The organism is Verrucosispora sp. ts21 (assembly GCF_002879555.1).
GTDB lineage: Bacteria > Actinomycetota > Actinomycetes > Mycobacteriales > Micromonosporaceae > Micromonospora > Micromonospora gifhornensis.
In genome coordinates, this window is record NZ_PNOZ01000015.1 from 57,672 (window position 1) to 107,721 (window position 50,050).

Below are 50,050 nucleotides of genomic sequence, written 5' to 3' on the forward strand. Positions count from 1 at the left end.
GCCCCGAGATCGCCGAGATCGAGCAGTTGTTCTCCGAACACCTGGACGGTCGACACGTCCTCGCGGTCAACTCCGGCACCAGCGCGTTGCTCGCCGCGTACTACGTCCTCGGGCTCGGCCCCGGTGACGAGGTGCTGGTGCCGTCCCTGACCTTCCTCGCCACCGCATCGCCGCTGTTCGTGCTCGGCGCCACCCCGGTGCTCTGCGACAGCGCAGCGGCCAACGGCAACGTCACCGCCGCCAGCCTGGCCGAGCGGATCACCAGCCGGACCCGGGCCATCGCGGTCACCCACCTGTTCGGTCACCCCTGCCCGATGGCGGAGATCGCACAGCTCGCCCGCGAACGGTCACTGGCGCTGATCGAGGACTGCTCGCACGCCCACGGATCGACGATCGACGGAGTCCCGGTGGGCACCTTCGGCGACCTCGCCGTCTTCAGCATCGGCGGACTCAAACTCGTCAGCGGTGGGATGGGCGGTGTCCTCGCCTGCCGCGACACCCGCCACTACGACCTGGCGTGCCTGCTGAGCAGCTTCCGGCAACGCAGCAACCTCACCGTCCGGGATCCGGCGTTGCGTCGCCTCGCCGACGTCGGGCTGGGCGGCAACCTGCGGATCAGCCCCGTCGCGGCCGTCCTGGCCAGCAGCCACATGCGACGGCTCGACGCGCTGGTACGCGCCAAACACGACAACGCCACCGCACTCGTCGCCGCGCTCAGCACCCACCCGGGCATCGAAGGGCTGGGCGTCACGGCCGGACACACCATGGGCGGCTGGTACGACATCGTGCTGCGCGTCGACCCGCTGCGCGCCGGCTTCGACCGCGACGAACTGATCGCCGCGCTGAAGCGGCACGGCGTACGGGCCGGTGTGCCGCAGACCGCCCCGCTGCACCGTACGTCGGTCTTCACCGGCGCCCGGCCACCGACCTGGCACGCCTACTCACCGGCCACGTTGCGCCGACGCTTCACGTACGCCCCGGAGGACCTTCCGGTGAGCGCTCGGCTGCACGACGAGTGGATCAGCCTGCCGGCGACCTACTTCAACGAGCCGCAGGAGGAACTGCTCGGCGCGTACCGGCGGGCTGCCGAGCGGGCGCTGTCCGACCTGGCGGCGACCCGATGAGCCAGACCTCGGTCTACCTCGTCGGCGTGCAGAGCCTCGCCAGCTGGTTCACCCACTTCGTCCAGTGGCGACCGGGCGATCGGCACCTGCATCTGGGGGAGGGGCCGGTCGACGCCGAGGCGCTCCAGCGCAGCTTCCAGGGCCTCGACGCCGCCACCGCCGTCTTCCTCACCAGCCACGACACGCTGTTACGCGACCGGGAACTCGCCGCCGGGCTGCGCGTCGCCGGCCACCGGGTCATCGTCCAGTCGGCGAGCGCGGCGAGCCTCGGCCTCGACAAGGTGGCGATGAAGCGCTTCTTCGACCGGCACGGCATCCCCACCGCGCCGTGGCGGTACCAGGACGAGGGCACCCTCGACGGAGCCGGCGACGACCTGCTGGTGGTGAAGGGCCGCAACAGCACCCAGAGCATCGGTATCCGGATGGCCACCGAGGTGACGTCGTCCCCGCAGTACTTCACCGAACGGTACGCCGACGGTGTGGAGTACTCGGTCGTGGCGCACCGGACCGGCGGGCGCACCATCACCCTCCCGCCGGTCTGGAAGGGACCCACCTCGCCGATGCTGGTCCCACCGTGGCGCCGGCTGCGGCTGTGCCCCGCCCCCGGTCTGACCCCGGCCCTCGACACCTGGCTGCGCGACACCACCGAAACGATCGCGCAGGCCGCCGACGTCGACGGCTACCTGGAAGTGGAGTTCCTGGTCCAGGCCGACGGCACCGGTCTGGTCCTGGAGATCAACCCGCGGATCTGCGGCACGCTGCGCATCGCCGCGCTGGCCGCCGAGGTTCCCGTCTTCTCGCTACACCACCTGACGTCGTCGGCGGCGCTGCCGGCCCTCCGGTACGCCGCCGAGGTCCCGTACACCGGCGCGTCGTTCAACGACCCGGCACAGCAGGTGTACGCCACCTCGCGGCTCACCGTCGCCGCGCCGGACCCGACGACCGTCATCACCGCGCTTCGCCGGCACGCCGGTGACCGCGCACTGCTCTACGACCCCTGGACCACCGGCAACGCGCCGACCCTGCTCGGAGCCCGAGAGGAAACCCCGTTATGAGCACCGAAACCGTCCGCGATGGAGCACCGTCGGATGACGGAGCTCCACCACCCTCGCTGAACCGGCACCGCGACTTCAACAAGCTCTGGCTCGGGCAGGGGATCTCCGCCTTCGGCACCGAGATCACCACCCTGGCGTTGCCGCTCACCGCGATCCTCATTCTCGATGCGAGCGCCACCCAGATCGGCGTCATGTCGGCGTTGCGGGAGCTGGCCTTCCTGGGCCCTCTCCTGTTCTTCGGCGTCCTCGTCGACCGGATGCGCCGACGTCCGTTGATGATCGGTACCGACCTGGCCCGTGCCTTCGTGATCGGTCTCGTGCCGGTGCTGGCCTTCCTCGACTCGCTGACCATGATGGTGATGTACCTCGTCGCCTTCACCGTCGGTTGCCTCTCGGTCATCTTCGACCTGGCCTACCGCTCCTACCTGCCCAGCATCGTCTCCCGCGAGCAGTTGATGGCCGGCAACAGCCGGCTGCAGGCCACCGACTCGCTGTCCCAGATCGCCGGTCCCGGCCTGGCCGGTCTGCTCGTGCAGGCGCTGCGAGCGCCGTTCGCGCTGGTCATCGACGCGATCTCATTCGTCGCCTCGGCGATCGCCATCGCGCTGGTGAAGACCCCGGAGCCGCCGGTCGAGCGCTCCGCCGAGGACATCGGTCGCGGCTGGCGGGGAGTCTTCAGCGACATCGGCAACGGCATGCGGATCACCGTCCGGCACCCGGTGGTCCGGGCCCTGGCCGGCAACAGCGCCACCTTCAACTTCTTCTCGATGCTGATGCTCACCCTCTTCGTGCTGTACGCGACCCGCGAGTTCGGCATCACCCCGGCCGCGCTCGGCTTCATCTTCGCCGCCTTCGGCGTCGGCGGTCTGCTCGGCGCGGTGACCATGGGACGGCTGCTGAAGGTGTTGGGCTACGGACGGCTGCTGATCGTCGCCTACCTGCTGGCGGTCGTGCCGATCGTGGCCATACCGTTCGTCGACGGTTCGCCGACCACCGCCGCGATCCTCTTCGGGATCATCCACTTCGTGGTCGGTTACGGCATCGTCTCGTCGAACATCGCCGAGATGACCATGCGTCAGATGGTGATCCCCCAGCACATCCTGGGTCGGGTCAACGCCAGCTTCCGGTTCCTCATCGGTGGCCTGGTGCCGATCTCCGCGCTGGTGGCGGGCCTGCTCGGTGACTCCATCGGGTTGCGGGCAACGCTGTTCATCACCGCCGTGGGCATCCCGCTGTCGCTGCTGTGGCTGATCTTCTCGCCGATTCCGAAGTTGCGCACCGTTCAGGACGTGGAGGCGACGGCATGAGTGGTCCGACGCTCGACGGTGGCTGCGACCGCGGTTACGCGATGAGCCCCTGCCTGTGGGGACGTGAGCCGGAACCGGTCGTCGAGAGCCTGGCCCAGCGCACCTCGCTGGAGGGCCTCCGGGTGCTGGACGCCGGCTGCGGCGAAGGGCGCAATGCCGCGTTCCTGGCCCGACACGGTGCGCTCGTCGACGCGACCGACGTGTCCGAGTTGGCGTTGCGCAACGCTCGGGGGGCGTGGCCGGACGAGGTGGGGATCACCTGGTCGGTGCGGGACGTCCTCACCCAACCGTTGCCGCCCGCCAGCTACGACGTGGTGGTCTTCGACAGTGTGGCGCACTGGCTCGCCGACGAGGCGTCCGTCGCCGCCGCGGTCACCGCCCTGCAACGGGCCACCCGGGTCGGCGGCTGGCACGTCCTGTGCGCCTTCAACGACCGTGCCCAGGAACTGGACAACCACGTCAACCCGCCCCGCTGCATCCTGCCGCACGGCACTCTCGTCGGCTACTACCTCAAGCCGGACTGGGAACTTGTCGAGGTGCACGACGACGACGTCCTCTCCTCCCACGCCGACCAGCCCATCCCGCACCGGCACTCGGCCACCCGGCTCCTGGCGCGGCGGTGGGGGACAGGGTGACCGGCATCGAGATCCCGCGTGGCCGGCTGGCGCCGTTGTCGTTCCCGCAGGAGCAACTGTGGCTGATGGAGAGCCTCGCTCCCGGCACCTACAACGAGGTCTGGGTGCTGCGGATCGAGGGCGAGCTGCGGGTGCCGCTGCTGCAACGGAGCCTCGACCTGATCCTGAGCCGGCACGAGGTGCTGCGCTCCACCTTCGACACCGTCGACGGTACGCCGGTCTGCCGCATCCTGCCCGAACTCACCATCGACCTGGGGCAGCCGACGGATCTGGCGTACGTGCCGGTGGCGCTACGCGATCAGATGGTCGCCGATCTCGCCGCCCTGGTCGCGGACCCTCCGTACGACCTGCGTGACGGTCCACTGGTCCGCGCCGCGCTGCTGCGATTCGACGACGCCGAGCACATCCTGGTCCTCGCCACCCACCACATCGTGGCCGACGGCTGGTCGCTGCGCGTGGTGCTGCACGAGATGCTTGCCGCCTACGAGGCGTTCGCTGCCGGGCGGGCACCTGAGCTGCCACCTCTGCCGTGCCAGTACCGGCACTTCGCCGAGGAACAGCGTCGGCTGCTCGACGGTCGGGAACTCGCCGAGGAACAGCGGTACTGGCGTGCCCAACTCGACGGGGCCGTGCCCGTGCTCCCGCTGCGTACCGGCGGTCTGCGTCCACCGGTCAAGTCACCGCACGGGCGACGGATCCAGGTGACCTTTCCGGCGAGCCTGGCCCGGTCGCTCTACCGGCACGCCACCGGCTGCCGCAGCACCCCCGCGGCCGTGCTGCTCGCCGCCTTCACCGCGGTCGTGCACCGCTACACCGGTCGGCAGGACCTGCTCATCGGCACCGCCAGTGCGGCCCGTCCGGACGAGCAGTGGGAGCCACTCGTGGGCTTCTTCGCCACGACGGTGCCGCTGCGCCTGCGGCCCCGCCCCGATCAGCCGTTCCACGAGCTCGTACGGCATGTGATGGAGGTCAGCCTCGACGCGCTGGATCACGACCGGCTGCCCTTCTCCCAACTTGTCGATCTGGTCCGACCCGACCGGGATCCGAGCTACCATCCGCTGATCCAGGTGGTCTTCTCGCATGCCGACGTCCGCGACGCGGAGCTGACCGGCGAGACCCTGCGCCTGCGGTACGAGCACGTTCCCCGGTCCCGGTCCCGCTTCGATCTGATCGTGGAGGCCCAGACCAGCCCGAGCAGCATCGGTTTCTGGCTGGAGTTCGACGAGGGGCTGCTTCCCGAGCCGTTCGTGCGGGCCCTCTTCGACCACCTGCGGTCCCTGCTGGCCGCGGCGATCGAGGCGCCCGGGATGGCGCTGACCGACCTGCCGATGCTCTCCGCCGCGGAGCGGGCCGTGGCCATCGCCGAGGTGCCACCTGTCGGTGTCCCGGTCCCCGCTGCGGAGCAGGTGGTGCAGGGCCTGGACACGCTCGCACCGCAGGGCGTGGTCGGCCGGATCGTCGCGGTCGACCCACAGCACGTCCGACTTGTCGGCGACCGCCTCCTGGCGGTGCACGGGCAGACCCTCACCGACACCGGCGACCTCGGATACGTCGACGGGCGGGGCGAGATCGTGCGGCTCGGCCCCCGCAACCAGCATCCGGTGATCAACGGATTGACCGTGCCGTTGGACGAGGTTGCCGCCACGATCTCGGTGCATCCCGGCGTCCGTGCCGCCGAGGTCGGCTACGACGGCACTCCGCCGGTGCTGCGTGCCCGGGTGACGTGCGCCGGCGACCCGGTCCCGACTGCTCGGCAGTTGGCCGAGTTTCTCGCCACCCGGCTGCCCCGGTACGCGATTCCCGCGGTGATCGACGTGGACCGCCCGGCGGCCGAGAGCACCGGCGACAGCGCGATCCTCGGCCAGGTACGCCGGAGCTGGCGGCAGGTGATGGGCCGGGACGACCTCGACGACGACGATGACTTCTTCGCCCTCGGCGGACACTCGATCCTGGCGGCGGAACTGGTGTCGCGGCTGCGTACCGAGCTCGGTCGGTCGGTGCCGATCCGGTGGATCTTCGAGGCCCCGACGGTGCGCTCCCTGGCCCGTCGGATCGAGCGGGAGGACACCGCCGGCCCGGCGCGGGCGCGCGTCGCCGCCCCGACCGGCGCCCCGGCCCTCGGTTCGGGTAGTGGGGCAGCGCCCGGGCCGGGGGCCGCGCCGGCCGGTACCGCGCCACTGACGGCGGCGCAGACCCAGATCTGGGTGCTGGACCGGCTCGCTCCCGGTCGGGCCACCTATCACAGCCCGCTGCGGGTCGACATCGGCGGCACACTCGACGTGGCCGCGCTACGGCAGGCGTTCGCGCAGGTGGTCGAGCGGCACGAGATGCTGCGCAGCGTGATCCGGTTCGTCGTCGACCGGCCGGTGCAGGTGCCGCAGCCGCAGGCTCCGCAGCTGTCGGTCACCGACCTGAGCGCGCTGCCACCGCAGGCGCAGGCGGCCGAGATCGACCGGCTCGCGCAGGCGCAGGCGCTGCGACCGTTCGACCTCGCCCGGGAGCCGGGCATCCGGGCAACCCTGGTCGTGGGTGCCGACGCACGGCACGTGCTGCTGCTCACCGTGCATCACATCGCCATGGACGGGGTGGGCTTCCAGGTGTTCTGTCGGGACCTGAGCGCCTGCTACAACGCCCTCGTCGGCGGAGCGAACCCGCCACCGACGGCGGCAGCCGGGCTGACCTGGCAGCAGTACGCCCGCTGGGAGGACGAGTGGCTGGGCGGCCCCGAGCCGGCCAGGCTGTGGGCGTACTGGGAGCAGGCCCTGGCGGGGTTGCCCGTGCTGGCGTTGCCGACGCCGCTGCCCCGGCCGCCGCTGCCCACCTTCGACGGTGACCAGCTCACGATCCTGCTCGACCCGGAGCGGACCGCAGCGGTGCTGCGGTTGGCCACCACCCAGCGGGTCAGCCCGTTCATCCTGGTCACCGCCGCGCAGGCGGCCTTGCTGCACCACCTTTCCGGCAGCCACGACGTGCCGATCGGCACGGTGGGGGAGAACCGCCGCCTGCCGGGGGCCCAGGAACTGCTCGGCTGCACCATCGCGACGCTGGTGCTGCGGGTGGACTGCGCCGGTGATCCGTCCTTCGCGCAGCTGCTGACCCGGGTACGGGACACGGTGCTGGGCGCGTACGACCATCAGGGCCTGCCGTTTCCTCAGCTGGTGCGGGCCGCCGCGATGCCGCGGCAACTGGACCGGCTGCCCCTGTTCCAGGTGGCGGTGGAGTGGCAGGAGCCCGACCGTAGCGGATGGAACCTGGCCGGCTGCACGGTCGACTGGCAATTCACCCGGCTCGACACGGCCCGCAACGACCTGTACTTCACCGCCGCCCTCCGGGCCGACCGGTTGGAACTCAGTGTCGAGTTCAACACCAACCTGTGGGACGCGCCGTCCGCGCGCGGACTGCTGACCCGCTGGCGTGACCTTCTGCTGGCGGCGACGCACCGACCCGACCAGCGGTTGTCCGAGCTGGCCGGGTCGTGAGCAGGCAGTCGGGATGTCGGTGCCCTCGATACGGCGGGGCATCGACATCCCGACCTGTCTAGCGGTGTCGCGCGATCTCCGCGTGCCACCACCGGATCCCGGCGCGCAGCGCCGTCGGCGCGGGACCGTGCCGCAGCACCCCGGTCGTCACCGTGAGCATCGCCCGGTCGGTCGCGTCCCGGACCGGGGCGAGGACCTCCTCGGTACGGCGGTCGGCCCGGCCCAGCCCGGGGATCTCCAGGACACTGTGCGGCAGGCGGCGGACCAGTTGCGCCGACTCGGGCAGCCGAGCACCCACCACCGCCGCCGCCGGTCCGGGCCCGGCGGTGCCGCAATGCTCGGTGTGCCATCCGGTCAGCGCGTCCGCGATCGCCTCGGCCGTGCTGGTGCCGCCGTCGGTACGGCTGCCCTGGACCTCTCCGGCACCGTGGTTCGACGTACGGACCAACGTGAAGACCGCGGTGCCGCTGTCCTGTGCGATCCGCAGCAAGGGGTGCAGTGTCGCGGTGCCCATGAATGCGCAGGTGGTGACCGCGTCCCCGCCGAGTTGGCTGTCCGGCCCGAGGTACAGATCCGCGTAGGCGGCCATCGTGTCGTCGGCGTCGCCGACCTTGGCGTCGAGGAGCACCAGCGCGTCCCGCTCGTGGGCGCCGTCGACGAAACGACGCAACGCCTCAAGCCCGGCGGTGCCATGGCGCAGATAGAACGGAACCTGCACCTTGTAACCGGCCACACCGTCGCCGGCCGCCTCCAGGATGATGTCGCCGTAGCGGTCCAGCGACTCGCTGGTGTCGTCCAGGTCCCACCGGCGCAGCCAGGCCGCCGACGGAGCGACCCCGAGGCAGAGGCTGCCCCGCTGGGCGCTCAGCCTCGACCACGTCCCGGCAAAGCTGGTCCCTTCTCGGGTCAGCGGCATCAGGATCCCTTCCGCACCGTCCGGGCAGCCAACAGCCGGACGAGCTGATCGAGTGTGGTGATGGTGGGTACGTCGGCCTGCCCGTCACCGGTACGGTCCAGCCATACCCCGGTCAGCCCGGCCGCGGTGGCGGCGCGGGCGTCGGAGTCGAGTCGGTCCCCCACGTAGACCGTCTCGGCGGGTGCGAGGCCGAGCCGGTCGCACACGGCGTGGAAGATCCGCGGGTCCGGCTTGGCCACCCCGTCGACGTCGTCACAGCAGACCAGCGCCTCCAGCCGGTCCCGGATGCCCAGTGCGGTCAGCTTGCGGTGCTGGTACGCCCGGTCGCTGTTGCTCATCGCCGCGAGGCGCACCTGCGCGTGCCGCAGGGTGTCGAGCGCGGGTAGCACGTCGGGGAAGAGCGCGAACGCCTCGTCGCAGTGTTCCAGGTACCGGGCCACCCAGGCGTCGATCTCGCTCTCCTCGGGACCCAGCGGGAATCCGGCCGTCGCACAGAACTCCCGTGCCCGGCGTCGACGTTGTTCGGTGAAGGTGCACTCACCGCGTAGGTACGCGGTGAAGTGGATCTGCTCCAGGTGTCGCCAGAGGGCGAGGTACCGTTCGGCGTCGGTGGGGCTCACCGTCCTCGTCGTGGCCAGGTGGGCCAGCAGACCGCGGCCGGTCGCCCCGGAGAAGTCGACAAGGGTGTCGTCGATGTCGAAGACGACGGCGCGGATCACCGCGTCGACGGCCGGGCCGCGAACTCGCGCAGGCTGCGCGGTCGCATGTCGGTCCAGACTTCTTCGATGTACGCGAGGCACTCCTCGCGGCTGCCCCGCTTGCCCGCCTCGCGCCAGCCGTTGGGCAGGCTACGTCCGGTCAACCAGAGAGAGAACTGCTCCTCGTCGTTGGAGACCACCACGTATTCGGCGTCGTCGTCCGCCACGCTCATAAGTCCTCCTCGGTCATGCGCTTCCGGAAGCATAACTGGAGACAACTGCAGTCTCAAATCTACCGACAAGGCGCTGACTCTAGTTATGCTTGGCGATCCGAGGGTTGTCGTGACGTGCGCGAGGAGGCAGCTGTGACGGCATCTGCGCCGCAGTCCAGACCGACGATATCCGCAACCGACCGGATATCGACAGAGCTCAGCGTGCCGACGGCGACGCGAGACGTCGTCGCGCCGCACTGGTCGACCTACGCCGCCGCCCTGCTCGTGCTGCTGCGCCACTGCGGTCCGCACGCACCACGCCGGGTCGCCCTGCGTGTCGAAGGGGCATCGGCGACGGTGCCCGTACCGTCCGGTCGCACGACGATGGCGCAACTCGTCGACACCATCGCCGCCACCCCCCTGAGCAGCGGCGAGGTCTCGGCGCCGGCGGCGTTCCACTGGCACCATCCGCACCCCGACACCGACGCCCAACTCGTCCTCACCTGCGACGAGACGGGGATCTCCTGGCAACTCGCCCAGGGCTGGTCCGCCCCGATGCTCGCCACCGAACTGGACCGCAACCTCGCCTCCCTGCTGGCCCAGGTGGCCGACGACCCGCACCGGCCGATCGGGACGCTCGCCGTACCGGACCGCAGCGCCCAGGACTGGTTGGCGCGCCACGGGCGGCCCGCCGACACCGCGCTCGTCGGCGGACTCGTACCCGACCTGGTGGCCCACCAGGCGCAGCAGCACCCGAGGCGTCTCGCCTTCGGATCCGGTCCCGCGAGCCTCACCTACGGCGAGCTGGACTCCCGGGCCAACCAGTTGGCACGGGTGCTGCGGGAACTCGGCGCCCAGCGGGACGGCTGCGTGGGGCTGATGATGGATCGTGGCAGCGAGATGCTCGTCTCCTTCCTCGCCATCCTCAGAAGCGGTGCGGCGGCGATCCTGCTGGACCCGGCCCATCCGGCCCAGCGGATCGCCGAGGTGCTCGACGTGGCCCGCCCACGCGCGGTGCTCACCCTGGCGCGGCTCGGCGCCGTCCTGCCGCCCGTCGCGGGCACCGTGGTGGCCGTCGACACCGAGTGGCCGCGCATCCACCGGCTCCCCACCGACGACCCGGGCATCGCCGTACATCCCGAGGACATCGCCTACGTGGTGCACACGTCCGGATCGACAGGTACGCCCAAACGGGTCGCGGTCCTGCACCGGTCGGTGGCCCACTCGGTCGCCACCCATCAGGAGGGTCACCGCATCACTGCGCAGGACCGGGCCGCCTGGCTGGCACCACCCGGTTCCTCGGTGTCGGTCGGCGAGCTGTGGCCGTACCTGTGTGCCGGGGCCAGTGTGCACACCGCACCACCGGAGATCGTCGGCGCCGCGCCCCTGCTGCGCGACTGGCTGGTGGCCGAGAAGATCACCAAGGCGTACGTCAGCATGCCTCTCGCCGAGCAGCTGTACCAACTGCCCTGGCCCGCGCAGACGGCCCTGCGACTGTTGACCGTCGGCAGCGACAAGGTGCGGCGGTGGGCGGCACCGGACCTGCCCTTCGAGGTCGCCGTCGCCTGTGGCTCGTCCGAGGCCAACGGCATCAGCAGTTGTCTCGTGCCGTGGCAGGACCGCCTCACCAGTGCGACCGCCACCACCACCGACCGGACCGCGCCGCCGCCGATCGGCAGGCCGTGGCCGGGCGTACGGGTCGAACTCCTCGACACCGCGATGCGCCGCCTGCTGCCCGGCGCGGTCGGCGAGATGTACCTCGGCGGGCCCGAACTCGCCCGGGGATACCTCGGCGACCCGGCGCAGACCGCCGACCGGTTCCGACCGGATCCCTACGGGCCACCCGGTGCCCGCCTCTACCGCACCGGCGACCTCGCCTGCTTCGACGAACGGGGACGGCTGCACCACCGGGGTCGCGTCGACCGGGAAGTCAAGATCCGGGGCTTCCGGGTCGACCCCGCGGAGGTGGAGCGGGCGCTGCTCGCCCAGCCCGGTGTGCAGGACGCGGTCGTGGTGGCCCTCGCCGACGAGGCCGGCGAAAGCCAGCTCTGCGCCTATCTGGTGGCCCCGCAGGCCGAACCGCACCGGGTCCGGGCCGCGCTTGTCGACCTGCTGCCCGGGCACGCCGTGCCGGCCTCGTTCACCCTGTTGGACCGGCTGCCGGTGACCGCCAACGGCAAGGTGGACCGCAACGCGCTGCCGGCCCCCGACTGGACCACCCTCCGCAAGCCCTACCGGGCACCCCGCGACGAGGTGGAGCGTGACCTGGCGCAGCTCTGGGCGGACCTGCTGCCGGTGGCGCAGATCGGCCTGGACGACCACTTCTTCCACCTGGGCGGCGACTCGATGTCGGCCAACCGGCTCGCCGCACGCCTGAGTCGCCGGCTGCGGGTACGGATCACCGTGCGCGCGGTGCTGGAGCACCCCACCCTGGTCGAACTCGCGGAGTTCGTCCGGTCCCAGGTACGTATCGCCACCCGGAGCTGACCCGTGCTGGTCGAGCTCGCTCCGCACAGCAGCGACGCCGAGCTGGCCTCGTTGGCCACCCGGATCGCACGACACGAGGACGTCACCGCCTGGCCGCTGCGCCTGGCCGGCAGGTGCTTCCTCGTCGTCGCCGGAGACGAACGGTTGGTGCACCGGGTGCCCTCGGCCGCGATCCGCGCCTGGCACAGCACCGCCGAGCAGGGCTACTGGCTGGTGGACCGGGCGAACGCGGTGCTGCCACGGCGGGTGCCGCTCGGGACCGGTCACGTCGGCGGCGGTGACCTGTGGTGCGGGGCCGGACCGTGCGCGCTGGAGTCGGTGTCGGACACGGTGCAGACCGCTGCGATGGTGCGTCGCGCCGGGGCCGACGCGCTGCGGGCCAGCCTGTTCAAGGTCAGGAGTGGTCCCTACCATTTCCCCGGCAAGGGACGCGGCGGCCTGTCGGCGCTGGCCGAGGTCCGCGCCCAAGGCGGGCTGCCGGTCATCACCGAGGTGGTCGACCCACGTGACGTCGGACCGGTCGCGCAGGTCGCCGACTGCCTACAGGTCGATCCGCGCAACATGACCAACCGGGCCCTGCTGGCCGAACTCGGCGGCAGCGGTCGGCCGGTGCTGCTGATGCGGGGCGTACGCGCCACCGTCGTGGAGTGGCTCAAGGCCGCGGAGTACGTCGTCAGCCACGGCAACCCGCACGTCATCATGTGCGCCCGGGGCGTCGTGTCGTTCGACCGGTCGCTGGCGTACCAACTGGACTACGGTGCTGTCGCGGCGGTACGGCGACACACCGACCTGCCCGTCATCTTCGACCCGAGCCACAGCACCGGCAGCGCCGCGGCGGTCGCGCCGGCCGCGTTGGCGGCCGCCGTCTTCGGCGTGGACGGGCTGCTCGTCGAGACGCATCCCGCGCCGGAACGGATGTACCGGCCCGGCGACGCGGCACAGATGTATCCGGTGGATCGGCTCGCCGCGCTGCTGACCGCCTGCCGGCAGGTCCGGAACCTCGCCGCGGGCCTCGACGCCTTCGCGTGAGGCCCGCGGCGGGCGTGCTGTCCGCAGCCGGCGGTGCCGATCAGGGCTGCCCGTCGAGCAACTGCTCCCGCTCGTCCGGCGACAACTGTGCCGCCCGCTCCAGCAGCAGGCGCTCGACGTACTCGGCCTGGGCGGCCACCGTCTGATACTCGAACAGCTCGGCGACCCCGACGTGGGCGCGGAACGTGTCACTCAACCGGAACGAGAGCTGCGCGACGGTGAGCGAGTGCCCGCCCAGGTCGAACAGGGCGTCGTGGGCGCCGGGGGAGACGCCGAGCAGCGACTGCCAGGCGGCGGCGATGGTCTCCTGGAGATAGCCCTGCGGCTCGACCCGGTCCGCGGTGCCGGCCCACGCCAGGACCTCGACGGTGCCCTGGTCGTCCTGGCTCGGGTCCGGTGGCACGTCGCCGAGTCCCGGGATGTCGCGTACCCGGCGGCCGGGGTCGCTGGTCACCGCGTCGACGAGCGCCCAGAACTGCCGCGCCCACTCGGTGATCCGGGTCGCGTCGATGATCGCGTCGTCGAAGTCCCACCGGGCGGTCAGCTCCACGTCGCGGACCACCTTCACCATCAGGTCGTACTGTGCCCGGCCGCCGGTCAGCACGATCTCCTCGCAGCTCGCCCCGAGGTAACTGCCGCTCATTCCGGGCTGTCCCTCGACGGAGAAGACGCTCTGCACCAGCGGGGTGGAGCCCATCTCCCGTGGCGGGCGCAGCTGCGTGACCAACTGCTCGAACGGCAGATCCTGGTGCGCGTACGCGGACATCGCCGAGGCGTGTTCGGCGGCGATGACCTCGCGCAGCGATGCGTCGGGGTCGGCCGTACCGCGCAGCACCACCATGTTCAGGAAGTAGCCGACCATGTTCTCGGTCTCCGCCAGTGGCCGGGCGCTGACCGGGGTGCCGACCAGCGTGTCGCGCTGCGCGGTGAGGCGCCACAGGAGCAGCCGGAATGCGGTCAGCAGTACGACGAAGGGGGTCGTGGCGTGCTGGCGGGCCGCGGTAGCCACCCGGTCGGCCAGCCCGGCGGGGGCGGTGAAGTCCAGGTAGGCGCCGCCGCGTCGGGCCGAGCGGGGACTGTCCAGCGGCAGGAGCAGCCGACCGGACGTGTGGGCCAGCCGATCCGTCCAGTACCGGGTCAGCGTGGTCAGCCGCTCACCGGCCAGGAAGCCGCGCTGCCACTGGGCGAAGTCGGCGTACTGGACCCGCAGCGGTGCGAGCGCGGCGGGCCGGCCTTCGCGTCGGGCCTGGTAGAGCACCTCCAGATCGACCAGGAGTACGCCCTGGGACACCCCGTCGGTCACCATGTGGTGTGAGGCGAGCACCAGGACGTGGTCGTCGGGTGCGAGGCGGTACAGCCTCAGCCGTGCCAACGGACCCTGTTCCAGATCGAACGGCACCGCGAGGTCGCTTGTGGCGGCCGCGGTCGCTGCGGCGATTCCCTGACCGGTCAGGTCGGTGACGCTCACGTCCACCGGGGCGGATCCGGACACGAGCATCGGGATCTCGCCCTGACGGATCAGTCGGCTGCGGAGCGGCTCGTGCCGCGCGACGAGATCGCCGAACGCGGCGTGTAGCGCGGCGAGATCGAGGGGACCGTGGAGCCGGAACGCGACATGGTCGACGAGACTTCCCGGTTCCCCGGTCATCAGGTCGGTCAGCCAGACCTGTTCCTGTCCGCTGGACAGGCGTACCGGTGTGCTCGGATCGACGCGCGGCCGCAACGTGCCGGCCTCGGTGTCGCGCCCCAGCAGCCGAAGCGCCGCCTCCCGCCGGTTCGCCGGCAGGCTCGCCAGCCGTTCTAGCAGATCCGTCGTCTCGTCGGCCATCGCGTCTCCTATGGTTGGTCGTCGGCCAGCATCGTGTCGCGTTCCCGGGTCAGTTCGTCGATCTGTCGCCACACCTGGGCGGCGAGTTGGTACGAGCCGCCCTTCTCGCACAGTTCGACCGCGGAGCGCAGCATCGCTATCGCCTTGTCGAGTTCGCGGGTCTGGTGCAGCGCGTTGGCGTGGCTGAGGTAGCTGTAGATCAGATCCAGCCCGGCGAGCGGGGTGTCCGGGCCGGTCAGCGGCTCGTACAGGCGCAGCGCTTCCTGGGGGTTGCCGGTGCTGAGCTCGTAGCGGGCCCGCAGTGCGGAGACGATGGCCTGCTCCTGGGCGAGGCCGAGCATCCGTGACGTGGTCTCCGCGTCACGGATCCACTGCCGCGCGCTGTCCAGGTCGTCGCCGATGTCGAGCAGCACCGAGGCCGCCGACCGGCAGAACCGCAGCCAGTCGATGAGCGACATGCTGGGGAAGGCCAGCGCGTCCCGGGCCAGCCCGAAGTGCTCACGCGCCTCCTCCGGGCGGCCCAACTGCGCGTACGCCATGCTTGCCACCCAGTGGGCCCGCCCGACGAAGCCCGGCCAGTCGAGCTTGCCCGCGACCTCCAACATCTCGGTGATCAGCGGTTCCACCTGGTCGAGCTCACCGGCCTCGCAGAGCACCGAGATCAGTACGCCCAGCAGCCGTACGTGCACGCTCGTGCCGCCGATTCCGGGCTGCCGCAGGTGGGTCAGTGCGCCGTACGCCGTACGCCGGGCCTCGCGCAGTTGCCCGAGGTCGCGGAGTACCGACGCGAGGTGGGTCTTGACGACCAACAGCAGTTCCGGGGCGGACTGGACGAGGGGAATCTCGGCCAGTTCCTCCAGCAGTCGGAGTCGGGCCTGGTGCTCGCTGAGCATTCGCAGGGTGTCCTGGAGTTCCAGGCTGACGTCGACCACGCGCTCGGGCAGTCCGTCGGATCTCGCGCTGGCCAGCGCGTTCTCCAGGAACCGGCGGGCCTGGGCGTGGTCACCGACCTCGCTCGCGCTGCGCGCCAGGACCTGTTCGAAGACGATGGGGCGACGGCTGGCTTCGCTCGGCAGCAGGGGTGCCACGTCGACGTCGAGCAGTTCCTCCAGGCTGCAGTCGAGCATGCGGCCCAGGTACACCACCACGTCCAGGGTCGGGACCCGACTGCCCGCTTCCAGCAGGGAGATGTAGCTCGGGGTGACGAAGTCACCGGCGAGTTCGCGCTGCGACATGCGCAGTGCCGTGCGCCGCGCCTTCAGTCGCTGACCGAACTCCGGCTGGGTCACGGCGATCTCGCCCTGCGGAAGCCAACCCAGTTGCCCTTTCGCCATCGTTCCACGACTCCTGTTATTGTCTCTGATATGACTCTAGTTGAATAGCGCCGCAGAGCCTACCCCATCAACAGGGTCGTGTTTAAGCACCGGGGGTACGAAAAGTCCGTGTCTCTGGTCGAGAGCGCACGTTGGAAGTCGGATCAGGTCACTGCCGGAATGGCCAGCGCATGCCCCGCTGCCTGCTCGTTCACGTCAGGCAGCGGCACTGACTGAAGTTACGCACCCGGCTTTGCAGGAGCTAGGCGTGACCGCCGACGGTGACAGGACCAATTCGCATCGAGACTTTCGCCCCGAAGAACGCGGCCAACCGATCCGCCTCCTCGTCGAGGGCGCGGCGCTGCGCGGCGGACAACTCGTCAAGCGGTTCCACCGTCACGTCGATCCGGCGTCCGGATTTGCGTTGATGCCACACGCCGGCGACCCGCCCGTCGACGAGGAGCACGGGGAACGTGCCCGCCTGACCGTTGGCGAGGGCGCGCTGGGCCGCTCGGCCGGCGAACAGCCGGTCCCGGGGATGACAGCCGATGACGTACGCGTCGAAGTAGGGCAGCAGACGAAGCCCGGACGGCGGCTCCTGGTCGAACGCGCGGTCCTCCGCGATCACCCAGGCCCGCTCACCTTCCAGATCGACCGGCTCCAATCGGTCCGCCGCCAGCTCGAACATTTCGGTCGCGAATGGACGCGGAATCGACAACCACTGCGCCACGTGTGCGGGTGTTGCGGGTCCGTACGCCCAGAGATAGTGCGCAAGCAGGTCGGTCAGCGCGACGTCACTCGCGGCCGGCGTGAAACCTGGCAGCAGCCGCGCCGGACTCGTATAGGTCACCTTCCGGCCGCGTAACGGACCGAAACACATCACACCTCGGTTGGTCACCTGGTGTTCGATCTGCCGCCACCGCGGCCAACGATCACCGAACGCCTCCATCACCCGGTCGGCCGACCAGTCGCCGACCCGCGCGGCGATGGCCTCGGTCAGCTCGTCGACGGTCAGATCGGCGTCCCGCAGCGCGTCATCGATCGCCTCGATCACCGCTTCGACCTGGGGTTTCGTCATTCGTACCGCAGCGGGCTGGTGGTCCTGGCCGGTGGGGAGCGCGCCCAGCGCACCCGCCCACATCGGCAGGTCGTCGGCGGCGAGCAGGTGCACCGTGCCACGTGGTCCACGGGTCTTCACCAGGCGGTGATCCCGCCAGAGCGCATCCTGCACAGACTGCCGGGACACCCCGTCGAGCCGCGCTCCGAGCGACCACTCGGCGGCCGACATCACCTGCGCGTGTACGCCGCACTGCGCCCTCGCGACCTCAGCGAGGGCCGCCTCGCCGCTGCTGCGGGGGCCGGTCAGACCCGCGCGCACCAGACGTCGCGCATTGGCCTGATCCCATGTGCACCGAGCCGCGACCGTCATGCAGGAGAGTGTGCCGCAGCCGGCCACGATGTGCAGCCGCCCGCGTCCTGGACCGGACCGTCAGTCATCCCGTTACCGACGGGCCGGTCCAGGACGCGGGAGTCACCCGCCGACGTGTGGCACCGGGTCGCCGGGCAGGTGCACCGCCGGCGATGGCACCGGGGCGGGCGGGGACGGCAGGTGCCGCAGCAACCCGGAGGCGGCCGGGCTCGCCTGCTCGTACCGGCCGTCGGCGGCGCCGTTCGGGCCGCAGTCGGGGCAGTCGCGGCGTCGGGGGAGAGGTCGGACGGTGGCGGTCGGCACCCCGTCGGGACAGCGGATCTCCAGGCAGGTGTCCGCAATGGTGGGGTCCACGCCCCGACTCAGGGTGTCGACGACCTTTCCGGCCGTCAGCGCCGCGATCACGTCGACGACCGTCGCGGTCGGGCCGGCCGTGGCCGAGCGGGGCAGTGGTAGCTGGCACCCGCAGGAGCCGGGCCGCAGCAGCGGTCCCACCCACCCGCCGCTCGCGTCGACCCGCGCGCCGAGCCACCACTGACCCGCCCGCAGGGTCGCGGCCAGGGCGGAGGGTGGGCCGTCGGCGAGCACCTCCACCACCACGACCGAGTTCCGTCCGTCGGCGGTGACCGGCGGCAGTCCGACCAGCAGATCAGGGTCGTACGGCCACATGGCGACGCCGCTGCGGTCCAGCTCGGCGGTGATCGTCGCGGCCAGCCATCCGCGCCCCGCCACCAGCGCCCGGCCATGGCGCAGGTTGGCCAGCATCCGGGCGGCGTCGGTCGGGTGATCGAGTTGGCCGCCGGTACGGGACAGGAAGTCGGCCGCCGGTGTCGGCGGATCGGTTCCCGACCAGACAGCGTCGTCCGCGGTGACGGCGTGCGCGAGCCCGTGTCGCACGAGCAGGGCTATCCGGTCGGTGACCTCCGACATCGGTACGCCCAGCAACCGCGCGATCTGCGATACACAGTGATTGCCGTCGAGCAGTTCGCAGAGCTGCGGCAGGACATCCGTCGCGCCGGGTCCGGTCACGACGGCACGTGCCGGCCCGCCCTCCAGGACGTACGAGTCGCCGAAGGCGAAGCGAACCAGCCCGGTGCTGAGGCGGTACACCGGCCCGGTCACGCCACAACCCCCGTTCTCCCGGGCTGGCCCGCTCGGTCTCCGGATCCGCCGGGTAACTGCTGCGCCGCCGCCGCGCGCTCGCCCCGGGGACAGCCGTCGACCGGCACGAATGCGTCGGTGCGTACGGTGCCGTCGAGCAGGTCGTAGCTGAGAATGCGCTGGCTGCATTGATCCTGCTGCCTGATCAGCATCGTGGCGAGGGCCGCCGCGACACTGACGTGATGCTCCAGGTAGCCGAGCGGACCAGACCACCGGTCCTGGTCGTACAGGTCCCACAGCGCCCTGGTGACGTGCGGCTGCTCGTCAGTGGCGAGCACCTGCCCCAGCAGACAGTCGTAGCAGCCGGGCAGTTGCCCGCCGAGGACGGGGCCCACACGAATCTGCGGATGTGTCAGGATGACTGGCAGCCACCACGGCACCGCATCGTCGGCGTCGATGCTCCGGGCGATGGTGCGGGCCTCCCGCCAGGACGCCAGGACGATCGGTCGCAGGGGAGGGGTTGCCGCCGGGAAGCTCTCCGTCACCTGCGTTCCGGCGATTCTGGACACCAGGCGACCGGCCACCGCGCGACCGAAGTCGCCGACAGCAACGACGGTGATCGGGGGCTGCTGCATGGCGGACCTCCAGGACAGCCACAGCTGAAAGATGATCGCTTCGGTGGCCGATGGTACGGTGGCCGGCGTACAACCCGCGCACAATCGAGGTACATCTGGTCAGCCTCAGGCTGAGGTGAACGATGCCGATCCACTTCGACCTGCTCGGCCCGTTGTCGGTGGTCCGGGACGGCCGGCCGGTCGATCTCGGCTCGGTGAAGCAACGGCTGCTGCTGGCCTGTCTGCTGTTCCGGCCTGGTGAGGCGGTCTCCACGAAGAGACTGGTCACCGCCCTCTGGAACGAACAGCCACCGGCGTCCGCGAACGCCAACATCCGCACCTACGTCCGCGGGCTGCGGCAGGCCCTCCACGATGCCGCCGACGACGAGCCGCGGATCGTAACCACCCACGGTGGATACCTGCTGCGGGTCGAGCCGGACGAACGCGACCTCGATCGCTTCGACGCCGCGACCGCGCGGGGACGGGAAGCCCTGACCAGCGGTGACGCCGAGCGGGCCGAGGCCGAGCTGGCCGCAGCACTGGGCCTGTGGCGCGGCCGGGCGCTGGCCGAGCTGCCACTTCCCCCGCAGCTGTCCCGCTGGGTCGAGCAGTTGATGGAACGGCGGCTGCTGGCCGAGGAGGACCACGCCGAGGCGAAGCTCGCCCTCGGTGCGCCGGCAGAGGTGATCCCCCGGTTGCGCGCCCTGCTCGACCGGCATCCGTTACGGCAGCGTGCCTGGGTGCACCTCATGTCGGCGCTCTACGCCAGCGGTGACGTGGCCGGCGCGCTGGCGGCCTTCCGGCAGGTCCGACGGGTGTTGGCCGACGAGACCGGAATGGATCCCGGGCCCGAGCTGACCCGCCTGCACGACGACATCCTGCACCACCGGCGGCAACCGGACGGACCGTCGGCGACAGCCGAACGTGTCGCCACGGCCTCGGTCCGGGTGCGCCCGGAGCAGCTACCGCTCGTCCCACCCGGGTTCGTCGGTCGGGAGCTGCCCCTGAGCCGCCTCGACGCGGCGGTCGGCGACCGGGCCGGCGGGCCGACCACGGTGGTCATCTCCGCGGTCTGCGGCATGGCCGGCATCGGCAAGACCGCGCTGGCGCTGCACTGGGCGCACCGGGTGGCCGACCGCTTTCCCGACGGACAACTCCACGTCAACCTCCGCGGGTACGACGACGGGGAGCGGGTCGCGCCCGCCGACGCGCTGCTCGGCTTCCTCGAGGCGCTCGGCGTACCCCTGGCCCACATACCGAGCAGTCTGGACGCTCGGATCGGGCTGTACCGCAGCCTGCTGGCCTCCCGCGAGATGCTCATCGTGCTCGACAACGCCCGCGACGCCGAGCAGGTACGGCCTCTGCTGCCCGGTGCCGGCCGGTGCGTCGTCGTGGTGACCAGTCGGGACCAGCTGCACAGCCTGGTCGCCGCGGAGGGCGCTCGACTGCTGGCCCTCGACCTGCTGACCGCCACCGAGTCGAGGAACCTGTTGCGCAGCCGAATCGGTGGCGACCGGCTCGACGACGAACCGGACGCGGTAGCCGACATGATCGAGGCATCCGGGCGCCTGCCGCTCGCCCTGTCGATCGTGGCGGCGCGGGTGGCGACCCGGCCCACCTTCCCACTGGAGGCGATCGCTGCGGAGCTGCGCCCACCCGAGGCACGGTTGGAGGTCCTGGCGGACGGCGACGTACGTCGGGTGTTCTCCTGGTCGTACCGGGCCCTGAGCCCTGTCGCGGCCCGCCTGTTCCGCCTGATCGGGCTGCATCCGGGACCGGAACTGACAAGTGCCGCCGCCGCCGCGCTGCTGGGCTGTTCCGCCGCCGCGGTCGGCCCGGTGCTCAAGGAACTGACCCGGCTGCACCTGTTGACCGAGCACCGGCCGGACCGGTACGCCTGCCACGACCTGCTGCGCTCGTACGCCGCCGAGTTGACGCAGGGCGCTGAGCAGAGCGCCGAGCGGCACGACGCCCGGCACCGGCTGTACGACCACTACCTGCACAGCGCCTATCCGGCGGCCCGGCTGGTCCAGCCGCAGTGGACACCCATCACCCCCGTGCCGGCACTGGGCGACGTCATCCACGTGCCGATGGCCGACCAGGACGCCGCCCTGGCCTGGTTCTCGACGGAACGCCGGGTGCTCCTGCGGGTGATCCGGCAGGCCGCCACGACCGGGTTCGAGGCGTACGCCTGGCAGCTCGCCTGGGCGTTGACCACCTTTCTGGCGCCCCGTGGGCTCTGGCACGACCAGCTCGCCGCCCAGCAGGTCGCGCTCCAGGCGGCGGAGTGCCTTGGCGACCTGAATGCGCAGGCCACGGCCAGCCGACTGCTGGGCCGGGCCGCCGCGCGACTCGGCCAGCACGACACCGCCGGTGACCGCCTGGAATGGGCGATCAAGCTGTACGAGCAGCTCGACGACGAGGATGGTCTGGCGCAGACCCTGCACAACTACACCGAGCACTGTTTCGTGCTCGGCCGCGTGGACGAGGCGCTGACCCACGGCCACGAGGCCCTGCGCCTGTACCGGCGGACCGGCAACCGGGCCGGCGAAGGGCGGGCCCTCAACGCGGTCGGGTACATGCACGCCGTTCGCGGCGACTACCGGCAGGCGATCGTCGACTGTACGGCGGCGCTGACCCAGCAGCGCCTGATCGACGACCACAACGGCCAAGCGGCGACGCTGGACAGCCTCGGGTTCGCCTACCACGCACTCGGTCATCATGCCCGCGCGGTGTCCTGCTACGAGCAGTCCGTCGAACTCTTCCGCGCCTCCGCCGACCGGTATCACCAGGCGGAGACGCTCGTTCGTCTCGGCGAGACCCACGCCGCGATGGGCAACGCCGAGGCAGCCGCGCAAGCCTGGCGGCTGGCCTCTGCCATCTACGACGACCTGGGTGATCCCACCGTCGATGACGCGCGCCGCCGACTCGCGGGGCTCGGCCAGGCCGTTGGCGGCCCACCGTGCTGACCTAGCGTCGACCCGGTGGGTGCCGGTCCTTGGTGATCTTCGTGGGTCGGGCCGGGGGCGTCGTGGGGGAGGTGTCGATCGCCTGCAGCAGTGCGGTGGCCGACCCGGTGAGCCGCCGACCGCGTGGCCACACCGCGCGCAGGTCCCGCCGGAGCGGCAGGTCGTCCACCGGCACGGTGACCAGGTGACCGGTGGCGAGTTCCGTCTCGACGGCGTGCCTGCTGAGCACCGCGGGCGCGGTGCCGGTCATCGCCGCGCCCTTGACGGCGGCGTTCGAGCCGAGGGACAGGTGCGGCGGCGCGGGGTCGAGGTCGCGCAGGGCCAGTTCCAGGGTCTCCCGGGTGCCTGATCCCTGCTCTCGCACCACGAGCCGGGTGGCCGCCAGTTCCGCCGGACGCAGCGGGCGACGACGACGGGCCCAGTCATGCTGTGGCGCCACGACGACGACCAGGTGATCGTGCCCGACGATCATGTGGTCGAGTCCGTCGGGCACGTTCGGCCCTTCGATGAACCCGATGTCGACGCTGTCGTCGGTCACCAGCATCCGCGCGACTTCGGTGGAGTTGACGACGGTCAGGCCGACCTGCACATCGGGTTCGCGCTGCGCGAGGCGGTGCAACCACCGGGGGAGCAGGGCCTCGGCGACGGTCATGCTCGCCGCCACGCGCAGGCGTGCCGCCCGTGCGTGGCGCATGGCGGTGAGGCTGTTGTCGAACTCGTCGGCGACGGTCAGCAGACGCAGCGCCCACGTCACCACGACCTGCCCGTCGTCGGTGAGCATCGAACCGCGTGGGGTCCGGGTCAGCAGCGGGAGTCGTACCTGCCGTTCCAGCGCGGCGAGGCGCTTGCTGGCCGACGGCTGGGACATCCCCATCGCGCGCGCGGCCCGGCCGACACTGCCCAGCTCCGCCACCCCGACCAGCAGCCGCAACGACATCAGGTCGGGAAGCACACTCATAACCCCAGGCTATGACCTGCATCCCGGTGGACGGCTACTGGAGGGGGCCAGATCACGTGAAGCTGTCCCTATGACGATCAAGGAGGCGACCAGCGTCGTTCCCGCCACCGGTCGGGGAGGCTCCCGCCTGCTGCCGGGACTGCTCGTCGCCGCCGGTGCCGCTGCCGTCGGACATCTGGTGAATCTCCGGTTCGGTGCCGCCAGCCCGCTGGTGGTGGCGATCGTGCTGGGTATCGTGCTGACCGCCTGCGGCGGCAACCGCCCGTGGTTACGGCCTGGCCTGCGGTTCGCCGCCACCACCCTGCTGCGGATCGGCATCGTGCTGCTCGGCCTGCAACTGGTGCTGGCCGATGTCGTCGGGTTGGGTGTCGGGCCGATACTCGTCGTGACGCTGGGGGTGGCCGCCAGCTTCCTCGCCACCCGCCGGGTGGGCCGACGCCTCGGTCTCACCGCCGACCGGTCGTTGCTCGTCGCGACCGGAGTGGCCATCTGCGGCGCGTCGGCCGTGGCCGCGATGAACCAGGTCGGTGACGGCGAGGAGGAGGACGTCGTCACCGCGGTCGCGGTCGTCACCGTGCTCGGTACGGTGTCCATGATCGTCCTGCCCGCCCTCGGTGTGCTGTTCGGCCTGGACGAGGCGCTGCTCGGCCTGTGGGTGGGGGCGAGCGTGCACGAGGTGGGCCAGGTCGTCGCGGTCGGCGGCGCGGTCGGTGCCACGGCCCTGTCGGCGGCCGTCGTCGTCAAGCTGTTCCGGGTGCTGCTGCTGGCCCCGCTCGTCGCCCTGGTGGCCCTGCAACGCCGGACCTCTGGTCACGTACGCAAGCCTCCGATGCTGCCGTGGTTCGTCGTCGGCTTCGTCGCGGCGGCGATGCTACGCACGACCGGCTGGCTACCGACAGGTGTCCTCGACCTCGGGTCGGTGGCAGGCACGCTTCTGCTGGCGGCTGCCATGTTCGCCCTCGGTGCCGCGGTCGACCTGCGGTCGGTCGCCCACGGCAGCCGCACCGCGTTGACTGCCGGGACGGTCGGCACCGTCGTGCTGTCCACCGTCACGCTGGCCGGCCTGGCCCTGACCACCTGAGACCGGATGGGCGATTTCTACGCATGGTTCGTCTTCAACCCGGCTGCGCGGTTGCGTCTTCGGGCGTTCACCGAAACGGAGGGTGACGATCGATGAAGGTCAGCCGTCTTCCGGCGCCAACGCTGCCGAGTGGGGCCAACTGATCTGTGTTCTCGATGGCGAGTAGTTCCCTGTCACGCGGTGGGCGGGCGGGCAGCGGTGCCGCGTTGCCGTCGTCGGCCGGAGGCGGTGCGCAGCCCGGCGACCACGAGCAGGGGTGCGAGCGCCTCCGCGCCGGCCGCCACCCGTTCGGCCAGGCCGATCCGCTCGCCGCCGGAAGCCAACTCGGCCACGAACCAGGCCACCGGCAGCGCCAAGGCGACCGTCAGTGCCGCCCAGGGTGCGCGCCGTCGGGCGGGTCCCCTCGTGGTCGTGGTGCGCGGCGCGGCGAGGGCGGGCCAGAGCGCCAGGGCGCCGAAGGCCACAGCGGCGGCGAGTGTGTGGGGCACCGAGTCCTCACCGCCGGCCGGCAGCGGGAACGCGGCCACCGCCAGGGTTCCCACCCCGCCGAGGGCGAGCAGCGCCCGTCCGGCAGGTGCGAGGGGACGTAGCCCGGCGGCGGTCACGCAGTGACACAGTCCGAGTCCGGCCAGGCCGAGCGTCATGATCCACCGGTCGGTCGCGTCGACTGCGGCGAGCGCGCTGATCGTCTCGGTGACCTGGTCGAATCCGCCGGGCTGGCGGGCCGCACCGAGGGTCCAGCCACCGATCAGGAGGATGGGCGCTGCCACGGCGGAGGCCAGCGCCCATCGGGGTACGACTCGCATTCCCGCACCGTACGTGTTGACCGGCCGAGCTGTCGATGATCAACGGGGCAGGCGGGCTGCCCGATCAGACCGAGCGAGCGTTCGATCTGGTGACGAGTGCGGCGGCGGTATGGTCCCGTGTGCGCCGAGGCAGCGGCATCGGCGGGGAGTATCCGCCGACGCGTGTCGCGGATGGCCGGCCCACGTCGGCGGGGGGGGGGCAGGAGCATGCCGATGCTGCGGCGTGGCGAATGTGGTGCCCCGAGACGAGGTCGGGGTTGGCATCGAACTGTCGTAACGATCGCCGCTGCCTCTGTCGTCATGCTCAGCGGCTGCGGGACCGACGCCGAGATCGCCCCAGAGCGGCTGGCGACGGCGCAGGATGGCCACACCGTGAGTGTCGCGTGGCTACCGAGCGGCCAGCTCTACGTTCTCCGCTATGTCGACTCTGCCAGTCCCACGAGACTTGCCATGATCACAAGTAGCGGTCGAGGTGAAACGGTGGCCGTTCCGTCCACGGGGTTCTGCGGTGCTCCCGAAATCGTCACCATTTCCACCTTGCCGGACGGCAGGCTGGGCGCTGTGGTCGACTGCGAAGCCACTACGACTCATGTCAGTTCACGAATTGCCGCCGCCCTTGACGACGGGAAGATGGTCAAGCTGGCGACGTTGGGTGCTCAGTGGCTGGTGTCGTGGGATGACGACCTGTCGAACGGGTGGGTGGAGTACGCCGCCGACGACTGTTCGAGTATCGCCCGGCACGTGAAGGGTCACGTCGTCCCCTTTCCGAAGCACCGACCGGCTGAACTCGTACCCTTCGACCTGGATCAGGATTTCTTCGACCCATCCGGTTGTTCGACACCGGGGCGAGCGGGATTTCTCGCCGTGGCACGGTCCGGCGAGATCTTCTTCCTTGTCTCCTCTGGCGAATCGACACCGCCAGTGGAGAGTTCTCGCGGGCGTTGTCCGGGCGATTCGGCGCGATAGGCGTAAGCGCCGACAGTCGACGGGCCGCCGTCGCCCGTCGGACGGAGAGGGGAGACGACCTGGTGCAGCTGGACCTTGTCCAGACGGCACCCGGACCTTAGTCGATCATGAGCTGATCAGTTGCCCGGCTCGTGCCAACCCCACCGTCGCGTCGCCGGACCGTCCGTTTGATCATCGAAGCGCAGCGTCAGTCGGAGCCGTCAGGCTGCCGTCGTGCCGCAGCCGCGTAGTCCTCGTCCTTCAGCCGCGCGGCAGCCTCTCCGAGTGGCACGTCGTGCCCCTTGGCGCATCTGACGTGGGCGGAGAGCGGGGCTTCGCAGCCACGGTGAACGAGTTCGACGCCGGTGCGGTGGTCGTCGCCGAGCAGTTCACCCCACTGCACGAGGGCGACGATGATCGGGAAGAGGGCGCGCCCGCGATCGGTGAGCAGGTACTCGTCGCGGGTGCGCTTGCCGGGCTCCTGGTAGGGACGCCTGTCGACGATGCCGTCGGCGTACAGCTGCTTGAGTCGTCCGGCGACGACGGCCTCGCTCAAGCCCGTACGTCGAGCCAACTCATCGAACCTGGTGCCCCCGTAGAAGAGTTCACGGACTATCAGCATCGCCGAGCGCGTGCCGATCAGATCGAGCGAGCGCTCGATGCGGCACCAACCCGTCGCCGTCCAGTCGTCGCGCGCGGCGAACGCGCCCAGACGCTCGAGGGCGTCGGTGGACTCGACAGGTCCCTCGTCGTGATTCATGACACCCATCCTACCCTGACTTTGCTCAACCCAAGCCAGGCGGGCTAGATTGCTGACTATGGCAGACGCTAGTCAGCCGGATCGCGAAGGCGGCAGCCGCGCCGTCACCCACCACGGGAGGATCTGACATGCCCAGCCTCAACGGAGCCGTCGTACTCGTCACCGGAGCCAACGGTGGCCTCGGCACCCACTTCGTTCACCAGGCCCTCGACCGGGGAGCGGTGAAGGTGTACGCCGCCGCCCGCAACCCACGGGACTGGAACGACGACCGCATCGTCCCCCTCGTCCTGGACGTGACGTCGCCGGAGTCCATCGCGGCCGCAGCCGACGCCGCCGACGACGTGACCATCGTGATCAACAACGCCGGGGCGTTGAACGGCGCCAGCGTGCTCGGCGACCTGGCGGCGGCACGGGAGCTGTTCGAGACCAACTTCTGGGGCGCGCTCGCGGTGACCAACGCGTTCACCCCGGCGCTGAAGACGTCGCGGGGCACGGTGCTCAACGTGCTGTCCGTCCTGAGCTGGCTCGGCACCGGCGACGCCTACAGCGCCACCAAGGCGGCACTCTGGCAGGCGACGAACACGCAGCGCATCACGCTCGCCCCCGAGGGCGTGCACGTCGCTTCGTTGCACCTCGGCTACGCCGACACCCCGATGACCAAGGATGTCGAGGCCCCCAAGCTCGACCCGGCCGACGTCGTCCGCTCGGCGTACGACGGGATCGAAGCCGGCAGCTACGAGATCCTCGCCGATGAGCTCAGCGGCCGGGTGAAGGCCGGACTCGCGGGGCCGGTCGAAGGGCTCTACCCGCAGCTCGCCGCAGCCCGCCCCTGACCCGGGCGCGCCCGGCTACCGGGCTGTCAGGACTCCGCGCAGGTCGTGGACGCTGTCGAAGGCCCGATTGCTGGGTCCCGCGGCGTCCTGCCACAGAAAATGCCACTCCGAGTCGGCGGCCATGATCCGGTCGAGCGCCCGCACCGCGAGCGGGACCAGGTCGTCGGGCAGATCGAGCCGACCACCGTCGAGCAGGAAATCCGGTGCGTACGAGGAGGTGATCGCCGGCCCACCGGGCCGCTGCGCGGCCACGATCGCGGCTGCGGCGATCGCCACGCAGGCGACATCGGCGTCGAGGTAATCGGCCTCACCGGCGGCCCGGCTCAGCGCCTCGCGGACCAGGATCGGGCGCTTGCCCACGTCGGCGTCGTCGAGATCACCACACCAGTCGGCGGCGGTGTCGTTGTCGAACGGCCCGCTGTCCCACGTCCCCATGCCATCTCCCAAGATCGGTTGTCCGGCATTCTCACATCGACCACCGACAGGATTTCCCGAACAGGGCGGCGGCCGTCGTGCGGCGCGGAGGTGCAGCCGGCCGGATGCCGTGCGTCAGGCGGAGGCGGTGGGCTGGCGGGGCAGCGGTGACGTGGCCGGGGTGGTGCGGTAGCCGGCGGCCTGGAGGGTGAACAGCTCGGCGTACCGGCCGCCTGCGGCCATGAGTTGATCATGGGTGCCGGTTTCGACGAGCCGGCCGTGGTGCAGGACGTAGATGCGGTCGGCGTGCCGGACGTTGGCGAGCCGGTGGGTGATCAGGATGGTGATGCCACGTCCCTGCCGGTCGCGGATGGCCTGGAACAGGGCGTCCTCGGCGCGCGGATCGAGGGCGGAGGAGGGCTCGTCCATGATGAGCAGGTCGGCGTCGCGCAGGAAGCCGCGGGCGGCGGTGATGCGTTGCCACTGCCCGCCGGAGAGGTCCTGACCACCGGCGAAGGTACGGTCGAGCAGCGTCTCGTAGCCGTACGGCAGATTGGTGATCATGTCGTGGGCGACGGCGCGGGCGGCGGCGGTCTCGATGCGGGCCTGTTCGGGGACGGTGGTGATGTCGCCGATGGCGATGTTCGTGGCGGCCGTGAACGGCCAGTTGTGGTACTCCTGCGTGACGACGGCGATCCGGGCGCGCAGCGCGTCGCTGTCCCAGTCGGCCGCCGGGCGGCCGTTGAAGCGGATGGTGCCGCCGGTCGGGGTACGCAGGAGGGCGATCATGGTGGCAAGGGTCGACTTGCCGGAGCCGTTCTCGCCGACGAAGGCCACCGTCTGCCCGGCCTGGATGCGCAGGCTCACCCCGTCGACGGCGGCGCTCTCGCGGTCGGGATAGCGCAGCCGGACGTCGTCCACCACGATCTCCCGCAGTTGGTCAGGTGCGTCCGCCGCGGGGGCGGCGGGCGGGGGCAGGTAGTCGGCGGCGCGGGTCATGAAGCCTGTGTAGTCGCGGAAGTGCTGGCCCTCGGTGTAGATCCGGTCGGTCTGGAAGGTGACCACCGCCAGGGACCGCTGCGCGGACTGGACGGCGATCACGCAGGTCGCGGCGGCCGCGAGGGGGATCTGCCCGTCGATGAGCAGCAGACCGAGCAGGACGTACACCACGGCTGTCGCGATGCCACCGATCATCGCCCCGACGGTGGTGGTCGTGGTCACCCGGCGGGCCAGAGCGAGTTGGATGTCGGTCTCGACGCCCATGACCCGGTCGTACTGGTCGAGCAGGAAGCCACGCAGGCCGTAGGAGCGTAGTTCGGGGGCGGAGTCACGTTCGGCCATCAGGCGGTGCAGCAGCCACATCCGTCGTCGCCGCACCGACCCGGCGGCGTAGGTCCGGTAGCGCAGATGCCCGGCCCGCAGCGACGCCCACCCGTTCGGCACGGTGGCCACCAGCAGGGCGAGCAGCAGCAGCGGGTGGATCACCACGACGGCGATCGCGACGGCGAGCACCCCGGCCAGGCCGGCGAGCAGATTCATCGACGCCTGCACCAGGTCGGTGGTGGAGGTCGAGCCGCGGGTGGCCCGCTCCATGTCGTCGGCGAACGCGTCGGCGTCGAACGCCTCCAGCCGTACCGCGGTGGTCATCTCGAACAGTCGTCGCTCGACCTCCCGGTCGACCTTCGGGGTGAGGCCGTTCTGCGCGTACCCCATCGCGGCTGTCATGCTCGCGCGCAGCGCGGTCACCGCCGCCAGCGCGATCAGGGCGGGTAGCGCCGCAATCACCTTGTCGGCGGTCGGCCCGCCGGCGAACAGTTCCACGAGCACCCGCTGTGCCGCGAGCAGCCCGAACGCCGACATCACCCCGGCGCCGACGGTGGTCACCGCCACGATCGAGGTACGCAGCCGGTCGGCCCGCCAGCTGACGACGATGGCGGCCCAGACCAGGCGGGGCAACTCGGAGAAGACCGCGAACAGGCTGGCCTGCGCCCGCGCCCGTACCCCGGTCTCCCACCACAGCTCCCGCAACTCCGGCAGTACGGAATCCTGCCGTGACGACGTGCGGGCGCCATGCTCTGACGTGGACATGGAAGTACCTCCCGGAAACGAGCAGGATCGGCTGCGGTGGCGGCGCGGACTGGCGTTGGCGGAGGTGCCCCGACGGTGACGTCGGCGGATGTCGTGAACTGCACTCATCAGCAGCTCGCGCGTGCCACGCCGAGATCCGGGACGACATCAGATTGCAGCGTGTAGCAGTCCACTCCCGCAGAGTAGTGGGCTGCGGTTTCGGGAGGATGCCACGCGGCGCAGTTCCGACACACGCCTGCCCGGGTGGCCCCGATCGGCCGGCGTGGTCAGCGGAGGTCGACGTCGACCTGCTGCGCCGCGAGGATGTCCAGCAGATCGTCCAGAGTGGTCGCCGGTGCGAGTCGACGTCCGTCATAGCCGGCGACGAGGTGCGTACGGGCGACGGCCGAGTCGTGCCACACCAGGCGGAACGGTGTCCGTGCGCCGAAACCTCCGCGCAGACAGTCGTGGAGTGCGTCGAGGTTCCAGCCGAAATACCCGCCGGGGCCGTTTATCGCCTCGCCGATCGCGCAGTAGAACCCTTCGATGTCGCTGACGTACCGCCCGTCGAGGTCATAGGTGGTGCCGGGTGGCCGGTCGGCGGCATCGATCCGGTGGGCGAGCGCCATCCCGGCCCAGTGGTCGCGCAACTCGCGGTGGTAGCCCGCCCACTCGTTCCTTGCTGCGGGCCGTCGGATGCGCCAATGCTCCAGGATGTCGAGGACCCCCAGCGGCAAGGGTTCCCGTGGATCGCTGTCGACGGTCACGTCGAGAAGTCCGGCACCGAGGCGCGACGGCTCGCCCGCGACGACCGTTCCCGACACCAGGCCGCCGATCACCGGAGGGATCGAGCCGTCCGCGGCTGTCATGTGCACCTCGGCGTGGATCCGACGGCGACGCCGGGAAGCCTTGCTCGCGTTGCTGACCGCACCGAGCACGGTGAGCAGTGGCGTTTCCGGTCGGCAACCGAGCAGCCTGACCCGCGGCACCGGCGGTGCGGCCTGCTCGCGGAACACGCCCGTCACATCCCGACAGGTGCCGTAGGGCGCCTCGTCCCCGCCGAGCAGGACGAACTCGGCGACGTCGGGACGTACCACCGCGTCCGTGCGGTCGTGGACGTGAACGAACCCGTCGAGGTCGACGTCCACGGTCTGCGGCGTCGTGGGGCTCGGTCGTCGACCGAGTACGACGACATCGCCGAGATGTTCGCCGAACCAGGACGGCGGCGTGTCCGGTGACCCGGTTGGTGCCGCCAGCGAGATGTCACCCAGCCAGGCTCGTTCGGTGCCGAGCGCCTCGACGGGCAGCCGATCCAACAGATCGGCAAGCGCTCCTTCCGGGGCGCAGCCGACAAGTGTGAACCGCTCCCGCGGCCGGGACGGCAGGTCGACGAACAATCCCTCGATCTCGGCGCACAACGCCAGCGGGATGTCGTCCTCGTCGGAGTCGTAGACGCCGACACTGCCGAGGAGCAGCCAGCGGGGCGCGACCGGATGCTCCCAGTCCCACCGCCGCGGCACCGGCGTACGCCCAGCCTCGGAATCGGCGTCCGTCGTCACGCCGCGACCCTATCGGCGAAGCCCCTACGACGGCAGCTCCCTTGTTGGACGTCATGGGCCTGACCCTTGCCGAATCTCGCTGGTGGGCCGTTCTGCCATGCTGCGCGTCATGCCGTACGTGCCTGATCTTGATTTGCTGTTGACTCCCGGATATCGCGTGGAACGAGACGGGAGCGCGTACCAGGTGCAGCCGTGCGAACTGGGATCGGTGGTGTTGCCGTCCGGCAAGGTGGTCGCCTGTGACCCGTTGGCGGCACACACCACACCGTTTGTCGACGTGGTGACGCCGGGCCGGTATCCGCTGCGGGCGTGGGCGGCGATGATCGGCGGCGATCACGGCCAGGGGCATCGGCGGCTCGCCGCGTTGCAGCTGGTAGTGGCCGACGAGCCGGTGTCGTCGTGGAGCATGGCGCTGCTCCCGGGGCAGGACCTGGTCACCCTCGGTGACGACGACTTCTTCGGGTACCGGGTCGATGCGGGTACCGGGACGCTCGCCGACCAGGTGGCGATGGAGGTATTGACCGGCTGGGATTTCGAGCGGATCGACGACGTGTTCATCCCGGCGCAGATTCCCCACGATCCGGTCGACGCCGCCATCGCCGCGGTGGTGGAGGAGCGGACCGGGGCCAATGTGTACGTGGTCGGTTCTGGTTGGGGCGACGGCGTGTACGCGACCTACATCGGGCGTACCGCCGAAGGGGTCATCGCCAGCTTCGTCACCGATTTCCGCGTCGTGCCGCTCGATTAGCCAGACGGCGGCTCATTCCCCCGTGTCGTCGAGCAGGGCGGCGATGACCTTGCCCATGTCGTCGGGCTCACCGAGACGGCCGAGCGCGGTCTCCAGCAGGCCCGGCTGCTGCTGGCCACCCACCCCGACGACGTCACCGGTGTCGGGCACGCGGTCGGGTACGACAGCCCGTCACAGTTCAGCCGCGAGTACCGCCGCCACTTCGGCGCCCCACCCAGCCAGGATGCCGCCCGCCTCCGGCGTACCGCGCTCACCCCCGTGCCCACCACGCCGTAGCGGTCGATCCGGTCGGCACTGCCGGCCCGGGGAAGCGTCACCGTCGACTGAGTAGGGATGCTCAGCCCGGACACCGTTCGCGGTCTCAGGTGCCGGCCCGTCGGCATCGCGAGGATCATGGCATGGCTGATCTGCCGCACCGACACCTCGCTCTGCGTACCACTTCTTCACCGCTGCCGGCCCTGGCCGCGCGTGGCCGGCAGGCCGTGCTGGCCCCCCTCGGGCGCGCGGTCGCCGCGCTGAGCCGGCTCATCGGCCGCCACCCGGCCGGATGGCGGTGGGTGGCGCGGCGACACCACCCGGCCCTGGACACGCTGGCTGCGGCGCACGCGCAGGCCGTCTGCGTACGGGCCGCCCGGCAGGTGCCCGCCTACCGGGCCTTCCTGCGCGCCCGTCCGGCCGGTGTGCGTCGTCGGCTGACGGATTTCCCGGAAACCGACAAGCTCGGGTACGTGGTGGCCCACGACGCGGCCGCACGCTGCTGGCGCGGGCGGTTGCCCACCCGAGGGGTGGTGGTCGACGAGTCGGCCGGCTCGTCGGGGCGGCCGTTCAACTGGCCGCGTGGGGACCGGGAACTGCGGGCGGTGCACCGGGACATCGTCGGCTACACCGGGCTGGTCTTCCCGATGCGCCGACCGTTCGTGATCAACGCGTACTCGATGGGGGCCTGGGCGACCGGGACGACGACAGGTGCCGCGATGGCCCGGATCGCCGTGGTCAAGAACACCGGGCCGGACCTCGGGAAGATCGTCGACACGCTGCGCGAGTTCGGCCCCGACTTCGACTACCTGGTGACCGCGTACCCGCCGTTTCTCAAGCATCTGCGCGACCGGCTCGACGCCGAGGAGTTCCCCTGGTCGCGGTACCGCATCCACGCCAGTTGCGGCGGCGAGGGGATGACCGAGGCGCTGCGCGACTACCTGGAACAGCGGTTCGCGCTGGTGCGCTCGGCGTACGGCGCGTCGGACCTGACCATCGGCATCGGCGCGGAGACCCGGTTCACGGTGTGGCTGCGGCGGCGGCTGCAGAACGACCGCGCGCTGCGGGCCGAGCTGCTCGGCACCGACGAGCAGCGGCTGCCCATGGTGTTCCAGTACAACCCGTTCGCCACCTACCTGGAGACCAACGAGCACCGGGAGTTGATCTGCACGGTCACCGGTGACGTGCTCCAGCCCCGACTGCGCTACAACATCGGCGACGAGGCGCTGCTCGTGCCGTACCGGCGGATCGTCGAGCTGGCGCACGCCGACCCGGTGCGCCGAGCCGAGTTCCGTACCGCCGTATCCGCGGAACGGATGACCCTGCCGGTGTTGCTGCTGTTCGGTCGGCGCGACTCCACGGTGTCCTACCTGGGGGCCAACCTCTACCCCCAGGACGTCGAGTACGGCCTCTACACCGGCAACCCGTACGCCGCCGAGATCAGCCGCTTCTGTCTGGCTCTGGTCGAGGACGCGGCGCTGGAGACCCGGCCGGTGATCCACATCGAACTGCGCCGCTCGCTGCCGGCGTCGCAACGCGAGGCCCTCGCCGCCGCCTGCCGCACCGGGGTACGCCGGCACCTCACCTCGGTCTCCCGGGACTTCGCCCAGTCGCTGTTGGAGGATCCGACCGCCGGTGACCTGCGGGTGGAACTGCACGAACCCGGCAGCGGCCCGTTCGCCGGCGATCAGAAGATCAAAAACGTCTACCTGGTGAGGTGACCATGCGTACCCGTGACTTCTCCCGCGCTCCCGCGCAGGCCCGCGCCGGGGCCATGTTCATCGGCGCGACCCGCTACACCAACCCGCTGGTCCTGCTGCGGCTGGCACCGGCCTGGATCCGGATGGTCCGCGACATGCGACGGATGTCCGGCTACTGCTGGCACACCGTCTACTGGCAGTTCCCGTTGACCCTCGGCACGATCGCCTTCTTCACCGACCGCGAGGCGATGCTGCGCTTCGCCCGCACTCGCGAGCACCGCCGGTTGATGGTCTGGCTGACCGACGGCACCCGCAACGCGACCGCCGGCTTCATCCGGCTCTACACCGCCGCCCCCGACGGATACTCCAACGGCACATGGCGCGCCGAAGGCCCGGAGATGGGACACATCGCCACCTTCACCCCCATCGGCGCGGAGCGCACCGGGCCGGAGGTCGTGCGGTGAGAACCCGGTTCGAACGGGTCACCGGCCGCCGGGACCTGCGGGACTTCTGCACCCTCACCGACCGGCTGTACGCGGGCGAACCGCGGCACGTGCCCACCCCACGGCAGCAGATCCGGCGGTGGTGGCGCGACGGCGTGCCGATGTACCTGCTGCGCGACCCAGCCGGCACGGTGATCGGACGCACCACCCTGCACACCGACGCGGCCTTCGACGCCAAACTCGGCCGCCGCTGCCAACTCTTCGGGCTCACCGAGTTCACCGAGCCGGCCGCCGGGCCGCTGTTCGACGCGATCACCGCGCACACCGCCGCCGACCGGGACCTGCTCTTCGGCCCGGTGGCGCTGCTACCCAACCAGGCCGGTGGGGTGATCACCTCCGGGTACGCCGACCGGGGTTTCGTCGACAGCGCCTGGAACCCGCCGCACTACCCGATCGCCTACGAGGCGTACGGGTTCCACCGCCGCTTCGAAGCCGACACCTGGATCTGCCCCGTGCCCGCCCCGCCGCAGCCGAAGCCGTCGACATACATAAAATCCGATGGCGTACGCCTCGAAGTGCACCGAGGTGACCTGCGCCGCCTCGACGAGCAGCTCGACCTGCTGCGCGGGATGCTCAACGACTCCTTCGCCCAGCTCGGCTACTACACCCCGATCTCCGCCGAGCAGCTGCGGCGGCAGACCGACGGGCTGGCGTACCTGCTGGACGAGTCGCTGCTGCTCTACCTGACCCGCGACGGCGCGGCGGTGGCGTTCGTGCTCTGCGTACCGGACATCAGCGAGTTCCTGGCCGGCGTGCGCGGCAACCTGCACCCGCTCAACCAGCTGCGGTTGCTGGCCACCCGCCGCCGCTACCGGCGGGAGGCGGTGCTGATCATCAAGGGTGTCGTGCCGCGGTACCAGGGACACGGCTACCAGCGGCTGCTCTCCGCCCACCTGCACCACAACCTGTACGCCGCCGGCTACACCACCCTGCGCAGCACCTACGTCGAGCGGGACAATCCGGCCTCGGCCGCCCAGTACCGACGCCTCGGCGGTCGCCCGCTGCACGGGTACACCTTCTACGCCAAGGAGCGATAGGTGGACTTCGCCGCGTTCCGCGCTCTCGCACCGCTGTGCTGGCGGGCCCCGAGCGCCCACAACACCCAGCCGTGGCGGCTACGGTACGAGCCCGCAGCGATCCGCGTCGGATGGGACGCCGCCCACACGCTGCCGGCGGCCGACCCCACCGGCCGCGACCTGCGGCTGTCCCTCGGCGCGTTCGTCGAGACCTGCCTGATCGTCGCGGCCGACGCCGACCTGCACCTGGAGTACGTCGCCGAGCACGACGACCGGTGGGTGGGTTGGCTGCGGCCCACCGCACACCGCTACTCGACCCCCTTCCGCGCCATCGACGTGTGGGAACGTCGTACCGACCGGGGTCACTTCGCCGCCGGTCCGGGACCGGACGTGCTCGCGGCGGTGGACCGGGTCGCCCGACGGGCCGGCGGCAGCGTACGGGTCGTGCCGCACGCCGGCCGGCTCGGTGCCCTCCTGCGTACCGCCGACCGGCACCTGTACGCGGACCCGGCGATCACCGCCGAGCTGCGCGGCTGGCTACGGCTCGACCCGGCGCACCCGAACTACCACGTCGACGGGCTCACCGACCGCTGCCTCGCCCTGTCCCGGCCCGCCGCGGTGGGGCTACGCGCGGCGCTGGACGCGTACCAGGTGCTGCGCCCGCTCGGCCTGCCCCGGCTGCTCGCCGCCGCCGACAACCCGCTCGCCCGGGGCGGTACCGTGCTGGCCCTGGTCGCCCCCGACAGCCTCGACCCGGCCGGGCAGGTCGAGTTCGGACGGGTGCTGATGCGGTGCTGGTTGACGCTGCACACGGCGGGGCTGGCAGCCCACCCGCTCAGCCAACTGATCGACGTCGCCGCCACCCGTACGGCCCTCGCCGCACTGCTGGACGTGGCACCCGACCGGCTGTTGCACGTCGTACGGGTGGGCCTGCCCACCCGGCCGGCACCTCGCTCGGCCCGCCGGGTCGCCGGCGGCGGCCCTCCCACCACTTCCTGATCACGACAGCCCGGTCCCAGCTCCACGGCCTCGGTCAGCGGGCGCCTTCCTGTCCGGTCAGGATCTCGCGGGCCTGCATGAGTGCGAAGCCGAGCAGGTTCAGCCCGCGCCAACGTGCCGGGTCGGTGGCGCGCGGATGGTCGGCGGCCAGGCCGATGCCCCAGATCCGGTCGAGCGGGCTGGCCTCCACGAGGATCCGCTTACCGGTGCCGATCAGGTACGTGCGCAGCGCAGGATGCTCGTCGAACTTCGCGACGGTGCCGGTCAGCACGATGTCGTAGCGGTGCTGCTCCCACACGTGCTGGTCGAATCCGGTGACCTGCCGGCCCAGCATCTTCGCCGCGTGCGGGTGCGCCGCCGTCAGGACCCGGGCGGCGGTGGCGTGGTCGTCGAAGAGGGTGGCCTTGCGCCACATCATGTAGTGCTCGGCGGTGGCGAAGCGCAGCCCGCCGATGGTGAACGGCGCCGGCCACCACTGGCTCAGGCAGCCCGCCCCGACGCTGCCGTCGCGCTGCGGCTGGTGGCCCCAGAAGAACAGGAACTTCACCCGGGCACCCGAGCGCATCGCCGCGGTCAGGTCGGCGACACTGTGTACTGACGTGACCATGTGAGCGAGTCTCCGGCAGCAGGCGTTGCGCCGCACCGCCATTATCGCGGCGCGCCCGCCCCGAGTTGTCCCTGCGTCCGGCTCGACGAGTCGATGAGTCCCTGCAGGGCGGTACGGGTGCTCAGCAGAGGGCCCTGGACGTCGTCAGCCACCAGCGGGACCTGGCGGGCATCAAGCACGTCGGGGAGGTCGCCAAGACCTGGTACCTGCGGCAGGCCCGAGCCCGCGGCTTCGACGACGCCGTCTTCGAAGACGGCACGGGCCGGCTCAGCGAAGCGACCATCTGGAACCTGGCCTTCTGGGACGGCGAGACGGTGATCTGGCCGCACGTCGATCTCCTGCCCGGAATCACCATGCAGATCCTCACTCGTCAGCTTGCGCACCTCGGCGTCGCGCAGCAGACCCGTGACATCCACCGAGCCGATTTGACCGAGAACCTGGCCGGCGTCGTCATGAACTCGTGGACGCCCGCCATCCCCGTCTCCCGCCTGGGCGACCGGCTGCTCGCCGACGGCACCACCTTCGCGCACCTCCTGCACGAGGCGTACCGGAACGAACCCGCGACCCGCCCCTGACACCTCAGCGCCTGTGGCAAGGTCACGCTCGATCGTGGATCGAGTGGTCATCTCGCGGCCCCGATCCCACTCGATCCCTGATCGAGCGTGATCTCGCATGAGCGTGTCACCGCGACCTGACGCACCAGGGGCCGAGGCGGAAGGGGCGGCCCGTCACGAAGTGCGGCGAACGGTTCCGCCGTAGAGGTGCACACGGTGGTCGACATCGCGGTCCGGCTGCCGGTCCACGAAGTGTCCAGGAGTCACCGGGCCGTGGCTGACGTGCACCAGCCAATCCTCGTAGTACCAGCTCGGGCTGCAGGCGCAGCCGGTGAACCGGAAGTTCGCCCGGTAACGGCCGACCTGCCCTGGGGTCAGCGTGAACAGGCGGGTCGAGGCGTACGGTCGCGGATAGGCTGCCGCACCGGGCAGCCGGTCGACGGTGAGCCTCTGTCCGGTGCGGCCCAGCCAGAGGTCGATGGCACGGGCCTGCTCGACACCGCCGCTCAGCACCTTCTCCTGGCGTGCGTAGTCGACCGCCTGGTCAGCCAGGACCTCGTGGACGACCACATCGCCGTCCGGCAGTGACCGGGGCAAGGCCACGGCCCGGTCGAGGCCACGGCGCGCGTTCGCCGCCGACGCGCCGCGTGCATCAGCCGTCCACCGCACCCGAACCCGCTGAACAACGATCACACCTGAGCTTCGCTCAGCCCGCGCCCGACCCGCCAGCCGGTATCCGGCGACCCGCTCGATTGCAGTGCAGCGACCGGTTCGGGCCAGGTCACCGCAGGTCGAGCCGCATGAGCACCCGGGGGAACCCGGCGAGTACGGAGGTGGTGTCGGCTGCCTTCACGAAACCGGCCTGCTCGAAGACGGTGCGGGTGCCGACGTAGGCCATGGTGAGGTCCACCTTCTCGCCACGGTTGTCGACGGGTACCCCTCGACCGCCGGCTGCAGTCGCTAGTATGGCAGCCGCCGTTTGAGATCTTGCTGGTGAATCGGGGTGGACGAGGGATGGCCACCGCCTGATCGTCTGTGCGTTGCGGACACAACATCAGATCTGGCGGTGGCCGCGCCGCTGGGACTCCTGGCACCGCTTCACCACACTCGCCCTGGCCGCCCTGGCCGCCCTCGCCGAATAGACTCGCGTAGGTGGCGTTGCAGCGAAGACCGATCGCGGCTGGCACCAGACGTTGTGCGGGATGCTCGGTCATCGGCGACAACCGGTGAACAGGGCGCCGGCCGCGCCCGGCCGCCGACAGGGAGTGACCCAGTCACTATGAGAATCTTGTTTCCAGCTGTGCACGTCAGCGACGTTGAGACCTCCCTCGCCTTCTACGAGGCGGTCGGGATGGAGGCCGTTGGGCGCGTTGAGCACGCCAGATGCTGGCGCTGCCCCGTGAGGACGAGGTGATCCTGGAACTGGTCGAGCGCACCGATGCGGGACCGGTCTCCGCTGGTGGACTCGTCCGCTTGGACATGACCATGTCGCTGGACGGCTTCTGTGCCGGACCGGACGACCGTCCGGGGCAGGAGATGGGCCGCGGCGGGCCGCCCGAGCAGGTGCCGGCTTGAGCTCGTCCGCGTCGTCGAAGGCTGCGACGCTACGCACCTGCGCTACCGCGTGGTGCGACCCGCATGACCGGCTGGTCGGAATCCTCGCAACACGGCACCCGTCGCTCCAAGGGGCGGGTCAGAGTGTGACAACCCGTAGAGAGGAACCGTGATGACCTACTACACCGCAGATCTGTTCATGTCCCTCGACGGCTTCGGAACGGGACCCGTCGGATACTGGGGCAAGGAAGGGCCTGAGTTGTCGGCGGAACGGAGGCGGGTCTTCTTCGAGGGCCAGGGCGAGACGCTGGTGCTCGGGGCGAACACCTACCGCGCGATGGAAGGGTTCGCGGCCGAGGCTGCGGACAACCCGGATTTCCAGGCACTCACCGCCCGCACCAAGCTGGTCGTCTCTCGCACCCTCAAGGCCCCGCTGAGCTGGCCCAACTCGACGCTGATCGCTGAGGACGCGGTCACGGCCGTCACCCGTCTCAAGCAGGAGTCGCCGGTTCCGCTTCGCTCGCACGGCAGCATCTCGATGAACCGCGCCCTGCTGGCCGCCGGCCTGGTCGACAGGCTCGAGATTCTGGTGTTCCCCGTCATCACCGGCGCCTCCGGTTCCGACCCGATCCTGGCTGGCCTCCCCGACATTGACCTCGAGCTCGTGGACTCCCGGCTCCTTGACGGGCGCATCCAGCACCTGGCCTACGTCCCGACCGTCCTGCCACAGCCGCTCGGCGCCGCCTCGTAGCGCTCGCGGTATCTCAAACGGCGGCTGCCGTACTAGTCTCCCGCCGTGAGTGATGATCAATGTGACGTGTGGTCGCTGCACCGGCGGGACAACGGCGGCCTGCTTGCTGATCTCGTGGTGACCGGTGGTGACTTCCCGTGGCTCAACGCCCATGTCCGCCCGACGGAATCCTTCCTGGAGGTCCGGCCGCTCTTCGCCGAGGAACTGCGGTTGCTCGACCGCATCGACCAGGACGGTGAATCCTGGGAGCGTGCGTACGACGCGGTCCGCAATGCCGTGACGCTGCGGTACCCGCAGGGCCAGGAGGTGCCCGAGTTCCTGCTGCACATCGAGGGCGACGAGGCCTGGTGGCGGTGGAGCGACGAACCGTTCGACAAGGAAGACAGCTAGTCCCTGAGCGCAAGTGTGCGGGCGCGTCGGCCCCTCTTGACCAGTGATTCACTGCTTTACTATCTTCCTAGTGAAGCAGTGAGGAGTCACCGTGTTCGTCTTCCGGCTCGACACCCGCTCCGGGGTGCCGCCGTATCTGCAACTCGTCCAGCAGGTCCGCCAGGCGGTACTGCTCGGTTTTCTCCAACCCGGTGACCGGCTCCCGCTCATCCGCGAGGTGGTCGAGGACCTGGCGATCAATCCGAACACCGTCGCCAAGGCGTACCGCCAGATGGAGCAGGAGGACCTGGTCACCGGTCGGCCCGGCCAGGGCACGTTCGTCAACGCACAGCAGTCGGCCGCGATGTCGGCATCGACGTACACCTCGCTGCGTCGCGGCCTGGAGACCTGGCTGCGCCGCGCCTACGCGGCCGGCCTCGACGAACAGTCGGTCAACGCGCTCTTCACTTCCGTCCACCAGCAGACGAGGAACGAGGACGTGGCGTGACAGGGACCGAGTTCGCGCTGCGCACCGACGGTGTGGGCAAGCGGTACCGCAAGGGTTGGGCGCTGCGCGACTGCACCCTGGCCCTGCCGGCGGGCGGCGTGATCGCCCTGGTCGGGCCGAACGGCGCGGGCAAGACCACGCTGCTGCGCCTGGTCGTCGGGTTGCTGGCCCCGAGCACGGGCACGGTGGAGGTTCTCGGCCACGACGTCACCGCCAGCACCCCGCAAACCCTGTCCCGGGTCGGGTTCCTGGCCCAGGACCACCCGCTGTACAAGCGCTTCACCGTCGCCGAGATGCTCCGTTTCGGCCGGGCCTGCAACCTGCGGTTCGACCAGGGGCTGGCCGAGCGCCGGCTGGCGAAACTGGGCATCCCGCTCGACCGCCGGGCCGGCACGCTCTCCGGCGGGCAGCAGGCTCAGGTCGCGTTGGCTCTGGCCCTGGCGAAGCGGCCGGACCTGCTCGTGCTCGACGAGCCGGTGGCCAGCCTCGATCCGCTGGCCCGGCACGAGTTTCTCCAGGTCCTCATGGGTGCGGTGGCCGAAGGCGGGGTGACCGTCCTGTTCTCCTCGCACGTCGTGCACGAGCTGGAGCGTGTCTGCGACCACCTGGTCGTGCTCAACCAGGGTCGGGTCACGCTCACCGGTGACATCGACACCCTCCTCGCCGAGCACCGGCTGCTCGTCGGCCCGCGTACGGCCACCGACCTCGACCGGGCCGGCACCGTCGTGCAGGCCGTCCACAGCGACCGGCACACGACCCTGCTGGTACGCGACGGTGGGCTCCCGGCCGCGCCCGGCTGGCAGGCCCAGCCGGTCGCGCTGGAGGAGCTGGTGCTGGCGTACCTGCGCCGGTCGTCCGAGCCGAGCGCCACGGTCCCGTCGGAGGTGCCGGTATGAGGTGGTTGATCTGGCGTCAGCACCGCACCGAGGTCTGCGTCCTGGGTCTGCTCGTCGGCATGTTCGGCGTCGCCCTGCTCGTGCTCGGGACGCAGGCCCACGACCTGTTCCCCGGCGGTCCCGCCCGCTGTGCGGGCGAGGCCGGTGTCGACGAGGCCTGCACGGCCGCCTTCCGCCGGCTCGACGAGGAGTACGGGTACCTCGAGAACCTCCTGGCGGCCTTCTACCTGGTCCCCGTCGTCATCGGTGCGTTCCTCGGTGCGCCGCTGCTCGCGCGCGAACTGGAGGACGGCACCTGGCAGCTCGCCTGGACGCAGGCCGTGCCGCGGATGCGCTGGCTGGCGGCCAAGCTCGCGGCACTTGCCGGCGTCACCGTCGCGCTCACCGGGATGTTCACCGCGGTGCTCACCTGGTTCCGTCAGCCCTTCGACGCGTGGGAAGGACGGTTCCAGTACGACGCCTTCGACCTGGAGGGACTCGTTCCGATGGCGTACGCGCTGTTCGCGTTCGGCGTCGCCACCGCCGCAGGGGCGATCCTGCGGCGCAGCCTGCCCGCGTTCGGCGTCGCGTTCGGGGCGTTCCTCGCCGCCCGGATGTCGGTGGCGCTGCTGGCCCGCCCCGCGTACGCCACGCCACTCACCACCATGGCCCCGGTCCCCGTCGGCGGCGCGAAGGACCAGGCGGGGCACAGCGTCGCCGACTGGACGATCGAACGCGGCTACGCGGACGCCACCGGACGCAGACTGAGCTCGACCGAGTACTACGAGCTGGAGGAGGCCGCCAACCAGGCCGGCACCAACCTCAACCAGTTCCTGCACGCCCGAGGCGTCCAGCAGTTCGGGGTCCACCACCCGGCCGACCGGTTCTGGACCTTCCAGCTCATCGAGGCGGCCCTGTTCGTCGCCGTCGCGGCGATCCTGATCGGCGTGGTGGTGTGGCGGGTACGGCGCCGTCTGATCTAGGGCCGGTGCTGACGTCGACGGGTCAGCGGCGCATTCGTTGCTGCACCCAGGTGAGCATCGTGCTGCGGTAGTCGGAGCTGATCGATTCGAGCGCTTCGGCCCCGCCCGCGGTCGGCAGGTGGGTGCAGCCGGCGAGCCGGTGCACGGTCAGGTCGTCGGTGGCGGCGGCGCGCCGCCACACGGCGATGCTGTCGTCGGCGGGAGTCCACTCGTCGGCCTCGCCGTAGAACAGCAGTGTCGGGCAGCGCACCTGCGCGATGACCGGCTCCGGGTCGTGGTCCATGTCCTCCCAGGTGCCGCGATGGTCGTCCAGGTCGCGCGGGACGTGGGCGAGGGGAAACCACGGCCGGTCGGCGTACCCGTCGATGACCGCCTGCGCGGTCGTACGGTCGATGTGCCCGCGTACGGCGTTCTCCAGGGTTTCTCGCAGGCGGGTCAGGTCGGCGAGTTCCGCGCTTGCGTAGCCGTTCAGGAGCAACTGCTGTACGGTCCCGTACCGCATCTGGGCAGCCGGGCTCACCCCGCTACCGGCGACCAGCACGAGGAACGAGATCAGCTCGGGCCGACGGGCCGCGACCGCGGACGCGGGCCAGGCGCCCTGGCTCCACGCCCATAACCCCACGGGAACGTCGCCGACGTGACGACGCACCTGGGCGACGGCCGCCAGGGCGTCGTCGGCCTGGACGACGTACGGCACGTCGCCCCGTTCACACGGACGACGGTCGAAGCGCAGCCGCCGGGAACACCCGCGCCAGGTGCTCGTAGAGGAAGTACGAGCGTCGCGGCTCGCCGGAGCCGTGCAGGACGACGATCGCGCCGCGCGTCGGCCCGTCCAGCGTGGCCGGCAGGGACACGTCGCCGGCATCGACAACCAGCTCCATGGGGTGAGTCAATCAGGAACCGGCGGCACCGCTGCCAGCCGGGGCATCAGGCGTACGGAGGACGGCATGGCGAAGGTCGTGATCATTGGTGATGTCGGCGGATGTGCCGATCAGCTGTCTCAGGCGGTGGCGTCCGCGCAGACCGACCCGGATGCCGTGGTGATCCAGGTCGGCGACCTGATCGACCGTGGGCCGGACAGCCCCGGCGTGCTGGCCTTCGTTCGGCGACGGCTGGAGGATCCGCGGCGGTGGATCCAGCTCGTCGGTAACCACGAATCGCAGTACCTGGGTGCGGAGATGTTCTGGCCGCAGCGGCTGCCCGACGAGGACGCCGCCCTGCTGAAAAGCTGGTGGCTGCGGGACCGCCTGCGGGTGGCCGCCGCAGTGCGCACCGCCGACGGAGAAGAACTCCTGGTCACGCACGCCGGTCTGACCGTCGACGCGTGGCGGAAGCTGGGTGAGCCGGTGACCGCTGCTACCACCGCGGACCTGCTCAACACCCGGCCCGAGGACATCCTGTGGCACGAACGCGGACCGCTGTGGGCCGAGGCGGACCCGGATCTGTACGACTCCTGGCTGCACGCGGCCGAGCCCCCGCCCTTCGGCGTCGACCCCCAACACGGACGCGATGGCGCACCGCAGTGGTCACCGTTGGTGTTCGACGACGCCACCGTACTTACCTGACCGCAGCGGACCATCTGTCGTGCGTTGCACGGTCGGCAGCATGTGGAGTGTTCACCGGCCGGCGGCGGGGAGGTCCTCACCGCTGATCACGAAGCACCCGAACATCTCGCTGAGGACGCTCTGCTGGTGTGTCGTCAGCGGGTTCACGAAGACCGCGACGTCGATCTGCGCAGCCCGGCATGCTGTCGCGATCTCGCGTGCCTTGCCAGGGCTGAGCAGCGTCCGCCGGGAGAACGGCAGGCTCATCTTCGCCGCACCGCCGTGTGAGACACCGCGCCGCTGGACGTGCCGACTCACGACCCGCCCACCGTACACCTGCACCGACGTCGCCAGTAGATCGAGCTTCGCGCCGATCCCGGTGTCCTTCGCCGAGAACAGGCCCACGAGCACCACGTCGGCGTCCGCCAGCACGGAGGTCGGTGGCCTGAGGGGATCTCGCCGCACGTTGCCATGGTGCCAGATGACGCTCGACATGCGCCGGCCGACACCGACGCGGCACCCGGTCCAGGGCGATCCGGTTGACATGTTCGCCATGCTGATTCCGCACGCCCATCTCCGGATCAGGCGAGGAGAAGCTATGCGCAAGCCGGTCAAGACTGCCGCCGTCCTTGTCGGGCTCGGTGTCGGCGTCGCAATCGGTCCCGCCCTCGGCCCGGTCGCTGTCTGGTCGGGTGCCGTGATCGTTGTGCTCGGTCTCGCGCTCGGCATGGTCGGTACGGGCGAATCCGACCTCGTCGGGGACGGCCTGGTGGACCACGACGGGGACGCCGGGGGGCCCGGCGACACGACGAACGCAGGCGCTGCCCCACAACGGCAGAACCGCCAACGACCCACCCTCAGCGGCCTCGGCACCCGGGTGGAACAGATCCTCAAACTCGCCGAGGAGCAGGCCAATGACCACCGTGCCGAGGCGCAGCGCGAGAGCGAGGCGATCGTGACTTCCGCCCGACAGGAGGCCGAAGCGATCCTGAACCGAGCACACGAGCAGGCAGCCGGAATTGCCGGCACCCGCCCGGATCTGTCTGCGGTTCGGCCGGCCGAGGCGGCGTCATCGAGCGAGAATCCGCACCGCTCCGCCTGACGGAGGCGGAGGCGCCGTACGATCCGGTTTCGCAGGCGGATTCCCGAAAGCCGACCGGTTGTGGTGGCCCCGGGCGGTCAAAGGCCCGGGGCCACGGTTGCCGATTCGCGTCGGGTCACGATCCCCCCTGATGCGCTGCGGCCGTACCGGCTCTCAACCCCCCATTGCCGGTGCCAGAGTTCTGTGGTGCGGACTCTGGGCTGGCTTGCGCATCCCCCGTTTCGTCCCCTCCGCGATCGGCGTCACCGCCCGACTGTGCGGTATGTGGCGTCGACATACCTGATGTCGGGTTCACCTGTCGCTTCACTATGGTTGTCCGCTACGGTGTCACTGCCACAACAGTGGTCGGGTGCGGCCAGTCAAGCACGTGAGCGGCGCCAATCGCAACCATTGTGGATAGAGCGCCCGCACTCGACCACAATGGTGGTGCGCGGGGTTTGATCAGGAGGGGGCCATGGCCGACTGTGCCAACGGGTCGTTCGCGGCCCGGCTACGGCACCTGTTCGACACCTGTCGCAAGCCCGGCACAGGCAAGCCGTACACACCGGACGAGGTGGCAAAGGCAACGGGGTTGTCGACCAGCTATGTCAACTACCTCCTCAATGGGCAGAGAGACAATCCCACGCGGTCGGCTATCCAGCAGTTAGCGAACTTCTTCCGAGTGCAGCCGAACTATTTCTTCGACTCGGTCGCATCGGACGCCGTCAGCGCGAACGTCGAGATGGAGGCCGATCCTGACCTTGAGACCATCACGGTGCTCGCCCGACGGATGCCTGCCGGGCCGTCTCGGGCGAGCCTGCGCGCGATAGTCGAACAGGTCGCCGCACTGGAGGCGCAGAGCAAGGCATCGGGTCGGCGAAACCAGCCAGAGTAGGCCGGACTCAGCGCAGCAGAATGAACGTCGGCACTGCGACGAGCAGACCGACGATGGTGCCGGCGAGGACCTGACCGGTGGTGTGCTCGCCCAACTGGACCCGTGACCAGCCGACGAGCGCCACTACGGGCACCGACACCAGGAGCGTCGGACCGAACTCGATCACAAGTACCGCGGCGGAGCTCGCGGCCACCGCCGCGTGGATGCTGAGTTTCCAGAAGAGGTTGACGACGGTGACTGCCACGCCGATGGCGAGCATCACGACAACCATGGCGAGGAGTCGTCGGGGAGCGTCGAAGCTGACCATCAGGGCAATGCCGGTGATGACCGACAACAATCCGTAGACCAGCGGAGTTCGCCGCTGCTCACGGACCCGAATGTGATGGTCCGTCAGCCGACCACGACGTACGCCCCACCAGATCAGACTGTTCGGGATGACGGCGCAGAAAAGCGCTCCGGTCAGCGCCCATGGCAGGCCTTCACGGATCGACGGAGCGCTGGCCGTTCCGACCACAACGGGCATGACAGCGGCCAGGAGGGCAGGCGCGAGCACTTCGGTCGCGATGCGAGCCACACGGTGGGCCGGTCGTCGAGCCTGACTGCTGATAGCTACGGTCACATCTGCATTCTGCTCCCAGCGGTCGAATTTCCACGAACTATCGCTCGATGGAACTCCCCGGAACCGGCTTCGTCTAGCTAAGCTGCCTGCTTGCGTCTGCCACCGTTGTGGTTGTCCGCTCGGCTGAACAATCGAGCGCCCTACCAGGACATCCTGAACAAGCGGCAAGACGGTGTTCCGGTGCGGGGCTCTCTACGCGGGGGGAGTGGCAGTAGGCGATGTGGCACCAACAACGTCGAATACATCGCCTCCTGCGCCAGCTTGAGTTCGACCTGCCGATGCCGCTGACGGTACAGGCACTGGTGGCGACCCTGGAGACGGTACGACATCGTCGCATTCAGTTCGTCGCCATGAGCGTCGAGCAGACGGGGCCATGTGGACTGTGGGTGGCCACGGCCGAAGCCGACTATGTTCTCTACGGCCGCGACTCGCCGCCGATTCTCCGGCTCCAGACGATCCTGCACGAGCTGATGCACATCGCACTGCGGCATGCCGGCCATGCAGCTCTCTCGCGGGGGACGGGCCAGGTCGGCGGCTTTGGTGACACGCCGACGGAAGTCGTGCTCGCGCGTTCGACTTCGGCCTTCGGCGAGCAGCAGGAGCACGACGCAGAGCTGTTGGCAACCTACCTGGGTGCCCGGCTCGACGGCGGGGATCAGGTAGGCGCCTTTGAGGATCTTGCGGACGCAACGGCAGCGGTGATGTACCGCATAGCTGCCGTTCTGGCGGAGTAGACGGGGAGAAGGCTCGTGGTGGTAGCAGCCGGACATGTAGTGGCGGCTGTGGTCGCCGCGGTGGCGCTGATCGTGAAGCTCTGGGCATTGCATCGAGATCCAGGTAACCGGAGGATCCTGGCGAAGGCAGGTATCTGTCTGGGATGCGGGATCGCGGTGACGGCCGGCTGGGCTCCCGTCCACAGCCTGATCGACAGGGTCTCGGGTGTGGCGAACCTGGCGAAGCCGATTGAGCACGGGTCGGCGCTGATCGCAGCCACCGCGATCCAGTTCCTGTTCCTTCATCTGGGTGACCCGGAGAAGGCGCGCAGGTTGATGCCACGGCGGCTGGTGTTCCTGGGCGTCGTGCTGGCTGTCATGATCGCGATGTTCCACGCCGCAGGCTTTCCTGAGTCGGAGCCGCTGCACTTCGCCGAACGCTACGGGGACATGCCGCAGGTCTCGATCTACATGCTCGCGTTCCTGCTCTACCTCGGGGTGACCGTTGTGGACATCCTGCGGATGTCGGTCGGATACGCGCGCTATGCCGGTACCCGGCTGAAGATCATCATGGGGTTGCTCAGCGCTGGTGCGGCGTTCGGCGCGGCGTTCGTTGCGCACAAGGCGCTGTTCCTCGGACTGAAGTTGGCCGACCTCGCACCTCCGTGGCCAGAGCCGGTGGTCACCCAGACGCTTGTCACGTTCTCGGTGGTGTTGATCTGTTCGAGCTTCGTTCTGGCGACGTTGTGGAAGGCGGTGGACGGCGTTCGAGCCTGGCCTCGTCGAAGCGCGATGTACCGGGACCTGCACGCGTTGTGGTATCTGCTGTACCAGGCGGTTCCGGACATCGTGCTGGTGACGCCGCGGCGGCCCAAGCGTGATCCATGGTGGGTGTTCGGCGTGGAGCAGCGGCTGTACCGGCGATGTGTGGAAATCGGTGATGGCATCCAGGCCCTGGGGCCGCAGGATGCCCAGGTGAGGACCGCCGCTTCAGGTCGGGCGGCTGAACTCGGCTGGGACGAGGCCCGGGCGGCAGCGGCTGGTGAGGCGGCGGCGATTCTGGTTGCCGTACGGCGTCTTCAACAAGGTCGTGTCGTTCGACGTGAGGTTGAACCTGACCTTGAGCCGCAGCCGGCGAAGGTTGCGCATGTCGACGTCGAGGCCGACGCCCGTAGGCTGGCGTTGATATCGATCTCGCTGTCTGAGCCATTGGTACGTGAAACCGTCGCCCGGTTCTCCGGTGAGCCCGCCTCCGGGGAGAGGGCGCGGCCCTGATGTTGTGGGGAGGGTGGGGTCCACAGGGGCTTCGACCTGCGGCCCGGGTGGAAGTTCAGCATTGCCGGCGGTACCGGCTGTCGTCGCGAGCCAGAGCTGACGCCCTGGGTTATCATTGCCGCTCAGGCGCTGCCCGTTCCCCCGTGCGGGCAGCGCCTGCTTTGCCTCCAAGGCGTTGACCGCGGCGGGGCTGGTGCTGGCCGGCCGGCGCGGTGTTGCTCACCGCGAAGTGGACGGTCAATCTTGCCGGGCTGCTCTGGGCGGCCGCCACCGCGGTCAGCGCGGTCGGCGTCGATCTACCGGACCGGCTCCGCCTCGCCGGAGTGCTGGCCGCACTGGCTGGCCTCGCCGCCGTCGCCGTTGTGTGGACCACCGGGACCAACGGCATGTCACCAACCCTGGAACAACTCGGCTACGCCCTCCAGCTACCCGTCATGATCTGGTACGGGTTGCTGGGCTGGCGGCTCGTACGGCGCCGGTGACCAGCCATCCTCATCCTGCGCCCCGGTGAACCCGTCGGTGCGTAGGACGAGGATGGCTCGGCAGTCGTGGGATTTCAGCTTCCGGTGCAGGTGGCGGTGGTTCCGCTGCCGTTACCGGCGCCCTGGAATCCGAAACTGGTGGTCTGACCTGCGGTCAGTCGTCCGTTGTACTGCTCGTTCGTGACGGTGACGGTGCCGCTCGTACCGCTGCGGACGCCGTTCCAGACATTGACCACCGACGCGCCGCTCGGCAGGGTGAGGGTGACTCGCCAGCCGTTGAGCGCGGTGGTTCCCGCAGTGACGGTCACGTTGGCGACGAATCCGCCGTTCCACTGGTCCTGGACTATGTAGACCGCGGTGCAGGACGCACCCGGAGGCGGGGTGGTGGGCGGTGGGGTGG

51 protein-coding genes and 1 pseudogene (1 of these 52 running past the window's edge) are annotated in these 50,050 nt (G+C 70.4%); 30 read left to right on the forward strand and 22 right to left on the reverse strand.

What is annotated here, in order from left to right; genetic code table 11:
* The 5 genes in view from C1A38_RS08970 to C1A38_RS08990 are tightly spaced (each overlapping or abutting the next) and all read left to right on the forward strand, a layout consistent with a single transcriptional unit that may run on beyond the window.
* A protein-coding gene (locus tag C1A38_RS08970) for a DegT/DnrJ/EryC1/StrS family aminotransferase (protein ID WP_102657373.1) crosses the window boundary here: on the forward strand, positions 1-1,124 show its 3' portion. It extends 133 nt beyond the left edge of the window; the window shows 1,124 of its 1,257 coding nt (coding positions 134-1,257); the start codon falls outside the window, past its left edge; its stop codon occupies positions 1,122-1,124.
* On the forward strand, positions 1,121-2,179 hold the full coding sequence (locus C1A38_RS08975) for an ATP-binding protein (RefSeq protein WP_102657374.1): 1,059 nt from the start codon (positions 1,121-1,123) through the stop codon (positions 2,177-2,179). The genes C1A38_RS08970 and C1A38_RS08975 overlap by 4 nt, the downstream gene beginning before the upstream one ends.
* Complete coding sequence (locus tag C1A38_RS08980; RefSeq protein WP_102657375.1) at positions 2,176-3,486, forward strand: MFS transporter; 1,311 nt, start codon at positions 2,176-2,178, stop codon at positions 3,484-3,486. Before C1A38_RS08975 ends, C1A38_RS08980 begins: the two co-directional genes overlap by 4 nt.
* The gene (locus C1A38_RS08985; RefSeq protein WP_102657376.1) at positions 3,483-4,121 is read left to right on the forward strand and encodes a class I SAM-dependent methyltransferase; all 639 of its coding nucleotides are present in this window, start codon (positions 3,483-3,485) and stop codon (positions 4,119-4,121) included. Before C1A38_RS08980 ends, C1A38_RS08985 begins: the two co-directional genes overlap by 4 nt.
* Positions 4,118-7,600, forward strand: a complete 3,483-nt coding sequence (locus tag C1A38_RS08990; RefSeq protein ID WP_102657377.1) for a condensation domain-containing protein — start codon at positions 4,118-4,120, stop codon at positions 7,598-7,600. Before C1A38_RS08985 ends, C1A38_RS08990 begins: the two co-directional genes overlap by 4 nt.
* Before the next feature lie 58 nt (positions 7,601-7,658).
* On the opposite strand, the gene pyrF is transcribed toward C1A38_RS08990, so the two are convergent.
* The 3 genes from pyrF to C1A38_RS09005 are packed head-to-tail and all read right to left on the reverse strand — an operon-like array spanning position 7,659 to position 9,447.
* Entirely contained in the window at positions 7,659-8,516 is an 858-nt protein-coding gene (gene pyrF, locus C1A38_RS08995; protein ID WP_102657378.1) for an orotidine-5'-phosphate decarboxylase, read from the reverse strand.
* Positions 8,516-9,235 (reverse strand): HAD family hydrolase, encoded by a 720-nt coding sequence (locus C1A38_RS09000; RefSeq protein ID WP_102657379.1) that lies wholly within the window; start codon positions 9,233-9,235, stop codon positions 8,516-8,518. The genes pyrF and C1A38_RS09000 overlap by 1 nt, the downstream gene beginning before the upstream one ends.
* A complete protein-coding gene (locus C1A38_RS09005; RefSeq protein ID WP_102657380.1) occupies positions 9,232-9,447 on the reverse strand; it encodes an MbtH family protein in 216 nt (71 codons plus the stop codon). The genes C1A38_RS09000 and C1A38_RS09005 overlap by 4 nt, the downstream gene beginning before the upstream one ends.
* 201 nt (positions 9,448-9,648) lie before the next feature.
* On the opposite strand from C1A38_RS09005, the gene C1A38_RS09010 reads away from it, so the two are divergent.
* Together C1A38_RS09010 and C1A38_RS09015 are read left to right on the forward strand one after the other, a co-directional pair.
* Positions 9,649-11,913 (forward strand): AMP-binding protein, encoded by a 2,265-nt coding sequence (locus C1A38_RS09010; RefSeq protein ID WP_158244873.1) that lies wholly within the window; start codon positions 9,649-9,651, stop codon positions 11,911-11,913.
* A gap of 3 nt (positions 11,914-11,916) precedes the next feature.
* On the forward strand, positions 11,917-12,942 hold the full coding sequence (locus C1A38_RS09015) for a 3-deoxy-7-phosphoheptulonate synthase (RefSeq protein WP_102657382.1): 1,026 nt from the start codon (positions 11,917-11,919) through the stop codon (positions 12,940-12,942).
* A 40-nt stretch (positions 12,943-12,982) separates the two neighbouring features.
* Here the strand turns inward: C1A38_RS09015 and C1A38_RS09020 are convergent, their stop codons facing one another.
* From C1A38_RS09020 to C1A38_RS09040, 5 genes are all read right to left on the reverse strand, one after another.
* The gene (locus C1A38_RS09020) at positions 12,983-14,770 is read right to left on the reverse strand and encodes a condensation domain-containing protein (RefSeq protein ID WP_102657383.1); all 1,788 of its coding nucleotides are present in this window, start codon (positions 14,768-14,770) and stop codon (positions 12,983-12,985) included.
* An 8-nt stretch (positions 14,771-14,778) separates the two neighbouring features.
* Positions 14,779-16,104: a helix-turn-helix domain-containing protein gene (locus C1A38_RS09025; RefSeq protein WP_102657384.1), complete on the reverse strand. Its 1,326-nt coding sequence runs from the start codon at positions 16,102-16,104 to the stop codon at positions 14,779-14,781.
* 241 nt (positions 16,105-16,345) lie between these two features.
* Positions 16,346-17,512, reverse strand: a complete 1,167-nt coding sequence (locus C1A38_RS09030; RefSeq protein WP_102657411.1) for a winged helix DNA-binding domain-containing protein — start codon at positions 17,510-17,512, stop codon at positions 16,346-16,348.
* 102 nt (positions 17,513-17,614) lie between these two features.
* Positions 17,615-18,634: a winged helix-turn-helix domain-containing protein gene (locus C1A38_RS09035; protein ID WP_102657385.1), complete on the reverse strand. Its 1,020-nt coding sequence runs from the start codon at positions 18,632-18,634 to the stop codon at positions 17,615-17,617.
* On the reverse strand, positions 18,631-19,248 hold the full coding sequence (locus C1A38_RS09040; protein WP_146017490.1) for a TOMM precursor leader peptide-binding protein: 618 nt from the start codon (positions 19,246-19,248) through the stop codon (positions 18,631-18,633). The genes C1A38_RS09035 and C1A38_RS09040 overlap by 4 nt, the downstream gene beginning before the upstream one ends.
* A gap of 122 nt (positions 19,249-19,370) precedes the next feature.
* On the opposite strand from C1A38_RS09040, the gene C1A38_RS09045 reads away from it, so the two are divergent.
* Positions 19,371-22,196, forward strand: a complete 2,826-nt coding sequence (locus C1A38_RS09045; protein ID WP_199180143.1) for an AfsR/SARP family transcriptional regulator — start codon at positions 19,371-19,373, stop codon at positions 22,194-22,196.
* A 1-nt stretch (position 22,197) separates the two neighbouring features.
* On the opposite strand, the gene C1A38_RS09050 is transcribed toward C1A38_RS09045, so the two are convergent.
* Positions 22,198-23,154: a LysR family transcriptional regulator gene (locus C1A38_RS09050; protein WP_102657387.1), complete on the reverse strand. Its 957-nt coding sequence runs from the start codon at positions 23,152-23,154 to the stop codon at positions 22,198-22,200.
* Between the two features lie 70 nt (positions 23,155-23,224).
* On the opposite strand from C1A38_RS09050, the gene C1A38_RS09055 reads away from it, so the two are divergent.
* A complete protein-coding gene (locus C1A38_RS09055; protein ID WP_102657388.1) occupies positions 23,225-24,235 on the forward strand; it encodes a YeiH family protein in 1,011 nt (336 codons plus the stop codon).
* Between the two features lie 173 nt (positions 24,236-24,408).
* On the opposite strand, the gene C1A38_RS09060 is transcribed toward C1A38_RS09055, so the two are convergent.
* Positions 24,409-25,041, reverse strand: coding sequence for a DUF998 domain-containing protein (locus C1A38_RS09060; protein WP_102657389.1), 633 nt, complete (start codon positions 25,039-25,041; stop codon positions 24,409-24,411).
* A gap of 480 nt (positions 25,042-25,521) precedes the next feature.
* Between C1A38_RS09060 and C1A38_RS09065 the strand changes: the two genes are divergently transcribed.
* Positions 25,522-26,007 (forward strand): hypothetical protein, encoded by a 486-nt coding sequence (locus C1A38_RS09065; protein ID WP_146017491.1) that lies wholly within the window; start codon positions 25,522-25,524, stop codon positions 26,005-26,007.
* 187 nt (positions 26,008-26,194) lie between these two features.
* Here C1A38_RS09065 and C1A38_RS09070 read toward each other — a convergent pair whose 3' ends face one another.
* Positions 26,195-26,746, reverse strand: coding sequence for a winged helix-turn-helix transcriptional regulator (locus C1A38_RS09070; RefSeq protein WP_102657413.1), 552 nt, complete (start codon positions 26,744-26,746; stop codon positions 26,195-26,197).
* Between the two features lie 128 nt (positions 26,747-26,874).
* On the opposite strand from C1A38_RS09070, the gene C1A38_RS09075 reads away from it, so the two are divergent.
* Positions 26,875-27,579 (forward strand): SDR family oxidoreductase, encoded by a 705-nt coding sequence (locus C1A38_RS09075; RefSeq protein WP_102657391.1) that lies wholly within the window; start codon positions 26,875-26,877, stop codon positions 27,577-27,579.
* A gap of 15 nt (positions 27,580-27,594) precedes the next feature.
* On the opposite strand, the gene C1A38_RS09080 is transcribed toward C1A38_RS09075, so the two are convergent.
* The 3 genes from C1A38_RS09080 to C1A38_RS09090 all read right to left on the reverse strand — a co-directional run bounded on the left by C1A38_RS09080 (position 27,595) and on the right by C1A38_RS09090 (position 31,619).
* Entirely contained in the window at positions 27,595-28,014 is a 420-nt protein-coding gene (locus tag C1A38_RS09080) for a DUF4259 domain-containing protein (protein WP_102657392.1), read from the reverse strand.
* Between the two features lie 114 nt (positions 28,015-28,128).
* Positions 28,129-30,081 carry an ABC transporter ATP-binding protein gene (locus C1A38_RS09085; protein WP_102657393.1) on the reverse strand — a complete coding sequence of 651 codons (1,953 nt, stop codon included), beginning with the start codon at positions 30,079-30,081 and terminating at the stop codon, positions 28,129-28,131.
* A gap of 266 nt (positions 30,082-30,347) precedes the next feature.
* Complete coding sequence (locus C1A38_RS09090; protein WP_233196718.1) at positions 30,348-31,619, reverse strand: barstar family protein; 1,272 nt, start codon at positions 31,617-31,619, stop codon at positions 30,348-30,350.
* 157 nt (positions 31,620-31,776) lie between these two features.
* On the opposite strand from C1A38_RS09090, the gene C1A38_RS09095 reads away from it, so the two are divergent.
* The gene (locus tag C1A38_RS09095) at positions 31,777-32,367 is read left to right on the forward strand and encodes a DUF4241 domain-containing protein (RefSeq protein WP_233196719.1); all 591 of its coding nucleotides are present in this window, start codon (positions 31,777-31,779) and stop codon (positions 32,365-32,367) included.
* A gap of 12 nt (positions 32,368-32,379) precedes the next feature.
* On the opposite strand, the gene C1A38_RS31125 is transcribed toward C1A38_RS09095, so the two are convergent.
* Positions 32,380-32,517: a hypothetical protein gene (locus C1A38_RS31125; RefSeq protein ID WP_158244874.1), complete on the reverse strand. Its 138-nt coding sequence runs from the start codon at positions 32,515-32,517 to the stop codon at positions 32,380-32,382.
* On the opposite strand from C1A38_RS31125, the gene C1A38_RS09100 reads away from it, so the two are divergent.
* From C1A38_RS09100 to C1A38_RS09120, 5 genes are all read left to right on the forward strand, one after another.
* Positions 32,479-32,643 (forward strand): helix-turn-helix domain-containing protein, encoded by a 165-nt coding sequence (locus C1A38_RS09100; protein ID WP_233196726.1) that lies wholly within the window; start codon positions 32,479-32,481, stop codon positions 32,641-32,643. The two genes, C1A38_RS31125 and C1A38_RS09100, sit on opposite strands and share 39 nt — an antisense overlap.
* Before the next feature lie 122 nt (positions 32,644-32,765).
* Complete coding sequence (locus C1A38_RS09105; protein ID WP_102657394.1) at positions 32,766-34,343, forward strand: phenylacetate--CoA ligase family protein; 1,578 nt, start codon at positions 32,766-32,768, stop codon at positions 34,341-34,343.
* A 2-nt stretch (positions 34,344-34,345) separates the two neighbouring features.
* A complete protein-coding gene (locus C1A38_RS09110; RefSeq protein WP_102657395.1) occupies positions 34,346-34,786 on the forward strand; it encodes a DUF4188 domain-containing protein in 441 nt (146 codons plus the stop codon).
* Entirely contained in the window at positions 34,783-35,862 is a 1,080-nt protein-coding gene (locus tag C1A38_RS09115; RefSeq protein ID WP_102657396.1) for a GNAT family N-acetyltransferase, read from the forward strand. The genes C1A38_RS09110 and C1A38_RS09115 overlap by 4 nt, the downstream gene beginning before the upstream one ends.
* Entirely contained in the window at positions 35,863-36,840 is a 978-nt protein-coding gene (locus tag C1A38_RS09120; protein ID WP_102657397.1) for a nitroreductase family protein, read from the forward strand.
* Positions 36,841-36,874: 34 nt separating this feature from the next.
* Here C1A38_RS09120 and ybiA read toward each other — a convergent pair whose 3' ends face one another.
* A complete protein-coding gene (gene ybiA, locus C1A38_RS09125) occupies positions 36,875-37,447 on the reverse strand; it encodes a riboflavin biosynthesis intermediates N-glycosidase (RefSeq protein ID WP_102657398.1) in 573 nt (190 codons plus the stop codon).
* Positions 37,448-37,512: 65 nt separating this feature from the next.
* Here ybiA and C1A38_RS09135 point away from each other — a divergent pair, with 65 nt between their 5' ends.
* Positions 37,513-38,022, forward strand: a complete 510-nt coding sequence (locus C1A38_RS09135) for an aminotransferase class IV (protein ID WP_233196720.1) — start codon at positions 37,513-37,515, stop codon at positions 38,020-38,022.
* Positions 38,023-38,175: 153 nt separating this feature from the next.
* On the opposite strand, the gene C1A38_RS09140 is transcribed toward C1A38_RS09135, so the two are convergent.
* Positions 38,176-38,604, reverse strand: coding sequence for a hypothetical protein (locus C1A38_RS09140; protein ID WP_102657416.1), 429 nt, complete (start codon positions 38,602-38,604; stop codon positions 38,176-38,178).
* Positions 38,605-39,384: 780 nt separating this feature from the next.
* Between C1A38_RS09140 and C1A38_RS31320 the strand changes: the two genes are divergently transcribed.
* The 6 genes from C1A38_RS31320 (at position 39,385) to C1A38_RS09175 (ending at position 43,041) form a co-directional block, all read left to right on the forward strand.
* A complete protein-coding gene (locus tag C1A38_RS31320) occupies positions 39,385-39,576 on the forward strand; it encodes a hypothetical protein (RefSeq protein ID WP_199180144.1) in 192 nt (63 codons plus the stop codon).
* 151 nt (positions 39,577-39,727) lie between these two features.
* On the forward strand, positions 39,728-40,306 hold the full coding sequence (locus tag C1A38_RS09155) for a dihydrofolate reductase family protein (protein ID WP_233196721.1): 579 nt from the start codon (positions 39,728-39,730) through the stop codon (positions 40,304-40,306).
* 45 nt (positions 40,307-40,351) lie between these two features.
* Entirely contained in the window at positions 40,352-40,696 is a 345-nt protein-coding gene (locus C1A38_RS09160) for a hypothetical protein (protein ID WP_233196722.1), read from the forward strand.
* A 91-nt stretch (positions 40,697-40,787) separates the two neighbouring features.
* Positions 40,788-41,183, forward strand: coding sequence for a GntR family transcriptional regulator (locus C1A38_RS09165; protein WP_102657401.1), 396 nt, complete (start codon positions 40,788-40,790; stop codon positions 41,181-41,183).
* Positions 41,180-42,079 carry an ABC transporter ATP-binding protein gene (locus tag C1A38_RS09170; protein ID WP_102657402.1) on the forward strand — a complete coding sequence of 300 codons (900 nt, stop codon included), beginning with the start codon at positions 41,180-41,182 and terminating at the stop codon, positions 42,077-42,079. The genes C1A38_RS09165 and C1A38_RS09170 overlap by 4 nt, the downstream gene beginning before the upstream one ends.
* Positions 42,076-43,041 (forward strand): ABC-2 membrane transporter-related protein, encoded by a 966-nt coding sequence (locus C1A38_RS09175; RefSeq protein WP_102657403.1) that lies wholly within the window; start codon positions 42,076-42,078, stop codon positions 43,039-43,041. Before C1A38_RS09170 ends, C1A38_RS09175 begins: the two co-directional genes overlap by 4 nt.
* A gap of 22 nt (positions 43,042-43,063) precedes the next feature.
* Here the strand turns inward: C1A38_RS09175 and C1A38_RS09180 are convergent, their stop codons facing one another.
* Together C1A38_RS09180 and C1A38_RS31715 are read right to left on the reverse strand one after the other, a co-directional pair.
* Entirely contained in the window at positions 43,064-43,738 is a 675-nt protein-coding gene (locus C1A38_RS09180; protein ID WP_233196723.1) for an alpha/beta fold hydrolase, read from the reverse strand.
* A gap of 10 nt (positions 43,739-43,748) precedes the next feature.
* The gene (locus tag C1A38_RS31715; protein ID WP_233196724.1) at positions 43,749-43,922 is read right to left on the reverse strand and encodes a hypothetical protein; all 174 of its coding nucleotides are present in this window, start codon (positions 43,920-43,922) and stop codon (positions 43,749-43,751) included.
* Between the two features lie 66 nt (positions 43,923-43,988).
* Between C1A38_RS31715 and C1A38_RS09185 the strand changes: the two genes are divergently transcribed.
* On the forward strand, positions 43,989-44,606 hold the full coding sequence (locus tag C1A38_RS09185; RefSeq protein ID WP_102657404.1) for a metallophosphoesterase: 618 nt from the start codon (positions 43,989-43,991) through the stop codon (positions 44,604-44,606).
* 51 nt (positions 44,607-44,657) lie between these two features.
* Here C1A38_RS09185 and C1A38_RS09190 read toward each other — a convergent pair whose 3' ends face one another.
* The gene (locus tag C1A38_RS09190; RefSeq protein WP_199180145.1) at positions 44,658-45,050 is read right to left on the reverse strand and encodes an HflX-like GTP-binding protein; all 393 of its coding nucleotides are present in this window, start codon (positions 45,048-45,050) and stop codon (positions 44,658-44,660) included.
* A gap of 379 nt (positions 45,051-45,429) precedes the next feature.
* Here C1A38_RS09190 and C1A38_RS09195 point away from each other — a divergent pair.
* Both C1A38_RS09195 and C1A38_RS09200 read left to right on the forward strand, forming a co-directional pair.
* Positions 45,430-45,574: pseudogene (locus tag C1A38_RS09195) on the forward strand (cell division protein DivIVA); the annotation flags it as partial.
* A gap of 567 nt (positions 45,575-46,141) precedes the next feature.
* Complete coding sequence (locus C1A38_RS09200; protein ID WP_102657405.1) at positions 46,142-46,561, forward strand: helix-turn-helix domain-containing protein; 420 nt, start codon at positions 46,142-46,144, stop codon at positions 46,559-46,561.
* Positions 46,562-46,568: 7 nt separating this feature from the next.
* On the opposite strand, the gene C1A38_RS09205 is transcribed toward C1A38_RS09200, so the two are convergent.
* Positions 46,569-47,135: a phosphatase PAP2 family protein gene (locus C1A38_RS09205; RefSeq protein ID WP_102657406.1), complete on the reverse strand. Its 567-nt coding sequence runs from the start codon at positions 47,133-47,135 to the stop codon at positions 46,569-46,571.
* A gap of 263 nt (positions 47,136-47,398) precedes the next feature.
* Between C1A38_RS09205 and C1A38_RS09210 the strand changes: the two genes are divergently transcribed.
* The 3 genes from C1A38_RS09210 to C1A38_RS09220 all read left to right on the forward strand — a co-directional run bounded on the left by C1A38_RS09210 (position 47,399) and on the right by C1A38_RS09220 (position 49,650).
* Positions 47,399-47,914 carry a hypothetical protein gene (locus tag C1A38_RS09210; RefSeq protein ID WP_146017493.1) on the forward strand — a complete coding sequence of 172 codons (516 nt, stop codon included), beginning with the start codon at positions 47,399-47,401 and terminating at the stop codon, positions 47,912-47,914.
* A 48-nt stretch (positions 47,915-47,962) separates the two neighbouring features.
* Positions 47,963-49,168, forward strand: a complete 1,206-nt coding sequence (locus tag C1A38_RS09215) for an MAB_1171c family putative transporter (protein WP_353505513.1) — start codon at positions 47,963-47,965, stop codon at positions 49,166-49,168.
* 212 nt (positions 49,169-49,380) lie between these two features.
* Positions 49,381-49,650 carry a hypothetical protein gene (locus C1A38_RS09220; RefSeq protein ID WP_199180146.1) on the forward strand — a complete coding sequence of 90 codons (270 nt, stop codon included), beginning with the start codon at positions 49,381-49,383 and terminating at the stop codon, positions 49,648-49,650.
* A 74-nt stretch (positions 49,651-49,724) separates the two neighbouring features.
* Here the strand turns inward: C1A38_RS09220 and C1A38_RS09225 are convergent.
* The coding region (locus C1A38_RS09225; RefSeq protein ID WP_199180147.1) for a cellulose binding domain-containing protein at positions 49,725-50,050 on the reverse strand (326 nt) is incomplete at its 5' end.

Bases quoted from the DNA above. Each gene is read 5' to 3' on its own strand.
- C1A38_RS08975 (WP_102657374.1), top strand. From the start codon at position 1,121: ATGAGCCAGACCTCGGTCTACCTCGTCGGCGTGCAGAGCCTCGCCAGC.
- C1A38_RS08980 (WP_102657375.1), top strand. From the start codon at position 2,176: ATGAGCACCGAAACCGTCCGCGATGGAGCACCGTCGGATGACGGAGCT.
- C1A38_RS08985 (WP_102657376.1), top strand. From the start codon at position 3,483: ATGAGTGGTCCGACGCTCGACGGTGGCTGCGACCGCGGTTACGCGATG.
- pyrF (WP_102657378.1), bottom strand. From the start codon at position 8,516: ATGCCGCTGACCCGAGAAGGGACCAGCTTTGCCGGGACGTGGTCGAGG.
- C1A38_RS09005 (WP_102657380.1), bottom strand. From the start codon at position 9,447: ATGAGCGTGGCGGACGACGACGCCGAATACGTGGTGGTCTCCAACGAC.
- C1A38_RS09020 (WP_102657383.1), bottom strand. From the start codon at position 14,770: ATGGCCGACGAGACGACGGATCTGCTAGAACGGCTGGCGAGCCTGCCG.
- C1A38_RS09025 (WP_102657384.1), bottom strand. From the start codon at position 16,104: ATGGCGAAAGGGCAACTGGGTTGGCTTCCGCAGGGCGAGATCGCCGTG.
- C1A38_RS09030 (WP_102657411.1), bottom strand. From the start codon at position 17,512: ATGACGGTCGCGGCTCGGTGCACATGGGATCAGGCCAATGCGCGACGT.
- C1A38_RS09040 (WP_146017490.1), bottom strand. From the start codon at position 19,248: ATGCAGCAGCCCCCGATCACCGTCGTTGCTGTCGGCGACTTCGGTCGC.
- C1A38_RS09045 (WP_199180143.1), top strand. From the start codon at position 19,371: ATGCCGATCCACTTCGACCTGCTCGGCCCGTTGTCGGTGGTCCGGGAC.
- C1A38_RS09050 (WP_102657387.1), bottom strand. From the start codon at position 23,154: ATGAGTGTGCTTCCCGACCTGATGTCGTTGCGGCTGCTGGTCGGGGTG.
- C1A38_RS09055 (WP_102657388.1), top strand. From the start codon at position 23,225: ATGACGATCAAGGAGGCGACCAGCGTCGTTCCCGCCACCGGTCGGGGA.
- C1A38_RS09060 (WP_102657389.1), bottom strand. From the start codon at position 25,041: ATGCGAGTCGTACCCCGATGGGCGCTGGCCTCCGCCGTGGCAGCGCCC.
- C1A38_RS09070 (WP_102657413.1), bottom strand. From the start codon at position 26,746: ATGAATCACGACGAGGGACCTGTCGAGTCCACCGACGCCCTCGAGCGT.
- C1A38_RS09075 (WP_102657391.1), top strand. From the start codon at position 26,875: ATGCCCAGCCTCAACGGAGCCGTCGTACTCGTCACCGGAGCCAACGGT.
- C1A38_RS09080 (WP_102657392.1), bottom strand. From the start codon at position 28,014: ATGGGGACGTGGGACAGCGGGCCGTTCGACAACGACACCGCCGCCGAC.
- C1A38_RS09085 (WP_102657393.1), bottom strand. From the start codon at position 30,081: ATGTCCACGTCAGAGCATGGCGCCCGCACGTCGTCACGGCAGGATTCC.
- C1A38_RS09105 (WP_102657394.1), top strand. From the start codon at position 32,766: ATGGCTGATCTGCCGCACCGACACCTCGCTCTGCGTACCACTTCTTCA.
- C1A38_RS09110 (WP_102657395.1), top strand. From the start codon at position 34,346: ATGCGTACCCGTGACTTCTCCCGCGCTCCCGCGCAGGCCCGCGCCGGG.
- ybiA (WP_102657398.1), bottom strand. From the start codon at position 37,447: ATGGTCACGTCAGTACACAGTGTCGCCGACCTGACCGCGGCGATGCGC.
- C1A38_RS31320 (WP_199180144.1), top strand. From the start codon at position 39,385: ATGCTGGCGCTGCCCCGTGAGGACGAGGTGATCCTGGAACTGGTCGAG.
- C1A38_RS09155 (WP_233196721.1), top strand. From the start codon at position 39,728: ATGACCTACTACACCGCAGATCTGTTCATGTCCCTCGACGGCTTCGGA.
- C1A38_RS09175 (WP_102657403.1), top strand. From the start codon at position 42,076: ATGAGGTGGTTGATCTGGCGTCAGCACCGCACCGAGGTCTGCGTCCTG.
- C1A38_RS31715 (WP_233196724.1), bottom strand. From the start codon at position 43,922: ATGGAGCTGGTTGTCGATGCCGGCGACGTGTCCCTGCCGGCCACGCTG.
- C1A38_RS09185 (WP_102657404.1), top strand. From the start codon at position 43,989: ATGGCGAAGGTCGTGATCATTGGTGATGTCGGCGGATGTGCCGATCAG.
- C1A38_RS09200 (WP_102657405.1), top strand. From the start codon at position 46,142: ATGGCCGACTGTGCCAACGGGTCGTTCGCGGCCCGGCTACGGCACCTG.
- C1A38_RS09210 (WP_146017493.1), top strand. From the start codon at position 47,399: ATGTGGCACCAACAACGTCGAATACATCGCCTCCTGCGCCAGCTTGAG.